This window comes from Paractinoplanes durhamensis, assembly GCF_016862175.1.
Taxonomy (GTDB): Bacteria; Actinomycetota; Actinomycetes; order Mycobacteriales; family Micromonosporaceae; genus Actinoplanes; species Actinoplanes durhamensis.
Genome location: NZ_BOML01000092.1, coordinates 1 through 57,271, shown reverse-complemented (window position 1 = coordinate 57,271; position 57,271 = coordinate 1). Strand labels below are relative to the sequence as shown.

Genomic DNA, 57,271 nt, shown 5'->3' with positions numbered 1-57,271 from the left:
GGATCGTTGCGGCGTGGTGATGACGGGCCGGTGCGGTGGGCGACGAGTGTGGCGGAGGCATGGGCGCGGGGTGCGGTGGTTGATTGGCGGCTGCCCAAGCCGTCAGCGCCGGTGGATTTGCCGACGTACGCGTTTCAGCGGCAGCGGTACTGGCTGTCGGCCGCTTCCGCGGATGGGCGTGCCGGGGCGGGTGCCGGGCCGGGCGTGCCGGGGCCGGAGCGGCGGTTCTGGGAGGCCGTGGAGGGCCATGACCCGTCGGCGCTGGTGAAGCTGGTCGGTCCGGAACGGGTGAGCGTTGATGCGGTCGAGGCGGTGCTGCCGGGGCTGTCGAGCTGGCGGCTGGCCGCCCGGGAAGACTCCGTCGTCGACTCCTGGCGATACCGGATCGGATGGCGGTCGATCGAGTTGCCCGATGCCGGGCGGCTCGCCGGCAACTGGCTCGTCGTGTCCCGGCCGGATGTGCCCGCTGACGTCGTCCGGGCCTGCACCGAGGCTCTGGCCGGCGTCGGCCTGACCGTGCAGACACTCGAGGTCGGCGCTGCCGCCGGGCGCCCCGAACTCGCCGCCGGCCTGGGCACCTGGGCCGACGCCGAACTGACCGGCGTCCTGTCCCTGCTCGCGCTCGCCGAAGGCAGCACCGCGCCGGACGGCACCGGACCGAACCCGGACGCCGCCGGTCTGACCGGGCTGGCCGCAACCGTCGCCATGGTGCAGGCGCTCGGCGACGCGACACTGGGCGCCCCGCTGTGGTGCGCCACCCGCGGCGCGGTCACCATCGGCCCCTCCGACCCGCTGCGCAGCCCGGATCAGGCGGCGGTGTGGGGGTTCGGCCGGGTGGCAGCGCTGGAGTACCCGCGCCGCTGGGGTGGCCTGCTCGACCTGCCATCCACCATGGACAAGCGGGCCGGCCGCCGGCTCGCGGCCGTTATCTCGGGGGAGACCACCGAGGATCAGGTCGCCGTGCGCGCCGCGGGCGTCTTCGGCCGCCGCATGCAGCACGCCCCGATCGCCGGCCGGCCGCCCGTCCGGCGCTGGCAGCCGCGCGGCACGGCGCTGGTCACCGGCGGCACCGGCGGCGTCGGCGGCCAGATCGCCCGATGGCTGGCGGCCGGCGGCGCCGAGCACGTGATCCTCACCAGCCGGCGCGGCCCGGACGCGCCCGGCGCTGTCGAGCTGCGCGACGAACTGGCCGCGAACGGCGCCCGGGTCACCGTGGCCCGCTGCGACGCCGGCGACCGTGACGCCCTCGCCGGTCTGCTGGCCGGCATCCCGGCGGGGGAGCTGACCACCGTCGTGCACGCCGCCGGGGCCGGCCAGTCCAGCGGCATCGACGAGACCGGCACAGCGGAGGCGGCGGCCATCCTCGCCGCGAAGGTCAGCGGCGCCCGGCACCTCGACGAACTGCTCGCCGATCGGCAGCTCGACGCGTTCATCCTGGTCTCCTCCAACGCCGGTGTCTGGGGCAGCGGCGGTCAGGCCGTCTACGCCGCGGCCAACGCCTACCTGGACGGCCTCGCGCAGTGGCGCCGGGCGCAGGGCCGGGTCGCCACCTCGGTGGCGTGGGCGGCCTGGAGCGAGGTCGGCATGATGAACCTCGACGGCGTCACCGAGTCGATGCGCCGCCGCGGCGTCCTGCCGATGGAGCCCCGGCTGGCCCTGCAGGCCCAGGCCCAGGCCGTTGAGCACGACGAGGCCTTCGTCGCCGTCGCCAACATGAACTGGCCCGACTTCGCGCCGTCCTTCACGTCCACGCGACCCAGCACGCTCATCGCGGACCTGCCCGAGGTGCAGCGGATCCCGGCGGCCGAACCCGACGACGCCGGCACGGCCGCGGGGACCGAGCTGGCCCGCCGATTGGCCGCCGCGACCCCGGCCGAGCGGGACGGCTTCGTGCTCGACCTGGTCCGCCGCGAGGTTGCCGGCGTGCTGGGTCATGCCGGTCGCGACGCCATCGAACCCGGCCGGGCCTTCAAGGATCTCGGCTTCGACTCGCTCACCGCGGTGGACCTGCGCAACCGGCTGACCGCCGCCACCGGACTGAAGCTGCCGGCCACCCTGGTGTTCGACTACCCGTCCTCGGCCGTCCTCGCCCGCCATCTGCGGCAGGAACTGCTCGGTGACAAGCCTGCCGACGAGCCGGCCGCGGGCGATACCCGGGCCGCAGTGGTCGCCGACGACCCGATCGCCATCGTCAGTATGGCCGGGCGCTGGCCCGGTGGCGTCGCCTCGCCCGAGGAGCTGTGGGACCTGGTCACCGCCGGCCGCGACGCCGTCGGTGACTTCCCCACCGACCGCGGCTGGGACCTCGACGCCCTGTTCCACCCCGACCCCGACCACCCCGGCACGAGCTACGTCAAGGAGGGCGGGTTCGTCACCGGTGCCGGCGAGTTCGACCCGCAGTTCTTCGGCATCAGCCCGCGCGAGGCCCTGGCCATGGACCCCCAGCAGCGGATCCTGCTGGAGTTGTCCTGGGAGGCGTTCGAGCGGGCCACCATCGACCCCACGTCGTTGCGCGGCAGCTCGACCGGCGTGTTCGTCGGCGCCGCCCACTCCGGCTACGGCGAAGGCCTGACCCGGTTGCCCGACGGGGTCGAGGGTCACCTGCTGCTCGGTGGCTCCGCCGCGGCAATCTCCGGACGCGTCGCCTACAACTTCGGGCTGGAGGGCCCGACCGTCACGATCGACTCGATGTGCTCCTCCTCGCTGGTCGCGCTGCACCTCGCGGCCCAGGCACTGCGCAACGGTGAGTGTTCGATGGCCCTGGCCGGGGGCGTCATGATCATGTACGGCCCGGGCGGTTTCCTCGCCTTCTCCCGCCAGCGTGCCCTGTCCCTGGACGGGCGGTGCAAGTCGTTCGCCGCCGCGGCCGACGGCACCGGCTTCTCCGAGGGCGCCGGCGTGCTCCTGCTGGAGCGGCTCTCCGACGCGCGGCGCCTCGGGCACCCGGTGCTGGCGGTGGTCCGCGGGTCCGCGGTGAACCAGGACGGTGCCAGCAACGGCCTCACCGCACCGAACGGACCCTCTCAGCAGCGGGTGATCCGCCGGGCGCTCGCCGCCGCGGACCTGTCGCCGACGGATGTCGATGCGGTGGAGGCGCACGGTACCGGCACCCGGCTCGGTGACCCGATCGAGGCGCAGGCGCTGATCGCCACCTACGGCCAGGACCGGCCGGCCGACCGGCCGCTGTGGCTTGGATCGGTGAAGTCCAACGTCGGGCACACCCAGGCCGCGGCCGGGATGGCCGGTCTGATGAAGTCAGTGCTCGCACTGCGGCACGGTGTGCTGCCGCGCACGCTCCACGTAGACGCGCCGACCCCCGAGGTGGACTGGTCGGCCGGCTCGGTCGCGCTGCTCACCGAGTCGACGGCCTGGCCGGAGGTCGACCGGCCCCGGCGGATCGGGGTCTCGTCGTTCGGCGGCAGCGGCACCAACGCCCACGTGATCCTCGAACAGGCCCCGTCCGACGACGCCGCGTCGACGGACCAGCCGACGACGGACCAGCATCCGACGGACCAAGCGCCGACGGACGAGGCGCCGGTCGTGCCCTGGGTGGTGTCCGCCAAGGGCGCCGCGGAGCTCCGGCAACAGGCCGGGCGGCTGCTGGCGCACCTGTCCGGCACCGCGCCGCGCCCGGCCGACGTGGCCTGGTCGCTGGCCGCGAGCCGGGCCCGGTTCGACATCCGGGCGGTGGTCGTCGGCGCCGAGCCGCAGGAACTGCTCGACGGACTGGCGGCCGTGGCCCGCGACGAAACCGCGCCCGGGGTGGTGACCGGCCGCACCGGGGAGGGTGGGCTGGCGCTGCTCTTCTCCGGCCAGGGCAGTCAACGCGCCGGCATGGGCCGCGAGCTGTACGAGGCATACCCCCGGTTCGCGGACGCGTTCGACGAGGTCTGCGCTCACCTGGACACTCGACTGCCGCGGCCGGTGCGCGACGTCGTGTTCGGCACCGAGGCCGAGACCACCGACGACGACCTCCACCGGACCGTGTTCACCCAGGCGGGGCTGTTCGCCTTCGAGATCGCGTTGTTCCGGCTCATCGAGTCATGGGGGATCCGCCCGGACTTCCTGGTCGGGCACTCGGTCGGGGAGATCGCGGCGGCCCACGTGGCCGGAATCGTGTCGTTGCCGGACGCTGCCGCGCTCGTCGCCGCCCGCGGCAGCCTCATGCAGGCGCTGCCCGCCGGCGGTGCGATGGTCTCGGTCCAGGCCGCCGAGGAGGAGGTCACCCCGCTCCTGGCCGGCCACGAGGATCTGGTCTGCCTGGCGGCGGTGAACGGCCCGCGGTCGGTCGTCGTCTCCGGTGACCGGGACGCGGTCGCCGCGATCACCGGCGAGCTCGCCGCGGCCGGTCGCAAGACCCGCGCCCTGACCGTCAGCCACGCCTTCCACTCGCCGCTGATGGAACCGATGCTCGCCGAGTTCGCCGAGGTGGCCGCGGGTCTCACGTACCACGCGCCGGAGATTCCGGTGGTCAGCAACGTGACCGGGCAGCTCGACGGCGCGCTGCTGGCCACGCCCGACTACTGGGTGCGGCACGTGCGCCAACCGGTGCGCTTCCAGGCCGGCGTCGCCGCGCTGACTGCGGCCGGGGTGCGCCGGTTCGCCGAGGTCGGACCGGACGGGGTGCTGGCCGGCATGGTGCTGGACTGCCTCGACGACCCCGCCTCGACCGTGCCTCAAGCCGTGCCCCAGGCCGTGGTCCTGCCGCTGCTGCGGCGCGGCCGGCCCGAGCGGCGATCGCTGCTGGAGGGGCTCGCCGGTCTGCACGTCTCCGGCGTCGACGTGCGGTGGCCCGCGGTCGTGCGGGCGCAGCCGGCCACGTCGCCGCCGTGCACCGTCGACCTGCCCACGTACGCGTTCCAGCGCCTGCGGTACTGGCTGGAACCGGGCGCCCGGGCCGGTGACGCCACCGCGCTCGGGCTGGTCTCCGCCGAGCACCCGCTGCTCGCGGCCGCGACTGACGTGCCTGGCACCGGGGAGGTGCTGCTCACCGGGCGGCTGTCCGCGCACAGCCATCGCTGGCTCGGCGACCACGTCATCGGCGGCGCCGTGCTGGTGCCCGGCACGGCCATGCTGGAGATGGCGCTGCGCGCCGGCGACCAGGTCGGCTGCGACCTGGTCGAGGAGCTGACGCTCGCCGCGCCGATGGCCCTGCCCGAACGGGGCGGGCTGGCCGTACATCTCAGCGTGGACGTCCCCGACGAGACCGGGCGCCGCACGTTCACCCTCCACTCACGGTCCGATGACGGCGCCGACGAGGACTGGAGCCGGCACGCGACCGGTGTCCTGGCCGTCGGTCCCGCCGCAGGGGACGAGTCCGCGGACGACGGTGTGTGGCCGCCCGCCGGCGCCGAGCCGCTGCCGCTCGACGACTTCTACGACAACCTCGAGCAGATGGGCAACGCCTACGGCCCGGCCTTCCGAGGGCTGCGCGCGGCCTGGCGCCGCGGCGACGACGTGTTCGTCGAGGTCGCGCTCGCCGAGGAGCAGCGGGGTGAGGCCCGCCAGTTCGATCTGCACCCGGCCCTGCTGGACGCGGCGTTCCAGGCGCTCGCGTTGATGAGCGCCTCCGGCGAGGACGGGGCGAGCACGGCACCGCAGGTGCGGGTGCCGTTCTCGTGGTCCGGCGTGTCATTGCACGCGACCGGGGCCGCCGCGCTGCGGGCCCGGCTCACGCCGGCCGGCGACGGCGCGGTCAGCGCGAGCCTGACCGACCCCGCCGGTGCGCCGGTCGCGACGGTCCGGTCGCTGGTGTTGCTGCCCGTCTCGACCGGGCAGGCGCCACCGGCGCGCAATCCGCTCGCCGACGCCCTGATGCGCATCCAGTGGGCCCCGCTCGGCGCCGGGGAGCCGGCGCGCCGACCGGCCGGCGCGTGGGATCTCGTCGGCCCGGGCGCCAAGAGCGTCGCGGCGGCGCTCGCCGGCACCCGGCTGGAGCTGCGGGTCCATCCCGACCTGCCGGACCTGGACCCGGACGCCCCGCATGCGAACGGCTCGGATGCGAACGGCGCGAATGCCAAGGGCCCGGCGCCGGGCGTCGTGGTGGTCTGCCCGCCGTCGGCGGGCACCGACGGCGCGACCGCCCGCCGGCTGACCCGCGACCTGCTCGACCTGCTCCAGCGCTGGCTGGCCGGTGACGCGGCCGCGTCGCACCTGGTGGTGCTGACCCAGGGCGCCGTCGCCGTCCAGCCCGGCGAGGGGATCGGCGGGCTCGCCCACGCCGCGCTGTGGGGGCTGGTGCGCTCCGCGCAGGCGGAAAGCCCGGGACGGCTGCTCCTGGTCGACGTCGACGGGGGCGACGCCTCCTGGACGGCCCTGTCCGGAGCGGTGGCGGCCGCGATCGCCGCCGAGGAGACCCAGCTTGCGATGCGCGACGGTGCACCATGGGTGCCCAGGCTGGCCAAGCTGCAGACCGCTACGTCGCTGGTGCCGCCGCTGGACACCCCGGCCTGGCGGCTGAACACCACCGGGCCCGGCACGCTGGAGAACCTCGCCTTGGTGCCGTATCCGGAGGCGACCGGTCCGCTGCTGCCCGGCCAGGTCCGGCTCGCCGTGCACGCCGCCGGGCTGAACTTCCGGGACGTGCTCACCGCCCTGGGAATGCTGCCCGGCACACCCGTCCTGGGCAGCGAGGCGGCCGGCGTGGTGACCGAGGTGGGCGCGGACGTCACCGGCCTGGGCGTCGGCGACCGGGTGATGGGCATGGTTCCCTTCTCGCTCGGGCCGGTCGCCGTGTCCGACGCGGGCACGCTCGTGCGGTTACCGGCCGGCTGGTCGTTCGAGCAGGCCGCGGCCACGCCGGCGGCCTTCATCACCGCGTACCACGGCCTGGTCGGACTGGCCGGGGTGCGGTCCGGCGACGCCGTCCTGATCCACGCCGGCACCGGCGGCGTCGGCACGGCCGCGGTCCGGCTCGCCCGCCACCTCGGCGCCGAGGTGTTCGCCACCGCCAGCCCCGGCAAGTGGGACCGGCTGCGCGAGATGGGCCTGGACGACGCGCACATCGGCTCCTCGCGCGACCCGGAGTTCGCCGAGCGGTTCCTGGCCACCACCGGCGGCCGCGGAGTGGACGTGGTGCTCAACTCGCTGACCGGGGAGCTCGTCGACGCCTCGCTGCGCCTGCTGCCGCGCGGTGGGCGCTTCCTCGAGCTGGGCAAGAGCGACCTGCGCAGGCCCGACGTGGTTGCCGCCCGCTGGCCCGGCGTGACATACCAGCCCTACGACCTGATCGAGCTGAGCCCGGCCCGGCTCGGCGCGGTGCTGACCGCGCTGGTCGAGTTGATCGAGCGGGGCGACCTGCCGCCACTGCCGGTGACCACCTACGACGTGCGGCGGGCCGCCGACGCGATGCGGACGATGAGCCAGGCGCGGCACGTCGGCAAGCTGGTGCTCACCATGCCCCGCCGGCTGGACCCGGCCGGCACGGTGCTGGTCACCGGCGGCACCGGCGCGCTGGGCGGCCTCCTCGCCCGGCATCTGGTGAGTGCTCGCGGCGTCCGGCATCTGATCCTGGCCGGTCGTCAGGGGGAGCGGGCGCCCGGTGCCACGCAGTTGCGCGACGAGCTGGCCGCGCTCGGTGCCGAGGTGACCGTCGCCGCGTGCGACATCGCCGACGTCGAAGCGCTCGCCGGGCTGCTCGCCGCGGTGCCGGCCGCGCATCCGCTCACCGGCGTCGTGCACGCGGCGGGTGTGCTCGCCGACGGCGTGGTGGGGTCGCTGACCGCCGACCAGGTCGATCGGGTCATGCGCCCGAAGGTGGACGGCGCGGTCGCCCTGCACGAGGCGACCCGCGGCCTCGACCTCGCCGAGTTCGTCCTCTTCTCGTCGGCGTCCGGCGTGTTCGGCGCCGCGGGCCAGGCCAACTACGCGGCGGCCAACGCGTACCTGGATGCCCTCGCCCAGCATCGCCGCGCTGCCGGTTTGCCGGCGGTCTCCCTCGCCTGGGGGATGTGGGAGCAGTCCGGCGGCATGGCCGGCGGACTGGACAGCACCGACCGCACGCGGATCACCCGGTCCGGGGTCCGGGCCATGCCCCCGGAGCTGGGCCTCGCGCTGTTCGACGCGGCCGGCGCGGTCGACGAGGCGCTGCTCGTGCCGATGCAACTGGACCTGGCCACGTTGCGCACCGGGGTCGGCGCCGGCCCGGTGCCGCCGCTGTACCGCGGGTTGCTGCGCACCGGCAACCGCCGCACCGCGGCCGACTCCGGCGAGGCTCAGTCCGCCTCGCTGGTCGCCCGGCTGATCGAGCTGCCGGCCGGCGAACGGGAGCGGGCCCTGCTCGACGTGGTGCGCGAGAACGTGGCAGTGGTCCTCGGCTTCGGTTCGGCCACGGCGATCGAGCCCGATCGGGCGTTCTCCGACATCGGGTTCGACTCGCTGACCGCCGTCGAGCTGCGCAATCGGCTGAGCACGGCGTGCGGGTTGCGGCTGCCACCGACGGTCACTTTCGACCACCCGACCCCGCGGGAGCTGGTCGCGTACCTGCTCGACCAGATGGTCGTGCCCGACGCCCCCGACGAGGGTGGTGAGGCCGAGGTCCGGCGGGCGTTCGCGGCGATCCCGCTGCACCGGCTGCGCGAAGCGGGCGTGCTGGAGACCCTGGTCCAGCTCGCCGACCTGGGGGCGGACGTCGGCGCCGCGCTCCTGGCGGGCGGTGCGACGCAGCCACCCGACTCGATCGACTCGATGGATGCCGAGGACCTGGTACGGATGGCACTCGGCGCAGACGACCACGAAGACGGGGAAGCATGACCACGTCGAACGACCAGCTTGTCGCCGCGCTGCGGGCCTCGCTCAAGGAGACGGAACGGCTGCGCGGCCAGCATCAGGCGCTGCTCGCCGCCCAGCACGAGCCGATCGCGATCGTCGGCATGGCCTGCCGCTTCCCCGACGACGTGCGCACCCCGGCCGATCTGTGGCGATTGCTGGCGGACGGCCACGACGCCGCCGCCGGGCTACCCACCGACCGGGGCTGGGACCTCGCCGACCTGTACGACCCGGACCTGAACCGGCCCGGCACCTCGTACGTGCGGGAGGGCTCGTTCCTCTACGACGCCGGTGACTTCGACGCCGACTTCTTCGGCATCAACCGGCGCGAGGCGCTGGCCATGGACCCGCAGCAGCGCATGCTGCTGGAGACCTGCTGGGAGGCGGTCGAACGGGCGGGCATCGTGCCGGCGGCGCTGCGCGGCAGCCGCACGGGTGTCTACATCGGCCTGGCCGCGTCCGGTTACGCGGCCGGGCTCCGGGAGGTTCCGGACGGGCTGGAGGGATATCTCAGCACCGGCGTCTCGCCCAGCGTGGCCTCCGGCCGGGTGGCCTACACCATGGGCCTGCAGGCGGCCGCCACCACGGTGGACACCGCCTGCTCCTCGTCGCTGGTCGCCCTGCACCTGGCCGGCCAGGCGCTGCGGTCGGGGGAAAGCGATCTGGCTCTGGTCGGCGGAGCCTGCGTCATGGCGCTGCCGTCGGCGTTCACCGAGTTCAGCCGGCAGGGTGTGCTGGCGGCCGACGGCCGGTGCAAGTCCTTCGACGCGGCGGCCGACGGCACCGGCTGGGGCGAGGGCGTCGGCGTGCTGCTGCTGGAACGGCTGTCGGACGCTCGTCGCAACGGCCATCCGGTGCTGGCGCTGGTGCGCGGTTCGGCGGTCAACTCCGACGGGGCCAGCAACGGCCTGACCGCGCCCAACGGCCCGTCACAGCAACGGGTGATCCTCGACGCGCTGGCCAACGCGCGGCTGTCGGCGGATCAGGTGGATGCCGTCGAGGCACACGGCACCGGCACCCAGCTCGGCGACCCGATCGAAGCCCAGGCGCTGCTGGCCACCTACGGGGCCGACCGCCCGGCCGACCAGCCGTTGTGGCTGGGCTCGATCAAGTCGAACATCGGGCACACCGCCGCGGCCGCCGGGGTGGCCGGTGTGATGAAGATGGTGCTGGCGCTGCGCAACGGCGTCCTGCCACCCACCCTGCACGTGACCGAGCCGACGCCCGCCGTGGACTGGTCGTCCGGCGCGGTGCGGCTGCTCACCGAGGCGGTGCCGTGGCCGCGAACCGACCGCCCGCGCCGGGCCGCGGTGTCCTCTTTCGGCATCAGCGGCACCAACGCGCACGCCATCCTGGAGGAGGCCCCGCCGATGGGGGAGGCCCCGGCGGTGGCGGAAGCCCCGGAGCTCGGGGCCCGATCGGCCGTGACGGATGGCAGCACGGTGTCGTGGCTGCTGTCCGCCCGCAGCCCGAAGGCGCTGCGTGCGCAGGCGCAGCGGCTGCACGACCACATGCTCGCCGCGCCGGGGGCACGACCGGCCGACATCGGCTGGTCGCTGGCCCGGTCCCGGTCGGTCTTCGAGTACCGGGCGACCGTTGTCGCCGACGATGCCACCGGCTTCGCCGACCGCCTGTCCGCGCTGGCCGCCGGCACCACGGCGGGCCGTGCGGCCGACGCCGCGGCGGGCGCCGGTGTGGTGTTCGTCTTCCCGGGGCAGGGCTCGCAGTGGCAGGGGATGGGCGCTCAGTTGCTGGAGCACTCGCCGCTTTTCGCCGAGTGGATGGGACGCTGCGCAGGTGTGATCGACCCGCTCGTCGACTGGTCGCTGCTCGACGTGGTTCGCTCGGCGCCGGGCGCGCCCGGCCTGGACCGGATCGAGGTGCTGCAACCGGTGCTGTTCGCCACGGCGGTGTCCCTGGCCGAGCTGTGGCGGGCCGCGGGTGTGACGCCCGCGGCCGTGGTCGGGCACTCCCAGGGCGAGGTCGTCGCCGCGTACACGGCCGGGATGCTCTCGCTGGCGGACGCCGCCCGCGTCGTGGTGGTGCGCAGCCGGATCTTCGCGCAGCGCCTCGCCGGCAACGGTGCCATCGCCTCCGTCGCCCTCGCCGCGCCGGAGGTCGCGGAGCTGGCCGACGAGCTGGGCCGGCCCGTCGTCCTGGCCGGTCGCAACGGTCCGCGGTCCAGCACGATCGCCGGGGAGCCCGGCCCGCTGGCCGATTTCGTCGCCGACCTGGAGCAGCGCGGCGTACGGGCCCGGATGGTGCCGGCCACCGTCGCCTCGCACTGCGCCCAGGTGGACGCCGTCCGCGAGGAACTGCTTGCCGAGCTGGGCGAGGTGCCCGGCCGCGCCGGCTCGGTGCCGATGTACTCCACTGTCACCGGCGGGCTGCTCGACGGTGCACAGCTCGACGCCTCGTACTGGTTCGACAACGCCCGCTGGCCCGTCGACTTCGACGCCTCCGTGCGCGCCCTGCTGGCCGCCGGCCACCGTACGTTCGTCGAGCTGAGCGCCCATCCCGTGCTCACCGTGCCGATCGAGGAGATCGCCGAGAGCGCGGGCGTGCCGGGGGTCGTGGCGCTGGGCACGCTGCGGCGCGATGACGGCGGCCTGGACCGGCTGCTCGGCTCGCTCGGCGAGGCGTGGACGCGCGGGGTGCCGATGGACTGGGCCGCCGTGCTCGCCGACCCCGACGTCCGCGCCGAGGAGCTGCCCACCTACGCGTTCCAGCGGGAGCGGTTCTGGCTGGCGACCGACCAGGAGAAGGCCAACGCCGACGCCGTCGCCGGTACTGCCGTCACCGTCGCCGACCCGGCCGAGACCCGGTTCTGGCACGCCGTGGCCGACGCGGACACCGACGCGGTCGCCGAGCTGGTCGGCGGTGCGGACGAGCAGGCGCAGACGATCGCCCGCGCCGTGCCCGCCCTGTCCGCCTGGTGGCGTGAGCACCGGGAACGCACCGTGATCGACTCCTGGCAGTACCGCGTGCGGTGGATGCCGGCGCAGGCGCTGTCCGGCGGGACGCCCCGGCTCGCGGGTTCCTGGCTGCTGCTCGTGCCGGCGGGTCACGACGACGCGGCGCTCGCCCAGCAGTGTGCGGCCGCCCTGACGGCGCACGGCGCGACGACGCACGTTGTCGAGGTGCCGCGGTCGGCCGACCGGGCCGGTCTGGCCGGCGTGCTCGCCGAGGCGGCCGGTGACACGCCGGTCACCGGCGTGCTGTCCCTGCTCGGGGCGATCCCTCCGGTCGACGACGTGGGCGGTGCGGCGGCCCCGGCCGGCCTGGTGGCCACGCTGCTGACCGTCCAGGCCCTGAACGACCTCGGCCGGCCGGCCCGGCTGTGGTGCGCCACCAGCGGCGCGGTCGCGGTCGGCCCGGCGGACGCTCCGCCGGACCCGGCGCAGGCGGCGCTGTGGGGTCTGGGCCGGGTGGCCTCGGAGGAGTATCCCGACCGCTGGGGCGGCCTGATCGACCTACCGGCGACGATCGACGACCGCGCCGGCCGCCGGTTGTGCGCGCTGCTCAGCGGTGTCGGAGCCGAGCCCGAGGATGAGGTCGCGCTGCGCCCGTCCGGCGTCTTCGCCCGCCGGCTCGTCCGTGCGCCGCTCGACGCCCGGCCGGTGGTGCGCGAGTGGCGGCCCACCGGCGCGGTGCTGATCACCGGCGGCACCGGTGCGCTCGGCGGGCACGTCGCCCGCTGGCTCGCCGGCAACGGCGCCGAGCACCTGGTCCTCGCCAGCCGCCGCGGCCCGGCCGCGCCCGGCGCCGCGGAACTCTCCGCGGAGCTCACCGCCCTGGGGGCCCGGGTCAGCATCGTGGCCTGCGACGTCGCCGACCGCGAGGCGGTCGCCCGGTTGATCGCCAAGGTGTCGCCGCTGACCGCGGTGGTGCACACGGCGGCGGTGCTTGACGACGCGATTCTCGACCAGCTCGATGCGGCCCAGCTCGCGCACGCCCATCAGGTCAAGGCCATGGGTGCGCGGCACCTCGACGAGCTGACCCGGGACCTTAACCTGTCGGCGTTCGTCCTGTTCAGCTCGCTGGCGGGCACGATCGGTGTCCCCGGCCAGGGCAACTACGCGCCGTGGAACGCCTACTTGGACGCGCTCGCGCACCGTCGCCGCGCGGCCGGCCTGACCGCGACGTCGGTCGCCTGGGGGCACTGGTCCGGCGACGGGCTGGCCACCGGGGCGGCCGCCCGGACGCTGCTCCGCCGCGGTGGCACCGAGATGGCGCCGGAACTGGCGGTCCGCGTCCTCGGCCAGATCCTCGACCGGGACGAGACCAATGCCGTCGTGGCGGCCCTGGACTGGGACGGCACGACCGGCCCCGGATTCCTGGAGACCCGCGCCCACCCGCTGCTGCGGGAGCTCGACGAGTACCGGCGGATGCGGTCCGCGAACGCGCCGGCCCCTGGTGAACCCGTGCACGCCGACGGCTCGCTCGCGGCGAGGCTGGCCGCGCTGGCGCCGGCCGAACGCGAGCGCGCCATGCTCGACGAGGTCCGTACGCAGGTCGACGGCGTCCTCGGCGGCAACGATCCAGCGGCGGTGCACCCGCGCCGGTCGTTCCGGGAGCTCGGCTTCGACTCGCTCACGGCGGTCGAGCTGCGTAACCGGCTGGCCGCCCTGACCGGCCTGACGCTCCCGGCCAGCCTGGTGTTCGACCACCCCACCCCCGACACGCTGGCCGGACACCTGCTGAGCAGCCTGGGCGGCTCAGCGGACCCGGCGCGGAGCGAGGCCGCCGCCGTGGCTCCGGTCACCGGTGCCACCGCGATCGACGAGGACCCCATCGTCGTCGTCGGCATGGCGTGCCGGTTGCCCGGCGGCATCTCGTCGCCGGACGACCTCTGGCGGGTGGTCCTCGACGGCACCGACGTGGTCGGGGACCTGCCGACCGACCGGGGCTGGGTGCGCACCAACGTCCTGCGGGAGGAGCACCAGAAGCTGGGTCTCACGTACCGCACGACGGGCGGCTTCCTCCAGAACGCGACCGGGTTCGACAACGAGTTCTTCGGCATCTCGGCAGACGAGGCCCTGGCCATGGACGCGCAGCAGCGGCTGTTGCTGGAGATGTCCTGGGAGGCCGTCGAGCGGGCCGGTGTCGACCCCGCGGGCCTGCGCGGGCAACCGGTGGGGGTGTACGTCGGCGCGTTCGGCACCAACTACTGGAGCGGCGTGCAGGACGTCCCGGAGGGCAGCGAGCAGTACCTCGGCATCGGCAGCTCGCCGGCGATCGCCTCGGGCCGCATCGCGTTCGCCCTCGGCCTGGAGGGGCCGACCTTCACCGTCGACACCGGGTGTTCCTCGTCGTCGGTGGCGATCCACCTGGCCCGGCAGGCGTTGCGCGAGGGGGAGTGCTCGCTGGCGCTGGCCGGCGGCGCAACCGTCCTCACGTACCCCGTGGTGAAGCCCGAGATCGGGGTCGGCGCCTCCGCCGATGGACGTTGTCGCTCGTTCGGGGCCGGGGCCGACGGCACGGGCTGGGGCGAGGGCGGCGGCATGGTCGTGCTGGAGCGGCTGTCCGACGCCCGCCGGCTGGGCCACCGAGTGCTGGCCGAGCTGTCCGGCTCAGGGATGAACCACAACGGCGAGACCAACGGCCTCGGCGCGCCGAGCGGCCCATCCCAGGTGCGGGTGATCCAGCAGGCGTTGGCGAGCGCCGGGCTGTCGCCCCACGAGGTCGACGTGGTGGAGGGCCACGGCACCGGCACGCCGCTCGGCGACCCGATCGAGGCGCAGGCGCTGCTGACCGCGTACGGGCAGGATCGACCGGCCGACCGTCCACTGCGGCTCGGCACGGTGAAGTCCAACATCGGCCACCCGCAGGCCGCGTCCGGCGTGGTCGGCCTGATCAAGATGGTGCTCGCCCTCCGGCACGGCGTGCTGCCGCGCAGCCTGTACGCCGACGAGCCGTCACCACAGGTGGACTGGTCGACCGGTGCGGTGTCCCTGCTCGCCGAGCAGGCGCCGTGGCCGCGAACCGGGCGCCCGCGCCGGGCGGGAGTGTCGAGTTTCGGCGCCAGTGGCACCAAGGTGCACCTCATCGTGGGTGAGGCGCCCGACGCCGACGCCGAGGTCGCACCGGTGCTGCCCGGCGCCGGTGCGGTGACCGCGGGCCGACTCGTGCCGTGCGTGCTCTCCGCCCGCTCGCCCGAGGCCCTGCGCGCACAGGCCGCCCGCCTCGCCAGGACGCTGGCCGAACAACCGGAATACGAGCCCGTCGACGTCGGGTGGGCGCTGGTCGCCACCCGTACGCCGTTCGAGCACCGTGCGACCGTGCTGGCCGCGCGGCGAGAGGACCTGCTTGCCGGGCTGGCCGCGCTGGCCCGCGGCGAGACGGCACCGGACGTGCTCACCGGTTCCGCCACCGAGCGCCGGGTGGTCGTCTCCTTCGCCGACGACGTGGTGGACAAGGCGATCGCCGCGGTGCCGGCGTTGTACGCCGCCCACCCGGCGTTCGCCGACGCCTTCGACGCGGTCAGCGCTCATCTCGAGGCCCAGGTGAACAGGTCCCCGCGCGACGTGCTGCTGCCGCCCGCGGGCGAGGTGGTGCGGCCGAGCGACCCGGTGCTGCTCGACACCTGCCGGCTCGCGCTGCAGGTTGCCCTGTTCCGGCTCGTGACCGGCTGGGGCTTGACGGTCGATGCGGTGACCGGGGACGGTGTCGGCGCCCTGGCGGCCGCGCACGTGGCCGGCGCGCTGGACCTGGCCGACATGGCCCGGCTGGTCGGCCGGCCGGCACCGGACCGGGCGACGGAGATCGCCCCGCGGCGGGCCGCGCTCACCATTCTGCCGGCGGACGACCCGGCGATGGCCGGCGACCAGTTCGTGGTGATCGTCGCCGGACCCGAGCTGGCCGGCGCCGAGGTTGTGGTGCGCATGCTGGCGCGGGCCTTCGCGGCCGGCGCCAGGGTGGACTGGCGGGCGGCGTTCGCCGGCGTCCAGGTCCGCCCGGCGGACCTGCCGACGTACGCGTTCCAGCGCAAGCGGTACTGGCTGCGGTCCGGCACCGGGCCCAACGAGGAAAGGTTGCGAGAGCTCATGGCCGAGGAGAAATCCCGTAAGGATGTCGTGTCGACCTACTTCGACCGGATCAACGCCGGGGACGTGGAGGGGGTGCTCGAGCTGTTCACCGAGGAGGCCACCGTCGAGGACCCGGTCGGGCAGGCGGTCCGGCGCGGGCCGCGGGAGCTCCGCGAGTACTACACCTTGACCATCAAGGAGGCGCAGGTCCACGACGAGGTCGGCACGGTGGTCGCCGCCCAGGACGGCCGGCATGTCGTGGCGACCATCGTGGCCTCGCTGATCGACCTGAACCTGCCGAGCCGCGAGCGGATGACAGTCAACGTGGTGGTCACCTTCCGGGTGACCTCGCAGGGGCTCATTGACGAACTCCGGGCGTTCTGGGGACTTTCCGACATCGTCAACCTCGCCTTGGGTGCCGATGCCCAGGGGCTTAAGGTCGATTGATGACCGTTGAGGGAACCTGGACTTTGTCGATCGACACGCCGATCGGCAAGCAGGCGGCCGAGCTCGTCCTGAGCCGGGACGGCAACCGGTTGACCGGGACCTTGGCCGACCGAACGGCCACGTTGGAGATCATCGATGGGGTGGTCTCCGGCGATGTCGCCGTCTGGAAGGTCGTGAAGACCACAAAAGTGCTCGTCAAGAAGATCAAGGTGCCGGTGACGTTCACCGTCACCGTTGAGGGTGACCGCATGCGCGGCAGGGTGTCGACCGGAAGGTTCGGCGCCTTCGCCGTGAACGGTCTGCGCGTCCGGTAACCCGGCGGTCAGGCCTGCGTACGGTCGTCTCCGTACTGATAGAAGCCGCGCCCGGACTTCTTCCCGAGCCATCCGGCCTCGACCATTCGCAGCAACATCGCCGGCGGGGCCACCTTCGGGTTCCGTGACTCCTCGTAGAGGGAGGTGGCGATCGACACGACGGTGTCCAGCCCGATCATGTCGGCCAGCCGAAGCGGCCCGATCGGGTGAGCGCAGCCCAGCGTCATCGCGGTGTCGATGTCGTCGGCGGTCACCAGGCCGTTGTCGGCCATCCGGATCGCCGAGACGACGTACGGGATCAGCAGCGCGTTGACCACGAAGCCGGCCCGGTCGGGTGCGGAGACGACCTGCTTGCCCAGCACGGTGGTCACGAACTCCTCGGCCCGGTCCCGGGTCTGCGGCGCGGTGCGGTGCGAGCAGACCAGCTCGACCAGCGGCAGCGTGGTGACGGGGTTGAAGAAGTGCACCCCGAGCACCCGTTCGGTCCGCTCGACGGCTCGGGCCAGCCGCATGATCGGGATCGCCGAGGTGTTCGACGCGAGGATCGCCGTGGGATCGCTGACCACCTTGTCGAGGATGGTGAAGATCTCGATCTTGGTCGGCTCGTGTTCGCTGACCGCCTCGATGACGAACTGCCGGTCGGCGAGGTCCCCGAGGTCGGCGGTGAACCGGATGCGGGCCAGCGCCGCGTCCCGCTCCTGTTCGGTCAGCGCACCTTTACGTACGCTGCGGTCGAGCGAGGCGGCAACCCGCCGCCGGCCCGGCTCGACCGACGCGAGGCTCGCCACGGCCACCAGCACGTCGAGATCGCGCCGGGCGCACACGTCGGCGATGCCGGAGCCCATGATGCCGCAGCCGACCACACCGACCCGCTGAACGTCGTTCATCGCGTCCTCTCCCCTTTGGAGTTTCCCCACCAGCGAAGCAGGCAGGCCCCGACGGCCATGCCCCCGCCGAACCCGGCGAGCAGGACGAGTTCGCCGTCGGCGAGCGCGCCGGCCCGGTTGACCTCGTCCAGCGTCACCGGCACGGACGCGCTTCCGACGTTGCCGTACCGCTCCAGCGTGTGCAGGGTGCGCGCGCCGCCGAGCCCGGACTGCTCGACGATCTCGTCGAGCAGGACCCCGTTGGCCTGGTGCGCCACGAAGTGGTCGACGTCGTCGAGGTTGTAGCCGGTCCGCTTGACCAGCGCCGTCAGGGCCGGCGGCACGTGCTCCATGACGAAGCCACGCACCCCGCGGCCGTCCATGCGGAAATAGTGCTCGCCGGCGTCGACCGTCTCGCGCGTCGGCGGGCGCCGGCTGCCACCCGCCTCGATCCGGATCAGGTGGTCGGTGTCGCGGTGGTTGAGCAGATCGAGGTCGATGATGCCGTACCCCTCGGGCACCGGGCCGAGCACCGCCGCGCCGGCGCCGTCGCCGAACAGCACCGCCGTGCGGCGATCGCCGAAATCCAGGATGCGCGAGTAGATGTCGGCCCCGATGACCAGCGCGTGCGCACCCGGCGCGAGCGACAGCAGGCCCCGAGCCAGCGCGACGGCGTACACGAAGCCGCTGCACACCGCGTTGACGTCGAAGCAGGCGGCCCGCATCCCGGGCAGCGCGCTCTGCACCAGGCTCGAGGTCGGTGGCATGGGATGGTCGCCGGTCGACGTGCTCACCACGAGATAGTTGATCTGTTCAGGCGCGATACCGGCGTGCGCCAGCGCGTCCGCGGCGGCGCGGGCCGCCAGGTCGGACGTCGCCTCCTCGGGCGCCGCCCAGCGGCGGGCCCGGATCCGGGTCTTGTGCTCGATCCAGCCCGGCTCCACCCCGACCAGGTGGGCCACCTCGGCGCTCGGCACCTCATGTGCGGGCAGGTACGACCCGGTGGCGAGAATGCCGACCGGTGGGAAAGCGCTCACGCCCTAGACCGTCGTCTGCTCGCCGGACGGCGCGTTGCCGACCCGGAAGCGGTTGATGCTGTCGAGGTGGCGCGCGCGCAGGGCCTCGTCCCGCACGCCCAGGCCGTCCTCCGGCGCCAGGCAGAGCACGCCGATCTTGCCCTGGTGGCGGTTCTGGTGCATGTCGTGCGCGGCCTGGCCGGCTTCGGTGAGCGGGTAGGTGCGGGAGAGTGTGGGGTGGATGGCGCCGCGGGTGATGAGCCGGTTGGCGGCGGCGGCCTCGGCGTAGTTCGCGAAGTGCGAGCCGATGATCTTTTTGACGTGCATCCACAGGTACCGGTTGTCGAAGTGGTGCTGGTAACCGGTGGTCGACGCGCAGGTGACGACGGTGCCGCCGCGGCGGGCGACGTAGACGCTGGCGCCGAAGGTGTCGTGGCCCGGGTGCTCGAACACGATGTCGGGGTCGGCGCCGCCGGTGAGTTCCCGGATGGCCTGCCCGAATCGGCGCCAGTCGGCCGGGTTCGGCGCATCGTCGCGCCAGAACTGGAAGTCAGCGGCGGCGCGGTCGATGACGAGCTCGGCACCCATGCGGCGGCACAGTTCGGCCTTGGCGGGGGAGGAGACCACGCAGATCGGGATGGCGCCGCCGTTGAGGGCGAGCTGGGTGGCGTACGAGCCGAGACCACCGCTCGCGCCCCAGATCAGGACGTGATCGCCCTGCTTCATCCGGGCACCGTTCCGCGAGACCAGCTGCCGATACGCGGTGGAGTTCACCAGACCGGGGGAGGCAGCTTCCTCCCAGGACAGGTGCGCGGGTTTGGGCATCAACTGGTTGGTCTTGACCAGGGCGATCTCGGCCAGGCCGCCGAAGTTGGTCTCGTACCCCCAGATGCGCTGTGCCGGGTCGAGCAGGGTGTCGTCGTGCCCGGCCGGGTCTTCCAGCTCGACCGAGAGGCAGTGCGCAACGACCTCCTGTCCGGGCTTCCACAGCCGCACCCCCGGGCCGGTACGCAGGATCACGCCGGCCAGGTCGGAGCCGACGACGTGGTACGGGAGGTCGTGCCGGGCGGCCAGCGGCGAGGATTTGCCGTACCGCTTCAGCAGCGGAAAGGTGGAGAGGGGTTCGAAGATGGACGTCCATACGGTGTTGTAGTTGATGGCCGAGGCCATGACGGCGACCAGCGCCTCGCCCGGCCCGACCTCGGGGGTGCGGGCTTCGACCATCCGCAGGGACTTGCGAGGGTCGCGGTCGCGGGTGGCCATGCCCACGAACATGTCCTGCTCGGCCGCGTGTACCGCCATACCTCGGTACGTCTCGGGCACCGGCATGTGCGCCAGGTCCGCGCTGCGGTCGGCGAGGATCGCTGCGAGCACCTCTTGCATGTCGTCATCCTCTCTGCGCTGCGGTCCGCCCTGCTCGGCGCCGGTACGGCTCATTCCGCAACGCGGGTGCGGCCGGTCCAACGGAAGACGACGGGTGTGCCTCCCGTGTCGGTCACCGATGCGCATTCGAAATGCTCGTAGCCGTCGAGGTAGGGCACCTTGATCTTTTCGTCGGTGTGCAGGACATGGTGGGTGCGCAGTTCGTTCGGCAGATTCGCCGGCCCGCCCTCAAGAACCGCCTCGACGAGTCGCACCGCGCTCGTGTCCGGATCGGACTCGAAATCCATCGAATGACCTCCCTTTTCGAGGCCCGGCCAAGGCTCGAGATCGCCTGTGTCGCGGACCGATGGATCGCTCCGGGCGCGGACCGATCGGGTCAGTCGTGAGCGCCCTTAGCAGCAGTCGTGACGTTATGCACAGCCCGGTTGGGGGCCAACCCTTAGCGGCCCCCTAACGCCATCGATAGGGGCGTCAGGGGTGGATCTTCGCCAACTACGCGGGCAATGATGTTCTCCATCCCGCCGACGGTTCGGCGAGCCCACCAGATCCAGCCCCGCCGTACCCGCCCCCGGTACGGCGGGGCTCCTCCTCGGGGGCGAATCCTGATCGAGGACACTCAGCCGCCGTCCTGAAGCGGCTGCCGCCGTACCGGATCGGCCTTCTGGGGTTGACTTGTTTTGTCCGGCCTTGCCGCCGACGTCTGGGGTTGTTCATCTTTGGTGGTGATGAATACCGTGATCCGGACATGCGGAGCTGGCTCCCAGGATCGGGTGCCCCGGTTCCAGTCGATGCCAATCGCGGGGGCGTCTATGCGTTATGAACTACTCGGTCCGATCCGGATGGTGGACGACGGCACGGTTTACACGGTGAGCGCACGCAAGGTCGAGGTCTTGCTGGCAGTTCTGCTGGTGCGTGCCGGTCAGGTGGTCGGGCTCGAGCAGTTGATGGCGGAGATATGGGGTGAGGACCTGCCTCGCCGTGCCACCGCCGGATTGCACGTCTACGTCTCGCAACTGCGCAAATTTCTGGCGAGGCCGGAGCAGGCGGACAGCCCTATCGTGACCACCCATGCCGGATACATGTTCCAGCTCGGCTCGGACGTGCTGGATGTGCACGAGTTCCAGAGAATTGTTGCCGATGGCCGGCGGAGCCGGCGCGAAGGCTTGCTGGAGCAGGCGTTCATGCAGTTCGAGAAGGCGATCGGAATGTGGCGCGGTCCAGCCCTCGGCGACCAGCGCAACGGCCCCGCACTGACCGCGTTCGCCGGCTGGGCGGAACTGGCCAAGATGGAATGCGCCGAGCAGCTGGTGGACTGTGCCCTCGAGCTCGGAAGGCACCGCGAATACGTCGGCTATCTCTACACCATGACCAGCGAGCACCCCTTCCGCGAGGTCTTTTATCAGCAGCTCATGCTCGCGCTCTATCGGTCCGGCTGCCGGGCCGAGGCGCTGCAGGTCTACCAGTCAGCCCGCACCGTGCTCGATAGCGAGTTCGGCCTGGAGCCGTGCCGCAACCTCCGCGATCTGCAGCGTGCCATCCTGCTGGGCGACCCGCAGTTGGAGGCCGCGGTCGCTTGAGTGCAGAGCCCGACCGAGCCCGCCCGACCGGGCGGGCCTCATGCTGTTTGCCGTGCGGTGAGCAGGCCGGTGCCGATCTGCCGGATCAAGTGACCGCCGGGTAGGAGCGCGGGATGGAAGCGCCGCATCCACCGCGTGAAATCTACTGTCACATCAACCTCGATCGGGATTCGAGCAGCGGTTGGTCACGTCACGGCCGAGCGTGCCAGGGCGCGCTAACGTCATTCCTGCCGTGCGCTAAAGCGCCTGGCCCGGCTGCGAAACCGTAGGTATCGCGATGGGTCGAGGCGAGCTAGGCCGCGGGCCGACGGAGCGGGTCGAGGCGAGGCTGCCGGTGCCGCGCGGGCGGGCTGACCTCGTACGCCTCGGCGGAAAGGTAGACCGTGACGCCCGGCCGGGGCGGGCCGAGCCGCAGCGACGCGTGCGCGATCAGGCCGACGCCATCGGCGAGCGGGCGCGTCGCGACGGCGGCGATGGCGCGGTCGAGCAGCGCTGGGTCGAAGCCGTGCCGGCTCAGCGCGGCCGCCACCAGGTCCCGGGCCTCCTGGTCGTTCGCGACGTAACTGCGGATGGGAACGTACACGCTGTAGCCGACCGGCCGGTCCGCGTTCTCGGTGAGCGTGTAGCTGCCGACCAGCGGCCGGGCGTCGAACGGCCCCGGCCCGCCGGTCGAGGTGCAGAACTGGACGATCTCCGCCGGGTCGATCCCGGCCACGACGCCGGCAGCGCGGGCGACGTCGGCCGCCTCGGCGTCGTAGTGGCTGAGGTAGAGCTTCACCCGGGCCTTGGGCCCGTCGTGCAGGTCGAGGGCGAAGAAGGCCAACCGGTCGGCCCGGCCGAACTCCCCGGGGCGTACGGCGTGGGCGAGCATAGCCCGGTACGAGGCGCCCAGGCCGAGCCGATGCAGGGCCTCGCCGACCAGATCGGGGGCGCGGTCGGGGCCGGCGATCTGTGGGTTCAGGTACACCTTGAACTCGGGCGCGTGGCCGGCGCGGAACACCAGCGAGCACCACAGTCCGAAGTCGCCATGCGGGCGTTCGACGGCGAACAGGTCGCGGACCGCGTCGAGGCGCCGGGTGGACAGCCCGAACCGGGCGCTCCGGTCGGCCAGGAACGCGTACGCGGCGGACATGTTCTCGATGACGCCCGGCTGAGTGCCGGACACCTCCGCGAGAATGCGCAGGGACGGCCGCTCGGTGTCGTTGTAGGCCACCGAGAACTCGACGGGGGAGTGGTCGTCGGCGATATCGGAAGGCCAGACGGGCGGCTCGGACAGCGGGCGGTCGCGGTACCGGCCAAGAATGCCGGCGAGAAGTTCCGCGGGCGTTTCCGGATCGATGCCGAGGACCTGGCACAGACGGCCTAGCTGTCCGCCCAGATGATCGAAGATCGAGACGTGTTGCATGGGTTTCCTGTTCTTCCGTGGCCGTCGCCGGTTGCGGCCGTTGTGCCGCCGCGCGACGACCGGTTGTTGTCCTGACCGGACTCGAAAACCAGCGGATGACCTCGTTTTCGGGTCAGGCCGGTGGATCGGGATCGCCGGTGGCGCGGACCGATCCGTCAATCGCGAGCGCCCTTGGCGGCAGTCGTGAGGTTATGGACGGCCCGGTTGGGGGCCAACCCTTAGCGGCCCCCTAATGCCATCGATAGGAGCCGTCCGGAGTGGGTCCACGGTGTACTAATGGTTCAGACTGTGGCGCGCTGATGGCAGGTGATCTGCGGCGACCCCACCGTTGTCCGCATTGATAGGGCATGAGTAGGGGTTGAACCCGACATCGGCCCTCTCTACCGTCCGATGGGAACCGGAAACTCACCTTCGCGGCGGCTCGGCCGTCGATCCGTCTCCACCCTCGAATGGTGGCGCGTCCGCGCGGTGCGGAATGCCGGCGGCGAATTGCGAAATCCTGCAATGCCTATTAAGGAGCAGAAGTGACGAATCCATTCGAGGATCCGGAAGGCACCTATCTCGTCCTCATCAACGACGAGGAGCAGTACTCGTTGTGGCCGGCCTTCATCGACGTGCCGGATGGCTGGCGGGTCGTGCGGGAGCAGAGCTCCCGGCAGGACTGCCTGGACCACATCGAGCAGCACTGGACCGACATGCGCCCGAAGAGCCTGCGGATCGCCATGGAAGAGAAGGTGTGATCCGGTGCTGCCCGTCGAGACCCCGCTGATCCGGCGCGCCCATCGCCGCTCCTCCCGGGTCCGTCTGTTCTGCCTGCCGTACGCCGGTGCGGGAAGTTCCATCTTCGGAAGCTGGCCGGACCGTTTCCCGCCGTCGGTGGAGATCGCCACCGTCCAGCTGCCCGGCCGTGAGGACCGTCAGTCCGAGGCGCCGTTCACCGAACTCGGGCCGATGGTGCGGACGATCACCGCGGCGTTGCGTCCTTACCTGATCACCCCGATGGCGCTTTTCGGTCACTGCGCGGGGGCCCTGCTCGCCTACGAGGTTGCGGCGGAATGCCGGCGCCGGTTCGGGGTACAGCCGCGGCACCTGTTCCTGGCCGCGCAGGGCGCTCCGGATCTGCCGCCGCGGAACCCGCCGGTGCGCCATCTGCCCGACGACGCGTTCAAGGAGCAGCTGCGTGACTTCGACGGCTTCGCGCCCGAGGCGCTCGCCGACGACGACCTGATGTCGATGCTGTTGCCCTGCATCCGCGCCGACTTCACGCTGTGGGAGCAGTACGAGTACCGGGAGCGGACCCCCATGTCCTGCCCGATCACGACGTTCACCGGCAGCCGCGATCCGCGTACCGACCCGGCCGATGTCGCCGCCTGGGAGAAGCACACCACCGGCCCGTTCACCATGCGCGTGGTCGAAGGCGGGCACTTCTTCGTCAATGACAACCCGGACGAGATCATCGAGGCGATGGCCGAAGCGCTGTCCTGACCATCGATGGTGCACACCCCGCGGACAGGAGGCCCAGCACATGACCGGATTCACTGACGAGACGGCAGAGCTGGATCGGCTCGTCGCGCTGGCCGGCACGGTACCGGGGATCGCCGACGCGGCCGCGGTCGTCCGCTACGCCCCGGCGCGCGTCCTGCCCGAGGCGCCACCCGAGCCGGCCGCGACCCGCGCTGCGCCGGCCGTGCCGGAGGCCGAGAGCTTCGACGGGCCACCGGCGGTCGCCGACGGTGGCCCGTTGTCGTTGCCGGCCGACTGGCCGGCCACGCTGCCCGCCGCGCTGGCACGTGCCGCCGAGCGGCATCCCGGCCACGGCACCACGTACATCGGGGCCGACGGCTCCACCCGGCGGCAGACGTACCCGGCGCTGCTCGACGGCGCCGAGCGGGTGCTGCGGGGTCTGCGCCGCCTCGGACTGCGGCCGGGCGAGTCGGTGCTGCTGCAGTGCGACGACAACCAGAACTTCGTCACGGCCTACTGGGGCTGCCTGCTCGGGGGTTTCCTGCCCACCCCGGTCGGCGTGGCGCCCACCTACACCGTGGACAACGCCGTGGTCCGCAAGCTCCGCAGCGCCTGGCATCTGCTGGACCGTCCGCCGATCGTCACCGACGCCGCCCTGCTCGACGTGGTGGGCGCGGTCCGTGAGCTGTGGGACGGCGACGTCGTGGTGGCCGCGGTGGAGGAACTCGCCGACGGCCCGCGCGACCCCGACTGGTACCCCGCTGAGCCGGACGACATCGCCCTCAACCTGCTCACCTCGGGTAGCACCGGCGTGCCCAAGTGCGTGCAGCACCCGCACCGGACGATCGCGGCCCGCACCTGGGCCACCGCGGTGGCCAACGGGTTCGACGAACACGAGGTCTCGCTCAACTGGATGCCGCTGGACCATGTCGGCGGCATCGTCATGTACCAGGTCCGGGACGTCTTCCTCGGCTGTGATCAGGTCAACGCGCGCGCCGACGCGTTCGTCGCCGACCCGTTGCGCTGGCTGGACTGGGCCGACCGGCACCGGGCCACCAACACCTGGGCGCCGAACTTCGCGTTCGCGCTCGTCAACGCCCAGGAGGCCAGGCTCGGCCGCGGATCCTGGCAGCTGTCCGCGCTGCGCAACATCTGTAACGCCGGCGAGGCGGTGGTGGCCCGCACTGCCCAGCGGTTTGTGCGTCTGCTGGCGCCGCACGGCCTGCCGGCCGACGCGATGGTGGCGACCTGGGGTATGTCGGAGACGTCCTCCGGGGTCACCGGCGGCCGTCTCTTCGGCGCCGACGAGGCTGCCGGCACGGTGACCGTCCAGCAGAGCTCGCTCGCCGGCGCCCTGGTGTACGACGTGCCGGGTGCGCCGGACACCGTGACCCTCACCGAGGTCGGCGCCCCGATCCCCGGTGTGACCCTGCGCGTGGTCGACGGAACCGGCCGGGTGCTGCCGGAGTCGCGCGTCGGCCGGTTGCAGATCCGCGGGGCGACGATGCTGCGCCACTATTACGGCAACGCCGAAGCCAACCGCGAGTCGTTCGTCGCCGACGGCTGGTTCAACACCGGCGACCTGGCGTTCATCCGGGCCGGCCGGGCGACGCTCACCGGCCGGGAGAAGGACCTCATCGTCGTCCGCGGCGCCAACTACCTCTGCCACGAGATCGAGTCGACCGTGTCGCAGGTGCCCGGCGTCGCGGTCACCTACGTGGCGGCCTGCGGCGTCCCGGACGAGGACGAGGGCACGGACCGGCTCGCGGTGTTCTTCGTCCCCGCGGTGCCCGGCGACGACGACGGCACGGTCTGCGCCGCCATCCGGGCCACCCTGGCGGCGGACCTCGGCCTGCCGCCGGACATCGTCGTGCCGGTCAGCGAGGCGGAGTTCCCGAAGACCGAGAGCGGCAAGATTCAGCGTACGGAGTTGGTGGCCCGGCTGCGGTCCGGCGACTTCGACGAGCGGTTGCAGAGCCTCGCCGTGCCGGCCGATCCCGACCCGTGGTGCTTCGTTCCGGTGTGGCAGGCGGAGCCGGCGACCGTCGCGGCGGCCGGCCCCGGTGGTGTGCTGTGGTTCGCGCCCGCGGATGCGGACCCGGCCGGGTTGGCGGCGGCATCGGTGCACACCGTGCGGCCCGGCGCCGGCTTCGCTCGGGTCGGCAGCCGTCATCACGAGATCGACCCGGCGGCCCCGGACGACTATCGCCGTCTGGTCGAGGAACTGCGCGCCGACGGCGTTGCGTTGTCCGCCGTGGTCTTCGCCTGGCCGCTCACCGAACAACCGGACCCGGCCACTCCGGCGGAGTTCCGGGCGGCCGTGAACGGCACCCTGGCGGCACTGCTCTGGCTGACCCAGGCGCTCGCCGGCGAGCCGGTCGACCTGCTCGTGGTCACCCGCGGGGGCCATCAGGTGAGCGGCGGTGATCGCTTCGACGCCCGCGCGGCCGGTGTCGCCGGTTTCGTGCGGAGCGCGGCCGAGGAATCGGTGCTGCGTTCGGTCCGCCAGCTGGACGTGGCCGGGAATGCCGAATCGGTCGTCGCCGCGATCCGCCGCGAACTGCGGGCCGCCGGCGACGAGCCGATCGTGGCCGATCGCGGTGGGCGGCGTCTGGTGCCGCGGTTGCGGCCGGCTCCCGATCTCGATGATTCACCGGCCGGGCCCGGTGCGCTGCGGCCCGGCGGGCACTATCTGCTCACCGGCGGCCTCGGCGGGATCGGCTTCGAGCTGGCCCAGTACCTCCTCGCCACCTACCGGTGCCGGCTGCTCGTCCTCGGCCGGACCGTGAACGTCGCACCGGGCCAGGGCGTCGCCGGGCTTCGCCTGGCCGAGCTGCGTGAACTCGGTGACGTGCGGTACGCGAACGCGGACGTGACCGACCCGGACGCGATCGACGCGGCGGTGATCGCGGCCGAACGCGACTGGGGCCCGGTGGACGGTGTGCTGCACCTCGCCGGTGCGAGCGTGTTGCCGCAGTGGTCGGAGCCGGAGTCACACACGCTGCTGCGTGAGGCGGCCGGCTGGTTCGAGCAGATGACTGACGCCAAGGTGTGCGGCGCCTGGTCCCTCGACCGCTGGCTGGCTGCCCGGCCGGACACTCCGCTGGTGCTGTTCTCCTCGGTCAACGGCTACTTCGGCGGCAGCACCTTCGCCGCGTACTCCGCGGCCAACAGCGCGCTGTTCTCCCTGGCCGGCCATCGTGCCGCCGGTGGTCTCCCGACCCGCTGCCTCGCCTGGAGCATGTGGCGCGACACCGGCATGAACACGGGCAGCCCGTTCGCGGACGCGGCCACGCATCGCGGTTTCCGGATGATCGAGCCGGGCTACGGCATCGCGGCGTTCGTGAGCGCGCTGTCGGCCGAGCACTCCACCATTCTGATCGGTCTCAACGGCAGCAACGAGCACATCCAGGCGGCACTGGCCACCGACCACCTCGATATCGTCGGCACGCTGCTGGCGGTGACCGCCGTCGACTCCACCGTGTCCGGTACCGATCTGGCCGAAGCGGTGCGCGCACGGCTCGCCCGGGCCGATCCGGACGCCGCGGCCCGGTGCACCGTCGCCGTGCTGTCCGAGATCCCCCGGGACGCCGCCGGCCGGCCGGCGGCCCCGCAGCTCCGGTCCGCGGCCCGGCTCGTCGCCGGCGGCGGCTACCAGGAACCGCAGGGCGACTTGGAACATCGGCTCGCCGGCATCTGGGGCCAGGTGCTGGCCGCGCCGCGGGTCGGCCGCGACGACAGCTTCTTCCATCTGGGCGGCAGCTCCCTTCGAGCGATGCGGTTGCTGGCCCGGATCAACGAAACCCTCGGCACCGACTACCCGGTCCGGATGCTTTATGAGAACCCGACGTTGCGCCAGTTCGCCGGCGCCGTCGCGGTTCAGGTATGACGAGGATGGCCCAGATGCCGGATCAACAGCCGACCGTGTTTCCGCTCTCCGCCGCTCAACAGGCGATCTGGTACGCGGAACAGCTGGACCCGGCCAGCCCGCTCTACCTGGGCGCGGAGTACGTGGAGATCCTCGGCCCGGTCGACGAGGTGCGGTTCGAGGCCGCATTGCGGCACACCGTCGAGGAATGCGAGTCGCTGCACCTGCGGGTCATGGACACGGCGGACGGCCCGGCCCAGGTCTTCGTGCGGCCGGGCGACTGGCCGATGCCGATGGTGGACGTCTCGGCCGCCGCCGACCCGCAGCCGGCGGCGATGCAGTGGATGCGGGCTGCGATGACCGAGCCGATCGACCTCACCACTCAGCCGCCGTTCCGGCTGGCGCTGCTACGCCTGGCGGCGGACCGCTACTTCGTGTTCCTGTGCATCCACCGTACGGCGATCGACGGACATGGTTTCGCCATGGTCGTGGAACGGATGGCCGAGGTGTACTCGGCGCTGATGTCAGGCGAGACGGTCGCTGTCCGCCCCCGTCCGATCGAACCGCTGCTGCGTGCCGAGGAGGCCTACGCGGCCTCGCCGGAGTGTGCCGTCGACCGCGAGTATTGGCAGGACCGGCTCGGTGACCTCGCCGGTACGCCTCGGCTCACCCGCCGGTACGTCGAACGCCCCCGGCTGCAGCTGCGGAGCACCGACTATCTGCCCCCGGAGAAGGTCGAACGGCTGCGGCAGCTCGGCGAGGCGACCGGTCTGCGCTGGACCCGCCTGGTAATCGCGGCGACCGCGATCTACGCCTACCGCACCAGCGGCGTACCCGACGTGCTGCTGGGCCTGCCGGTGAGCGCCCGGGTGACCGAGATCGCCCGCACCACTCCCGGCATGGTCACCAACGTGCTGCCGCTGCGGCTTACCGTGACCCCGGATCTGCGGCTGGCCGCACTGGTCGCCGAGGTCGGCGCGAAGACCCGGGACCTGGTGCGGCATCAGCGTTACCGCGGCGAATGGCTGCGCCGCGACCTGCGGCTGCCCGATGACGTGCCGCTCTTCACCGGGCCGATGATCAATATCCAGGCCGGCGGGTTCGAGGGATTCGGCGCCCGGTTCGCCGGCCATCCGGCGGTCGTCCACAACCTGTCCAACCGCTACATCGACGACATCAGCATCACGGTGTACGACTGGCCCAACCCCCGCGGTATGCGGATCGACTTCGAGGCGAACCCGCTGCGCCACGACGACGCGGGTCTCGCCGACCGGCAACAGCGCTTCCTCCAGGTCCTGAACGCACTGATCGGGGACGGCGACGGCCCGGACCTGGCGGGCAGCGTCGCCCGGCTCGACGCCTTGCTTCCCGGTGAGCACCGCTGGCTGCTGGGCCGGCCCGGCGCCGCGACACCGCGACGGGCCTCGATCGCGGAGCTGATCCGGGACCGGGTGGCCGAGGAGCCCGGGATCGCCGCGGTGGAGTGGCCGGGCGGGGCGTTGTCGTACGCCGACCTGGACGAGACCGCGAACCGGCTCGCGCACCTGCTGACCGCTCGCGGGGTGGGCCCGGGAGCCCTGGTGTCGCTGCGGTTTCCCGCGGCCGGCGGCCACCTGCTCGCCGTCAGCCTGCTCGCGATAGCCAAGATCGGTGCGGCGTACGCGATCGCCGGGACGCCGGGCGCGGTCCTGGAGCTGACCCTGTCAGAGGCTGATCTTCCGGAGAACGACGCGGTGCCGCGCCTGTTACTGGACGACGCGGGGATCACCGAGCAACTCGACCGGCAGCCCGCCCACTTCTCGCCGCGCCCGGCGCACCCCGAAGAGCTCGCCGCCATCGCCGGCGGTGCGGTGCTGCTGACGCAGGCCGGGCTCAGTCAGGCGCTCGTCGCCGAATACGCGGGCGTGGGCGGACGGCGTACCGTGCTGATCGGATCGACTGATCCGTCCTGGTCGGCGTACGCCACGCTGGCGATCCTGACCGCCGGCCGGACCCTTGTCGCGACGCCGGATTTCTCCGACGACAACCCGGAAGAACTGGTTCCCTGGCTGGAGAGGTCCGATGCGGATACGGTCAGCTGCACCGGTGCGATGCTCGCCCAGCTGGTCGAGGCCGCCGACGCGGTGGGCAGTGACCTGCCCGGTGTCCAGCAGGTGGTTCAGTCCGGTGACCGGTTTGTCCCGGTCGCCAATCTGCGCCGCTGGTGGGACCGGGTGCCGGGACGCCGGCTGCACCATCGGTACGGCCTCGCCGAGGCGCCGGTTGCGGCGGCGACGACCTGGCCCGAGTTCGCCGGCCGGTGGCCGACGGTTCTGGCCGGTGGACGGCCGGTCGCCGGGCACGCCGGGTTCGTCCTGGACGCCGGACTGGCCCCGGTGCCGCCCGGCGTCCCCGGCGAGCTGTACCTGTTCGCGGCCCACCTTCCCACCTGCTACGCCAACCGCCCCGGCGCGAGTGCAGCCGCGTTCGTGGCCTGCCCGTACGGTCCACCCGGCGCGCGGATGGTGCGCACCGGCGACCTGGCGCGATGGAACGCCGACGGCGAACTCGAGGTGCTGGGCCCCGCCGCCGACCGCCGTACCGTCCGTGGCTACGGCATCGAGGCCGGCCGGGTGGAAGCGGCGATCGCGGCCCACGAATCGGTCGCCGGGGTCGCCGTCGTGGCCCGTGACGCGGCGCTCGTCGGCTACGTCACGGGCGTCGCCGGCATCCCGGTCGACGAGGAGGAGCTGCGCCGGTTCGCCGCCGACCGGTTGCCGGAGTTCATGCTGCCCGCGGCGTTCGTCGGAGTGGGCCCGCTGCCGTTGACGCCACGCGGGACTGTCGACCGGGCCGCACTGCCGGCCCCGGGTACGCCGGCGGACCGCGCCGGCAAGGGTGCACGCACCGAGGCCGAGGAACTGCTGTGCAGGTTGTTCGCGGATACCCTCGGCGTCGCGTCGGTCGAGGCCGACGACAACTTCTTCCTGCTCGGCGGGTCCTCGCTCCAGTGCAGCCTGTTGCGTAACAAGGTTCAGGCCGCCTTCGGCGTCGACGTGCCGCTGCGCGACGTGTTCGCGCATCCGACGGTGGCCGGGCTCGCCGGGCGCCTCGGCCAGGCCGGAACGCCCCGCCCACCGCTGCGCGCGGAGACCCGACCGGAACGGGTCCCGCTGTCCCCGGCGCAGGACCGGCTCTGGTTCCTGTACCGGATGCAGGGACTGAGCGCGACGTACAACATGCCGCTCGTCCTGCGACTGTCCGGCCGATGCGACCGGGAGGCCCTCACCGCTGCGCTGTGGGACGTGACCGAGCGGCACGAGACGCTCCGGACGGTGTTCCCCGAGGACGGCGGCATCGCCCATCAGCGGGTGCTGCCGATCGAGGCGGCGGCGCCGGTGCCGCACGTGCACGTCACCGACGAGGAAGAGCTGCCGGCGCGGCTGGCCGAGGTCGTCCGGTACGGCTTCGACCTCGCGGTCGAGGCGCCGATCCGGGTGGAGCTGTTCGAGGTCGGGCCGTCTCTGCACGTGCTGGTCGTGCTGTTGCACCACATCGCGGCGGACGGGTGGTCGCTGGTGCCGCTGGCCCGGGATCTGGCCGAATCGTACGCGGCACACCTGAATGGCGACTCGCCTCGGTGGGAACCGCTGCCGGTGCAGTACGCCGACTACACGCTCTGGCAGCGCCGGCTGATCGAGGAGACCGCCGACCCGGACAGCGTGTTCAGCCTGCAGAGCAAGCACTGGCTACGGGTTCTCGCGGGGCTTCCGGAGGAGCTGGTCCTGCCGGCCGATCGCGCACGTCCGGCCGCCGGGTCGTACCGCGGCGGCACGGTCCCGGTCGTCATCGACGCCGACCTGCATGCGGCGTTGATCGCCATCGCCCGGGAGTGCGGCGCCACCGTCTTCATGGTGCTGCACGCGGGCCTCGCCGCGCTGCTCACCCGACTCGGCGCCGGCCGCGACATCCCGATCGGCGTACCTGTCGCCGGACGCTTCGACAGCGCCCTCGACAACCTGGTCGGGTTCTTCGTCAACATGCTGGTGCTGCGCGCCGACACCAGCGGTGACCCGGCCTTCACCGAGCTGGTCCGGCGGGTGCGAGATGCCGACCTGACCGCGTTCGCCCATCCGGACGTGCCCTTCGAGTACCTGGTGGAGGCGCTCAACCCGCAGCGCTCGACCGCACGGCATCCGCTGTTCCAGGTCATGCTCGCGGTTCAGGACGCCCCCGGTGCCGCCTTCCAGATGCCCGGCCTGCAGGTGGAACTGCAGCGGGTCGCCACCGGCACGGCCCGGGTCGACCTGCACTTCAACCTCTTCGAGTACCGCGACGAGCGGGGAGCGCCGGCCGGCCTGGCCGGCACCTGCGAATTCAGCGCCGACCTGTTCGACGAGCCGACCGCGGTCGCGCTGGCGGAACGCTGGGTGCAGCTGCTACGCGGTGTGGCCGCCCGGCCCGAGGCGCGGATCGGAGCGGTCGACCTGCTCTCGGCCGGGGAACGCCGGGCGCTGGCGCCCGGGCGGCCGGCGCAACCGGTCACGGCGACACTGCCCGAGCTGTTCGCCCAGCAGGTGTCCCGCACGCCGGAAGCGGTGGCGGTGAGCGACGGCGAGCGGGAGCTGACGTACGCGGAGCTGAACGCCGCCGCCGACCGGCTGGCCGCCGCGCTCCGGGCTCGCGGCGCCGCCCCGGAACGGCTCGTCGGCCTCGCCCTGCCGCGCTCGGCCGACCTGGTCGTGGCCGTCCTCGCGGTGCTGAAGGCGGGTGCCGGCTACGTGCCGCTGGATCCTTCGTACCCGGCGGCCCGCCTCGCGTTCATGCTGGCCGACGCCGACCCGATCGTCGTGGTCAGCACGCTCGCGACGGCCGGTTCGCTGCCTCCGGGCACGCCATTGCTGATCATGGACGACGCGGACCTCGCGTCGCCGGAGGCCCCCGCGGCACACGCTCCGGCGCCGGACAACGTCGCGTACGTCATCTACACGTCCGGGTCCACCGGGCGGCCGAAGGGCTGTGCGGTCACCCACGCGAACGTGGTGCGGCTGATGTCCTCGCTACGCCAGTGGTTCGACTACTCCGCCGACGACACGTGGACGCTCTTCCACTCGTACGCCTTCGACTTCTCGATCTGGGAGATGTGGGGTGCGCTGCTGGCCGGTGGCCGGCTGGTGGTGGTGCCGTGGGAGGTGACCCGGGCCCCGGACCGGTTCCTGCGGCTGCTCGTCGATCAGGGCGTGACCGTGCTGAGCCAGACCCCGTCGGCGTTCTACCAGCTCATGGCCGCTGATGCGGAGCGTCCGGAGATCGGTTCCGGGCTGCGGCTGCGGCGCGTGGTGTTCGGCGGCGAGGCGCTCGACGAGTCGCGGCTCGGTGACTGGTACGCCCGGCATCCGGACGACGCCCCCGGCCTCGTCAACATGTACGGCACGACCGAGACGACCGTGCACGCCACCTTCCAAGCCGTCGACGCGCGGACCGCGGCCGGGGGCGGCGGCCGGATCGGCGTGCCGATCCCCGACCTGGACCTCTTCGTTCTCGAACCGGGCCTCCAACTGGCCGCCCCCGGTGTGACGGGCGAGCTGTACGTGGCGGGCCCGGGCTTGAGTCGTGGGTACCTGGGTCATGCGGGCTTGTCGGCCGAGCGCTTCGTGGCGTGTCCGTTCGGGCCTCCGGGTGCGCGCATGTACCGGACCGGCGATCTGGCGCGATGGGCTGCCGATGCGACGTTGCGGTACGTCGGCCGGGCCGACGACCAGGTGAAGGTGCGCGGGTTCCGGATCGAGCTGGGCGAGATCGAAGCCGCGCTGGCGGCCTGCGCCGGGGTGGGCCAGGCCGCGGTGGTGGCGCGGCCGGACGGTATGGGGGGCGTACGGCTGGTGGGTTTCGCGGTGCCGGCCTCGGGAGCCGGTGAGGTGGACGGCCGGGCAGTGCGGCGGGAGCTGGCCGAGACGCTGCCCGAGTACATGGTCCCGTCGGCCTTGATGGTGCTGCCCCGGCTGCCGTTGACCGGTAACGGGAAGCTGGACCGGGCGGCTCTGCCGGAGCCCGATCGCGGTTCCGGCGACGAGTTCGGACGGCCGCCACGTGGGGTGCTGGAAGAGCTGATGTGCGGCCTGTACGCCGAAGTGCTGGGCTGGCCGTCGGTGGGCGTGGACGACTCGTTCTTCCAGATCGGCGGGCACTCGTTGCTGGCGACCCGGTTGGTGTCGCGGATCCGGTTGGTGCTGGGTGCGGAGGTGGCGATCCGGGACGTGTTCGACTCGCCGACGCCGGCCGGCCTGGCCGCGGTCGTGGCGGCGGCCACCGCGGTGGTACGGCTGCCGTTGCGGGTGTGTGCGCCGGTGAACGGGCCGGTGCCGTTGTCGTACGCCCAGCGGCGGTTGTGGTTCCTGCACCGCCTGGAAGGGCCGGGTGCGACGTACAACGTGCCGCTGGTGCTGGAGTTGTCCGGGCACCTGGATGCGGCGGCGTTGCGGCTGGCGCTGACGGACGTGGTCGGACGGCATGAGGCCTTGCGTACGGTGTTCCCGGACGAGGACGGGGTGGCCTGGCAGCGGATCCTGCCGGCCGCGGATGCGGTCGTGCCGTTCGAGGTCGTCGAGGCGGCCGAGGACTCCGATGACCTGCTGGCCGAGGCGGTACGGTATCCGTTCCGGCTGGCGGAACAGATTCCGGTTCGCGTCACGCTGTTCCGCCTCGGCCCCGACGAGCACGTGCTGCTGGTCCTGATGCATCACATCGCCTGCGACGGGTGGTCGCTGGCCCCGCTGACCGATGATCTGGTCGCGGCCTACACGGCCCGTTCGAACGGCCACGAGCCGTCCTGGACGCCACTGCCGGTGCAGTATGCCGACTACACGGTCTGGCAGCGGGATCTGCTCGGCTCCGGCGAGGACCCGGACGCGATGCTGAGCGCGCAGGTCGGCTACTGGCGTGCGGCGCTGGCCGGGCTGCCCGACGAGTTGCCCATGCCGGCCGATCGGCCGCGTCCGGTGGTGACGTCGTTCCGGGGTGGCTTCGTCGATTTCGATTTCCCGCCGGAGCTGCACGCGGCCATGGCCGCGCTGGCCGCCCGTACCGGCACGACGTTGTTCATGGTTCTGCAGGCTGGGCTTTCCGCTCTGCTGACCCGGTTGGGCGCCGGCACCGACATTCCGATCGGCACCCCGATCGCCGGGCGCACCGACACCGCGCTGGACGATCTCATCGGATTCTTCGTCAACACTTTGGTGTGTCGCATCGACACCGGCGGGCGGCCCACCTTCACCGAGTTGCTGACGCGGGTACGCGAGCAGGCGCTCGCCGCCTACGCCCACCAGGATGTCCCGTTCGAGTATCTCGTCGAGGCGCTGAACCCGCCGCGCTCGGCGGCCCGGCATCCGCTGTTCCAGATCGGTCTGGTGCTGCAGAACTCCGCCGCCGGCACGCTCGAGATGCCCGGGTTGCGGCTGCGGCAGCGCCGCGTGCCCACCGGAACCGCCCGCTTCGATCTCATGATCAGCGTGCGGGAACAGGATGGTTCGCTCACCGCCACGGTGGAGTACAGCACCGACCTTTACGAGCCCGGCACCGTCCGTGCTCTCACCGAACGCTGGCAGCGGCTGCTCACCGCGGCGGTGGACCGGCCGGACACCCCGATCACCGACATCACCGTCCTCGCTCCGCACGAGGTGGCGGCTCTGGTGCCGCCGGTACCCACCGACGTGGACGCCGGCTCGATGCCCGCGCCGTGCGAGCTGTTTCAGCGTCAGGTGGCCCGGACCCCGGACGCGACGGCCGTCGTCGACGGTGCGGTGCACCTGTCCTACGCGGAGCTGGACGCGGCGGCGAACCGCCTCGCCCGGCTGCTGGTCAGCCACGGCGCCGGGCCCGAGCGGGTGGTGGCGGTCGGGCTTGCCCGGTCGGCTGAACTCGTCGTGGCGATCGTCGCTGTCCTCAAGACCGGCGCGGCGTACCTGCCGGTCAACCCGGACCACCCGGTCGCCCGGATCAGCCGCGTGCTGAGCGACGTCCGGCCGACGGCGATCGTCAGCACCGGGGCGGTGGCGGCCGGCTGGGCCGGCGCCGTCCACCCGGACCTGCCGGAGCCGTTGTTGCTCGACGACCCGGGCATGATGGCGGCGCTGGCCGGTCTGCGGGACACCACGATGACCGATGCCGAACGGCTCCACCCGCTGCATCCGGCACACCCGGCGTACGTCATCTACACCTCCGGCTCGACCGGTACGCCCAAGGGTGTGGTGATGCCCGCTGCCGCGCTGTCCAACCTGGTGCGCTGGCAGATCGGTGTGCTCCCGGGCGGCCCGGGCCGGCGGACCGCGCAGTTCGCGGCCCTCGGATTCGACGTGTCCGTTCAGGAGCTGCTGGGCGCTCTCGCCTGCGGCCGCACCCTGGTCACCATCGCCGCCGAGACCCGGGCCGACATGGCGGCGCTGGTTCGCTGGCTGGACGACTCCGGGATCGATCAGCTCTTCGCGGTCAACTCGGTGATCGGCGCGCTGGCCGGGGCGGCGATGGACGCCGGTCTGCCGCTTGCCGGGCTCCGTGACGTCATCCAGGGTGGCGAGGCGCTGCACCTGGGGGAGCGGGCCTGGCAGTGGTTCGACAGCGTTCCGGGCCGGCGGCTGCACAACCACTACGGCCCGACCGAGACGCACGCGGCCACCGCGTACACCGTGCCGGACCGGGCCGGGTTGCGGCCGGAGCCGCTGCCGATCGGCGCGCCCATCGACGGCTTGCGTTGCTACCTGCTGGATGCGGACCTGCGGCCGGTCCCGCCGGGTGTGCTGGGGGAGTTGTACCTGGCCGGCACCGGGCTGGCCCGGGGGTACCAGGGTCGTGCCGGGATGTCGGCCGAACGGTTCGTGGCGTGCCCATTCGGGATCGGGGCGCGGATGTACCGCACCGGGGACCTGTGCCGGCAGGACGCCGCCGGGGTCTTGCGATTCGCTGGGCGCACCGATGACCAGGTGAAAGTCCGGGGCTTCCGGGTCGAGCCGGGCGAGATCGAAGCGGCGCTGGCAGCGTGCGCCGATGTCGGCCAGGCAGCGGTGGTGGCCTGGCCGGGCGGCGCCGCGGGCGTACGCCTGGTGGGCTACGCGACGTCGGTTCCGGGAGCGGCTGATCTGGACGGCCGGGTGTTGCGGGAGCAGATGGCCGTGCGGCTGCCGGACTACATGGTGCCCGCGGCGGTCATGGTGCTGGAACGGCTGCCGTTGACCAGCAACGGAAAGCTGGACCGGGCGGCATTGCCGGAACCCGACTTCGGCGCCAGCGGTGGACGGTCGCCGCGCGGGGTGCTGGAAGAGCTGATGTGCGGCCTGTACGCCGAAGTGCTGGGCCTGGACGCGGTCGGCGTGGACGACTCGTTCTTCGACGTGGGCGGGCATTCCTTGCTGGCGACCCGGTTGGTGTCGCGGATCAGGTCGGTGCTGGGCGCGGAGGTGGCGATCCGGGACGTGTTCGACTCGCCGACCCCGGCCGGGCTGGCCGCGGTCGTGGCGGCGGCCACCGCGGTGGTACGCCCGCCGCTCCGGACGCGCCCGGCGAGCATGTCGAGGGTGCCGTTGTCGTTCGCGCAGCGGCGGTTGTGGTTCCTGCACCGCCTGGAAGGGCCGGGCGCCTCCTACAACATGCCGCTGGTGCTGGAGCTGTCCGGGCACCTGGACGAGGCGGCGATGCGGCAGGCGCTGACGGACGTGGTCGCCCGGCACGAGACGCTGCGCACGATGTTCCCCGACGAGGACGGGGTGGCCTGGCAGGAGATCGTTCCGGTCGACCGCCTGAGCGTGCCGTTCGACGTGGTCGAGGTGGGCGGCGGCGCGGTCGCGGAGCTCCTCGCGGAGGAGGTGCGGTACCCGTTCGAGCTGGCCGAGCAGATCCCGGTCCGGGCCACGCTGTTCCGGCTCGGCGCCGACCGGTACGTGCTGCTGGTGTTGTTCCACCACATCGCCGGTGACGGCTGGTCGCTGGCCCCGCTGCGGGCCGATCTCGTCGCCGCGTACCTGGCCCGCCGGGACGGGCAGGCGCCGTCCTGGGAACCGCTGCCGGTGCAGTATGCCGACTACACCGTGTGGCAGCGGGAGCTGCTGGGCGCCGAGGATGATCCGGACGCGGTGTTCACCGCGCAGGTCGGCTACTGGCGTGCGGCGCTGGCCGGGTTGCCCGACGAGCTGTCGCTGCCCACCGACCTGCCCCGGCCGGCGGCGTCGTCGTTCCGGGGCGACACCTTCACTTTCGACTTCCGGCCGGAGTTGTATGCGGCGATGACCGCGCTGGTCACCCGTACCGGCACCACGCTGTTCATGGTGTTGCAGGCCGGGTTGGCGGCGCTGCTGACCCGGTTGGGCGCGGGCACCGACATCCCGCTCGGCAGCCCGATCGCGGGGCGTACCGACACCGCGCTGGACGACCTCATCGGGTTCTTCGTCAACATGCTGGTCCTGCGTACCGACACCAGCGGCCGGCCCACGTTCACCGAGTTGCTCACCCGGGTGCGCGAGCGAGCCCTCGCCGGGTACGCCAACCAGGACGTCCCGTTCGAGTATCTCGTCGAGGCGCTCAATCCGCCCCGGGCCGCCGCCCGCCATCCGCTGTTCCAGACCGGCTTGGTGCTGCAGAACGCGGCCACCACCGATATCGAGATGCCCGGTCTGCACGTGCGTCCGTACCGGGTGCCCACCGGAACCGCCCGCTTCGATCTCATGATCAGCGTGCGGGAACAGCACGGCACCCTGACCGCCACGCTGGAGTACAGCACCGACCTCTACGAGCCGGACTCCGTCCGTATCCTCGCCGAACGCTGGCAGCGGCTGCTGGTTGCCGCGACCGATCGGCCGGACACCCCGATCACCGACATCGCCGTTCTGAGCGCGGACGAACTGGCGTGGCTCTGCGCCCCGCCGGCGCCGGCCGCCACCATCGGAGTCCTTCCCGGTCCGGCCGGGACGCCCACCGGCCCGGCCGCACCGGCGAGGATCGCGGCGCTGGTCGGGCAGCCCGAGAACGCGGCGGCGATCCACCAAGCGATATTCGCGGCCGGCGCGGTGTGCGTGCCGGTGGATCCGGACTGGCCTGGGACGCGGATTCGGGCGGTGCTGGCTGCCGCCGGGGCCGAGCTGCTGATCACCGACCTGGCGCAGCTGCCCGATGGCGTCGGCCCGGACATCGCCGTCCGGGGTCCGCTGGACCTGCCGGCGTCCGGTGCCACGCCCTGGCCCGACGAGGCGGCCTACCTGCTGTACGACCGGGAGACCGACGGGCTCGTGACACAGACCCATCGAGGGCTGGCGGCCGTCGCCGCCGATCCACGGTGGAGCGGTACGGCCGGTCCGTTGTTCGTCGAGCGGCTCCTGCTGACGACAGCACCGGCGGCGACTGTCTGGGCACCGCTGTTGTCCGGCCGGACGATCGTCTCCGACCCGGGTCAGGCAACGGAGATCATGCTGACCGCGGCGGCCTTCCACCGGATGGCCGGAGCCGACCCGGCTGCCTTACCGAATGCCGGACACATCGTGGTGCTGGACGGGCTGCCCCGTTCAACGGCCGTCGACGCGGTGACAGCGGCGTGCCCCGGGACGACGGTGCTCGGCGTGCCGGGGACACCGTCGACCGGTGGCGCACCCCTGGCCGGCGAGACGGTCGGTGGAACGGCCCGATACGTGCTCGACGACGACCTGCGGCCGGTGCCGCCGGGCGTGGTGGGACAGCTGTACGTTGCCGGACCGGCCATCGGGCGGGAGTGCCATGGCGCAGCGTCGCGTACCGCCGAGCGGTGGATCCCGTGCCCGTTCGGGCCGCCCGGCGGCCGGATGCTCCGCACCGGCCGGCTGGGGCGCTGGACAACGGGCGGCGAGCTGCGCCTCGTGGTCCCGGCCGCGCTGGTGGAGGACGTCACGTCGTCCCATCCCCATGTTGCCGATGTCGCCCTGGTCGGCGGCGACCGGCGGGTGGCGTACGTCGTCGCCTCCGGTTCCGTCGCACCGGAACCGGACGAGCTGATGAACTGGCTGGCCGAGCGGCTGCCCGAGTCGTCGGTCCCGGACGCCGTCGTCGTCGTGGACGCGTTGCCGTTGACGCCGGACGGCGGCGTCGACTGGTCCGCGCTCACCGAGGCACCGGCTGTCGCGGAGTCGCGCCCGCCGCGCAACGCCAGGGAGGAACGCCTCTGCCGGCTGTTCGCCGACGTGCTCGGCCGCTCCGACGTCGGCGTCGAGGAAGGCTTCTTCGCCCTCGGCGGGGACAGCATCGTGTCGATCCAGCTGGTCGCCCGGGCCCGCGCCGCCGGACTGCTGTTCACCGCGCAGGACGTCTACCGCTACAAGACTCCGGCGGCCATCGCGGTCGTCGCGGCCGAGCCGGACGCCGGCGCGGACGACTCGACCGGGCCGGTGCCCGCGCCGCCGCACGTCGCGTGGTCCCGAGGCCGGCCGGACTCGCCGGACCGGCATCACACCATGGTGCTGCGGGCTCCGGACGGTGCGACACCCGAGCTGCTGCGTGAGGCGCTCGAGGCGGTGTGGCGACGCCACGGAGCGCTACGGGTACGCCTCGACGAGGCCGTGATTCCGGTCGCCGCGGAGGACGCGCGGCCCGGACTTCTCGACGTGGTCGACGCGTCCGACTTCGACGAGCGGACATGGACCGAGCAGGCCGGTTCGGCGGCGACGGCCGCGGCCGCCCGGCTCGACCCGGGCGCGGGCACCATGCTCCAGGCCGTCCACCTCGACCCGGGACCGCCCGGCGGCGGCTGGTTGGTGGTCGTGGTGCACGACTTCGCGGCCGACGCCGAGTCCCTGCGGGTACTGGCCGACGGCCTGGCGGACGCCTACGCGGCAGTGGCCGGGGGTCGTCCACCCGCGCTGAACGGGCCGGCGCTCAGCTACCGGAGCTGGGCGTCCCCGTTGCCCGAGCTGGCCGCGGAGCTGGCCGGCGAACTTCCGCACTGGTGCCAGGTGCTGGCCACGGCGCAACCGCCATGGCCCCCGGACGGCGCCGACGCGGGCACCGCACCGCCGCTGCGTACCGTGTTGCCGGCCCAGACCGGAACGGCGCTGCTCACCACGACCGCCGCCGCGTTCCTGGCCACCACCGAGGAACTGTTGCTCGCCGCGCTGGCCATCGCGGTGGCCGGTGCGGGGAACAGCCCGGACACCGGGGTTCTGATCGAGGTGGACCCGCAGGACAGGCCGGCCGGCCTGGCTCCCGGCGAGATCGGCCGGTTCACCGCACCGGTGCCGGTGTGCCTGCGACCGGGCCGGATCGAGCAATCGGACGGGGCTGCGCTGAGCGACGCGGTCAAACAGATCAAGGAGCAGATCCGTGCGGCGTACGCCGGCGGGTTGAGCTTCGGATTGTTGCGATATCTGAATCCGGAGACCGCCGCGGTGCTCGGCGGGCTGGACTTGCCGCCGATCGGCTTCTGCCACCGGGGGCCCGCCTCCGGTGGATCGGCGAACCCTGCATCGGATGCCTGGCCGGAGGTGCCGGGCGTCGTGGACGGCGGTGACCGCGCGCCCGGCGGCTATCTGCTCAGCCTGGGGACGGGCACGACCCGCGAGGGCCGGCTGGCGGCGACCTGGCAATGGGATCGTGGGGTGCTCTCCGCCGTACAGGTGCGGCGGCTGTCCGACGACTGGGTGGAGGTGCTCAGCACGCTGGTGGAGGCTGCGGAAGGCAAGGGCGTTCGCGGTCTGACGCCGTCCGACGTCGGGCTGGTGAGCCTGAGCCAGGCCGACCTCGACGAACTCGACCTCAACTGGATGACGTGACGTGGCCGCACACATCGAGCTATCACAGAGATTTCTCCAGGGCTGATATGACGCGGTGCAGGTCGGTCCGGCGCTGAACACCGAGCTTGCGATAGACATGGGTGAGGTGCTGCTCGACGGTGCTCAACGTGACGAACAGCGACGACGCGATCTGCCGGTTCGTGTGTCCGCTTGCGGCCAGGGTGGCTACCTTCAGCTCGGCCCGGCTGAGGTTGGTGTTGATGTCCAGGTCGGCGATGCCCCGGGGGTGAGGCGCCGTGAGCTGGGCCGGTTCGGCCGCCGTGCCCGGCCGGGATCCGTTCTGGACGGTGTTCCGGTCAACGGCCGGGTTCAGCTCGGCCAGAACACGGTCGAGGTCCGCCCCGATGTCCGGGGTGCGGTTCGGTGAACCCTCGGCGATCGGGTTGAGCTGGCTCAGATGTTCGCCGACAAGTTCCCGGGCCCGGGCCGGCTGCCCGAGATGGAGCATCGCCGCCGCCATGTCGACCCGCCAGGGGAACAGATTCGGGAGTTTGAGGTCCCATTCGGCCAGGACCTCCCGGCAGGTGTCGAAGTCTTTCATGGCTGCGTGGGTGTTGCCCCGGTTGAGGTTGAAGCGACCGCGGGCGCGGAGGTAATAGAGGCCGAACCGGCTTTCCTGCAGGGATTTCGGCATGTGCAGGCTGAACTGCGGCACGGCGGTGGACTCGCCGGACCGTCCGGCGGTGTGCAACAGCACCGACAGGGGCATGCCGAGCATTACCCCCCAACTGTCGGCCGGCAGCAGCAGTAGTGCGAAGCGTGCTGACTCCTGCGCCGCCTCCAGGCCGCCCTGCTGCAGTTGGATGAGCGACCTGATCGCCCAGTACATCGCCTGCCAGACCGTCACGCGCCGGCGTTCCGCCTGCTCGAGCAGGGTGCCGCACCAGAGAGCGGCGGTCTCCAGCTGCCCGGCGATGATGAGGCGATCCAAATAGGCGACGCTCAGGATGGAGGTCGTCTCGTCGAGTCGGTTGGTTTGCAGGATGTGCTGAGCCTCGGCGGAGGTTTCCGGGGTCAGGTCGTCGGCGAGCAGCGCCTGGATGACCATGGCCACCTGTAGTTGCAGGGTGCGCCGGCCGGGCGCCACGTCGGTGTCGGGCGCGCACCGCTGCGGGCGTATCCGCGTGGCCAGGCTCGGGTACAGATAGCAGGCTTGCATCTGGTGCAGGTACAGCCCGGCCGCGGTGTCCTCGTCGTGTGCGGCCGAGCCGAGACGCTCCATCACCTCGAGCGCACCTTCGGGTTGCCCGCGCCACAACAGGGAGCTGATGAGCGGCAATGCGTGGTGGGCGGCGAGCCGGCCGGTCCGGGCCACGGATGACAACTCGACGAGTGTGCGTTCCGCGGCGGAGGGAACCACTCGGAGCTGGATCCGGGCCCGCAGCGCCTTGAGCGCGGTCCCGTCCTCCTCGCCGGCCCGGATTCGTTCGGCCATCCGGCAGCAGGCCAGGGCCAGCGCGGTGTCGTCGGACTGCAACGCGTTCTCCGCCGCCTCCACCAGCGTCGCCCCGAACCGGGTCACGTCCGGCACGTTGGCCGCGATCACATGGCGTGCCACCACCACCGGCGACGCGCCTTCGGCGTGCAGCACCGTCGCCGCCCGCTCGTGCAGTGCGGCGCGCTCTTCGACCGTCATCGCGTCGAGCACGGCGGCGCGCGCCTGTTCGTGGCACAGCCGCCCTCCTCTGAGCAGACCTATCTCGGTCGCCGCCGAGATGGCGAGAGCGATGGAGCCCGGATCGAGCCCGAGTATCTCGCCGATCAGGGCCAGGGGGGCCGGCGCGCCCAGGACGGCAAGCACTTGAGCCAACCGCAGCAGGTGGCCGGTGCTGCGGTACAGGCAACTGAGCACGGCCTGACCGAAGAACTCCCCGGCGACCGGGGAGGTGACCGCCTTGGCGGTCTGGGTGCTGATGGCCAGCCGCTTGTGGTCCTGGATCAGCGCGTTGAGCAGCAGGGGACTGCCGCCACTGATCCGGTGGTAGGCCGAGGCGAGCCGCTCACTGTGCGGCAGCCGCACGTTGAGGATGTCCGCGATGCCCTGGCGGGACAGCGGCTTGAGCCGCACCTGGCGATAGTTGAACTGACTGGCGAGTTCGGCCTGGAACACCGAGTACCGCGGCGAGGGTCGTGGCGCCTCGGCGAGGACCACCAGCATGCGCGCTCGATCGATGCGCCGGGCCAGGTAGAGCAGGAACTGCAGCGAGGCTGCGTCGGCGAGGTGGGTGTCGTCGACGATCAGCAGCATGGGCGAGCGGACCGTCAGGTCGATCAAGATGTTGGCCAGACCGCTGAACATGCCGTTCAGCGGGGCTGAGGCTTCCGCGCCGGCCCCGTCGAGCAGGGTCGCGGTCAGCATGCCGTCCTCGATGAGCCGGGACGCCCGATCGGCCTGCTCCGCTGACAGTCTTGCGCTCGCGAACAGCTGACTGACCACACCGAGCATCAGTGTGCTCTCCGCCCGCGAAGCGGTTGCGGCGAGGACGGCGGCGCCGGACTGGAGAGCCTGCTGTGCGAACTGACGTACCAGCTCGGTCTTCCCGCGGCCCACCGGCCCGCTGATCATGGCGATGAGGCCGGCGCCTGCCCCGCAGTCCGCGAGTGCGCTGTTCAACGAATCGAGCGCATCACTTCTTTCAACCAGAACCATGAACAGTTCCCCCCGTTGAGAACTTACTCGGCATGCTTGAACTTTGTTGTTGATCTAATGAACCACCTCCATCGATGGATTATTCAACGCACACACCCAAAGGCAAGTTGATCCATTGTAGCGAAACCGACAAAACTGTGAGGATCTTGATAAAACAAAAGGCGCTGATTCGTGCGAAACGGGCGCACTCGGCAAGTGCGGCACCTTCGATTACTGGGGTAGAGGTCGGATGCGCCTTGTGATATCCGTTCGTGGGGGCGGGTGCCGAACGGCTTTTCGAGTGCGTCCATAAGGTGCCTGCCGCGGCTCGTTGGCCGTGGGCAGGTGTGTCTGATCTTGGCCAAGTCGGCCGAACCCAGCGGGCCGCGTCACTCTACCGCGATGAGACTTCGTTCGTGGGTACGCCCTTTCCCGAATGGGCAGGCGGCGCGGTGCGCGTGCGTATTTCGCCTGGTGGTGGCGGGTGTGAGTGGCCTGTACGGGGCTGCGGGGCCCGCTGGAGATGACGCCAGTTTTAGGGGTGTCCGGGGCGGTTCCGGTCTTGTACCGTGGGCCCTTGTCGGGTTTGCCGCGCCTGAATCGACTGCCTTAGTCCGTATGGAATCGTGAGTCCGTGTGGAATCGTGCCTTAATTCCGGCCGGGAAATGCCAGCTGAGCCTCCACGGCTATCCGGCTCGCGGCAGGATGCCACGATCGACGTGCCGGAAACGTCGGCGCATGATGTCTCGGCGATTATTTCGGAACGGGACGGCAACCGCCGGCGGCCGTTTCGCATTATCGAGGTTGCGTTTCCCTTACGGCAACAAATCCGCCGTTGCCGCGCGCATTCGCTTGCTACCGGAAGCAGCGGGGATCACGCAGCGAACAGACCTTATCCGCGGACCGGCAACGTAAGTATTCAGCTTGCCGTGGGGTGGAGGCTCGTAACCCCTATCAGTGGTCCTCCGGGTTGGCAGGAAACCCCCGGGAGCGGCACGGTGTGAGGCGGACCCCGAGACGGAGAGGCAGACGCGCCCGAGGACTTCGACGCCGAACCGCCCGGCTACCGGGGTGCATCGGTGGCGGCGACAGCCGGGGTGCCCCCACCCGACCCCGAGTCTGAAGGAAAGCGTGATGACGGACATCGACAGCATCTCCGCGGAAAGGCTCACCGCCTTGGAGGCTGCGGTCGCGGCCCAGGCGGGCGTGACCGACGTCGCCGCAGTCGTTCGGTGGCAGGCCCGGCCCGCGCAGAGAGGCTCCGGAGTCACGGTGGAGACGCCGGTGAGCGCGGCCGGGGCCGACCCGGTTCCGGCCGGGCCACCCGCTGATGTCTCCGGCGCCGAGCTGCCCGACGATCCGTCGGCGCCGGCCACCTTCGGGGCCGCGCTGGAGCGTGCCGCGGCCGAGGCCGCCGAGCGTGGCATGACGTATCTCGCGTCGGACGGGACGGAACAGTTCCAGAGCTTCGCCGAGCTGCGGTCCGAGGCGGCCCGGGTGCTCGGCGCCCTGCGCACCGCGGGGGCGGTTCCCGGCGATCCGATCATTTTCCAATGCCTGGCCAAACGCAACGTCGTCGTCGCGTTCTGGGCCTGCGCGCTCGGCGGTTACGTGGCGACCCCGGTCTCCGTCCCGCTCGAGTACGGCCGGGACGACGCCGGCACCCGCAAGCTTCGCGCGATCTGGGACCTGCTCGACCGGCCACTCGTCCTCACCGAGGAGCGCCTCGCGGCCGACATCGGGGACCTCGGCTCCCGGTGGACCGGTGCGTCCGTGCACCTGCTCACCATGGAACGGGCCCTGCTCGCCGAAACAGCCGAGCCACGCGCGGCCGACCCGGAGGAGGCCGTCCTGCACCTGCTCACCTCGGGCAGCACCGGGGTACCGAAATGCGTGCGGCACACCCACCGGAGCCTGCTCGCCCGCATCCGCTCGGCCGCGCTGCACAACGACTTCACCGCCGCCGACACCTCGCTGAGCTGGATGCCGATCGACCATGTCGGAGGCTGGCTCTACAACGCCAGCGCCGCGGTCCACCGCAACGATCACGTGAACGCCGAGATGGACGCGTTCCTGGCCGACCCGCTGCGCTGGATGGATTGGGTGCACCGCTTCCGGGTCGCCAACGTGTGGACCCCGAACTTCGCCCTCTCGCTGGTCAATGAGCATGCACACGAGATGGCCGGCCGGGACTGGGACCTGTCCTGTCTCCGGCACATCTGCAGTGGGGGCGAGGCGGTGGTCAGCCAGGTGGTGCACCGGTTCAGCCAGCTGCTGCGGCCCTTCGGCCTGCCCGACCGCGCGGTACATCCGAGTTTCGGCATGTCCGAGGTGGCCGCCGGGGTCACCTACTCCGCGCTGGACGGCCGGGACGAGAACGTCGGCGTCCTGCGGGTCGACAAGGACTCGCTCTCGGGACGGCTGCGGTTCGACGGCCCCGCCTGGCGGCAGACCGCGTTCACCGAGCTCGGCGGGCCCATTCCCGGGGTACGCCTGCGGATCGTCGGCGAGGACAGCCGGGTCCTGCCCGAGGACCACGTCGGCCGGCTCCAGATCAGCGGCGTGACCATGATGGCGGGCTACCACCGCAACGGCGAGGCCAACGCGGCCTCGTTCACGGCCGACGGCTGGTTCGACAGCAAGGACCTCGGCTTCCTGCATCGCGGCAGCCTCACCCTGACCGGCCGCGACGGCGACATGATCATCGTGCAGGGGGCGAACTTCTTCAGCCACGACATCGAGGCGGTCGTCGAGCAGGTGCCCGGCACCGAGGTCAGCTTCGTCGCGGCGCTGGCCGATCGGGGCGCCGGCACCGGAGCCGACCAGCTGATCGTCTTCTTCGCCCCGGTCGGCGAGGGCGTCGAACAGCTGCGGACCACGATCTCGGGAATCCGTGCCCGGATGGTCCAGGAACTCGGCATCTCGCCCGACCGGGTGGTCCCGGTGCCCCGGGCCCGGTTCCCGAAGACCGAGATCGGCAAGATCCAGCGACGTCTGCTGATCGACCAGCTGCACGACGGCGCGTTCGACGAGACGCTGCGCGCGGTTGCCGACGCCGGCGCCGAGCCCGGATCCGCGCTCTTCGCACCGATCTGGATGACGGTGCCGGCGCCGTCGGGCCCCGCCCCGGTCGGTGTCTGGATCGTGCACGAAGGCCGGCACACCTCACTCGCCGAGCAGCTGCGCCCGTTGCTGCCGGCCGGTGTCCGGCTCGTCGTCACCCGGCCCGGCGACGGTTTCGCCGGCACCGGCGCTGACGAGTTCACGGTCCCGCCGACCGACCGCGGCGCCCACGACCGCCTGCTGGACACCGTCACCGGCTTCGGGCCGGTGGTCGCCGTCCTGCACGCCGGGAACCTCGAGCCCGCGCCGGCCCCGTCCGACATCGACGACCTCGCCGGCTTCTTCGCGGCCCGCGCCGTCCTGCAGGCGCTGGCCGCCCGCTCCGGTCCCAAGCCGGCGCTCCTGGTGCTCACCACCGGCGGCGTCGTGGCCGAGACCGGCGACCGGGCCGAACTGGCCAAGGTGGCGCTTCCGGGGCTGATCCGCACGGCTGCCGCGGAGGGGGCGCTGCCGGTCGTGCGTCTCGTCGACCTGCCCCCCGCGGAGCCCGCGACCTGGGCGGCCGCCGTCGCGGCCGAGCTCGGCACGGCCGGCGAGGAGGTCGTGGCCCACCGCGATGGCCGGCGGTTGGCGCGCCGGTTGCGTTCGGCGCACCCGACTGATGGCGGCCGGCCGCACCTCGTCACCGGCGGGTTCTATCTGGTCACCGGGGGCCTCGGCGGTATCGCGTACGAGATCGCCCAATACCTGCTGGCGGCGTACGGCGTGCGGCTGTTGCTGGTAAACCGGTTCGCGACGGCGCCGAACCGGCGGCTCGACGACCTGCGCGCTCTGGGCGAGGTGCTGCACCGCACCGTGGACGTGGCCGACGCGGATGCCCTCGAGACGGTTGTCCGCGATGCCGAGCAGCAGTGGAACCAGCCGCTGGCCGGAGTGTTTCATCTGGCCGGCGCGACCGAGCGGCGTGGCGACGACCTCGAGCTGAGCACCGTGTCCCACGAGCCGGACAGCGCCTTCGTCACCGCCATGCACGCCAAGGTCTTCGGCACCCTGGCCGTCGCGCGGATTCTGGACCGGCGTCCGGCCGCCGACCTGATCCTCTTCTCGTCGGTCAACGGCGACTTCGGCGGCGGTTCGTTCGGTGCGTACTCGTCCGCCAACAGCTTCCTCGGCGGGTTCGCCGAGCATTGGTCGCGGGAGCGCGGCCGTCGTGTCTGGTGTCTGTCGTGGAGCATGTGGGCGGGCGTCGGCATGAGCGACAGCACGCTGGCCCCCGCCGCGGAATCCCGTGGCTTCCGCACCCTTCCCGTCGAGGACGCGCTCGACTCGCTGCTGGGCGCGCTGACCATTCCCGGCGGCCACCTGATCATCGGTCTGGACGCCGGCAACCGGCACATCCTGCGGGAGATAACCGCGGACGAGCTGTACGTGGCTGAGGTGATCGTCGCGTACCGCCGGGGCACCGACGAGCCGCTACCCGCGGACACGCTGCAGGCGCCGGCGCTGAATTTCCCCTTTCCGGTACGGGTTGAAGCCGTCCCCGACCTGCCCCGCGACGCCGACGGCCGGGTCGATCGCGCCCAGCTGCTCGCGAACCTGCAACCCTCGGCCGCCCGGCGGCGGTATGTCGCCCCGCAACCCGGCTTCGAGCAGCGGCTCGCCGACATCTGGGCGCACGTGCTGGGCCGGGCACGAATCGGACGCGACGATATTTTCTTCGACCTCGGCGGCAGCTCCCTGCGGGCGACTCAGCTGGTCAACCGGATCAACGACGAGATGCGGGTGGATCTGCGGCTGCACCAGCTCTACGCGGCGCCCACCGTCGGGAAGCTGGCCGAGCTCCTGACTCCGGCGGCGCTGGATGACGGCTCGGTAGCACTCAATCCGGGATGACCGCGGTCACGACGAGGTTGCGGTTCACGATGAAGCGGCCGTGCAGCTCGCTCAGGGGCGGACCGCCGTCGATCCTGGCCCCGTCGACCAGCAACCTCGCGGCGAACGTGCCGGCGTCCGGGTCGATGGTCAGACGCGCTTCGTCGAACCCGAGCCAGCGGCGGGTCACCGGGAACCAGGCCTTGTAGACCGATTCCTTCGCGCTGAACAGCAACCGGCCCCACTCGGTGCCGGGATGCGTAGCGGCGAGCCGTTTCAGCATTTCCGGTTCGCAGGGAACGGTGACCGACTCGGCGACGCCCTCGGGCAGCGGGCCGTTCGGTTCGGCGTCGATGCCGAGCAGGGCGACGTCGGTGGTGCGGGCCAGTGCCGCCGCCCGGTAACCGGCGCAGTGGGTGATGCTGCCGGACATCCCCGCCGGCCACAGCGGCTCACGTTGGGGCCCGGGGCGGATCGGCGCGTCCGGGTGGCCGAACGCGCGCAACGCCGTCCGGGCACAACGGCGCGCGGTGATGAACTCGCGCCGACGGCCCTCGACGGCCTTGGCGATGAGGTCTTCCTCGCCGGGGAATGGCGCCTCGCCCGGCGTGTCCTCGAACGCCTCGACAGCCACAACCGTCGACGGCAGCAGCGCCTCGATCACGCGTTTCCTCCCCGAGCCCACGGCATCGGTTGATCGTGCCATCTCCGCACGGCCGGCGCGGCCCCTGATCTCACGACCGGGCCCGATGTGTGCCACCAGTAGGGGTGCCGAGGCCCGGCGCCCCGGGGCGGCTCCGGCCGATAGGCGCTTTCAAATCTTCGATATGGCATGCCGCAATTCCGCCGGAGGCCCCTACTATCTCGGCAGCAGTGATTCTCCGCACCGCCAGCATCGGTACGCCCCGGCGCCTTCCACCCGAAATATTGTTTACCGCAGCCAGGTCCGCGATTTCCCGCGGAATATCTGAGTCGGCTGTCGATGACTCCGGTCCCGGCCGAAGCGTGCGCCGATGGTGGTCGAGACGAGGGCTCGTCAATCGGGAGTAAGCATGCAGTTGACTCAGGCTCAGCTACTCGAATATCGCGAACGCGGGTTCATTTTTCTGGACTCCGTCTTCACCCCGGACGAGATCGCCGATCTCAATCAGGCCTTCGCGGAGGATTGCCGGACCTCCGGGCCGCACGTGATCCGGCAGGGCGACGACACCACCGTACGTGCGCTGTACGCCTCCCACCTCCGTCACCCGAGTTTCGCCTGGCTGGTCCGAGCCCGCCGACTGGCCGGCGTGGCTTCTCAGCTACTGGCCTCCGACGTCTACGTGCACCAGTTCAAGACGAACGCGAAGCAGCCTTTCGGCGGTGAACAGTGGGCCTGGCACCAGGACTACGTGGTCTGGCGCGACCTCGACGACATGCCGGCGCCACATGCGGTCAACGTGGGGGTCCTGCTGGACGACGCCACCGAGCACAACGGACCGGTCATGTTCCTGCCCGGCACCCACCTGCTCGGTGATCTCGTGTCCGGCCGGCAGTCGTCGGCGCCGAAGTCGACGCTGCACGCGGACCCGGACGACTACCAGCTCGGCAGTGCCGAAATGGACCGGCTGATGGCCGAATACGGATCGGTCAGTGCGAAGGGCGCCAGCGGTGGTGCGGTGCTCTTCGACCCGATGATCGTGCACGGCTCATCGGCCAATATCTCGCCGCACCCCCGCCGATTGCTGATCATCACCTACAACGACGTGCGCAACGCGCCACGCTCGCAGGGCGCGGATCGACGCCCGGAGTACCTGGTGGGCCGCGACTTCACGCCGATCGTGGCGACGGACGAACCCCTGCCGTCGGGAACGCTGGGAGGTTCCCACTCATGACCGCGGCGACAGGGGCTGTCCTTCCCGGGCCGCGCGAGCCGGTCGAACTGCGTACCTTTGCGGTGCCGGAGCCGGCGACCGGCGACCTGGTGGTCCGGGTGTCCTACGGCGGCATCTGTGGCACGGACCTGCACCTGCAAGACGGCCATCTGGCCATTCCGACGCCTCTCGTGCTGGGTCATGAGGGTCTGGGGATCGTGCATCAGCTCGGCGCCGGGGTCACCCACGACGCGGCGGGCCGTCCGCTCCGCCCCGGTGACCGGGTCATGTGGGCGTCGTCGATCTCCTGTGGGGAGTGCCGCGCATGCCGCGTCCACCGGGAGCCGACGCTCTGTGTCAATCGCCAGACCTGTGGGGTGAACCGCCCGGTGAGCGTCGAACCGGCGATCTCCGGCTCCTGGGCGGAGTACATCTATCTGCGTGCCGGCACCACGGTGGTGGTCCTGCCGGAGGCGACCGATTCGCTCGCGGCGATGGCGTTCGCCTGCGCCGGGCCGACCGTGATGCACGCCCTGGAACGCCGGCCGGTCAGTGCCGGCGAGACCGTCGTGGTTCAGGGCAGCGGGCCGGTCGGTCTGGCCGCCGCCGCGGTCGCTCAGCTCAGTGGCGCGGCGTCGGTGACGATTCTCGGCGGTCCGGCGAATCGCCTCGAACTGGCGCGTCGATGCGGTATCGGCGATCACCATCTCGATGTGATCGAACCGGGCGACCGGACCCGAGTCTTCGAGTCGGCCATGGAGCTGACCGCCGGTGGGGCGGGCGCGGATCTCGTCATCGAGTGTGCCGGCGTGCCAGAAGCGGTGACCGAGGGAATACGCCTGGTCCGCCGGGGCGGCGACTATCTCGTGATCGGCCAGTACACCGACAGCGGTGACACCGTCTTCAACCCGCACCAGATCGTCTACCGCCAGCTGAGGATCCTGGGATCGTGGGCGTTCACCGGCGCCCATCTGATGAGCTACATCGATCTGCTTCCGGCTCTTTCCGAACGCTTCGACCTGGCGCGCCTGGTGACCGCGTTCCCGCTGGCGGAGGTGAAGCAGGCGATGCGTTGCGTCAAGAACGGCTCACATCTCAAGGTGGTGCTCGATGCCCGGTAGGTGAACCGAGCCACGCGCCCATAGGCCGGAATTCCGTTATCAAGGGAGTTGATGTGGCCGGACTGCTTAATGTCATAATGACCGATCAGAAGCCTCGGGTGCGACCCTACATCCGTGATCTGCTCGAACGGGCCAAGCGTGAACATGGCAGCGGATCGGATGCCTATCTGGGAATATACAACCAATATTTCAGGATGCCGCGCAAGGAGCCGGGAATCGCCCGTGGCACGCGCCACTACAATGCGCTGGGTGACCTCCCGGAAGGGCTCGAGCGACTCTACCGTCGCGTCGTTGTCATCGATATGCTCAGCGCATGTTCGAGTGAGTGCGTCTTCTGCATCCGGGGTTTGTACGACCCGCATACGCTCAAGGACGGCCAGATATCGCAGATCCTTAAGTACCTGGCTCGTGACGAACATCTGGAAGAGGTGCTCATCACCGGTGGTGATCCGCTGATCGCCACCAGGAAGTTGGACGAGTTGGTGTCCGGTATCGCGGCGGCGGCGCCGAACATCAAGGTCGCCCGGATCGGCACGCGACTTCCGGTTCAGGACCCACTCGCCTTCAGTGACGCGACATATGAATTATTCCGCCGCCATTCGAAGCGTTTCCTCTTCGAAATATCGCTCCAGGTGAACCATCCCTTCGAGCTGCAAACCGAGGCGGTGGAGGTTATCCAACGGCTGAGCGATTGCGGCGTTCGCGTGCACAGCCAAAATGTGATCCTCAAGGGTGTCAACGACAACCTGAACACCCTCTTGGACCTGTACGACAGGCTCCGGGCGCTCAGGGTCATTCCGCACTATCTCTTCCACGCTGTCCCGATGGTGGGAACCGACGAATTTCGTACGTCCGTGGCGCGCGCCCTGGAACTGTCGGCACAGCTCAATGATGGTGGGTTCCTGAGCGGTCTGGGTAAACCGAAATTCGCTATCATGACCGCGGTCGGCAAGGTTGTTCCCGCCCCGGGAAGCATTCTTGCGGATCGCGACGGAACCTTGACGATCCGAACGTCCTATCGACTGGAGGATCGGCTGCGCTGGAACCCTGGCTATGTGTTGCCGGAGTCCGCAACGGTCAACGAACTAGGTACGCTCGACGTCCAGTATGTCGACGGCGAGGACTGAAGCGAGTGGGTGCCGCCGTCCTGTGCAGGGCGGCGGCCGGCACCGGCTCCTGCCGTCCGGTGACCTCCTTGATGCCGTCCAGCAGGGTGAGCACGGCACGGGCTGACGGCAGCGCCATCGCTCCCGCACGGGTGAGCTGGACCCCGCCCGGATGGCGGGCGAACAGTCGCGTGCCCAGCTCGTTCTCCAGGCATTTGATCTGATAGCTGACCGCCGGTTGAGAGTAGCCGATCGAGATGGCGGCAAGGTCCATCCGGCCGACCTCGGCTATCGCCACAAATGCCCTCAGCTCGCGCTCGTGCATCAGAACTCCCCGTATCGTCGCAGTGCCACGCGCGAAGGAACAGCCCGGACGCTGCGCACGGCATTCCGTCCCCGTTCCGGCCGCCGGTCAGATTGGGCTGTCGCGCTTAAGGATCGCTATCGTTTCGCTTTCGCGCGCGGCGCCGGCCGGGGTTGTCGGGCGCTGGCCCCTATGTTTCGCGTGCCAATAGGGGTTGAGCCGGGCATCGTGACTCTCTACCGTCCGAATTGAACAACGTCCACTCTCCCGTCGAGCGGCGTCTCGTTGCAGCTTGTTCAGCGCCTAATCGAAGGAGCGGACGTGACGAATCCATTCCAGGATCCCGACGGTGAGCCGGTGTTGCCCGTGGACACGCCACAGGTCCGCCGCATCTGCCGCCGCTCGTCCCGGGTGCGCCTGTTCCGCCTGCCTGAGCGGGCGCGGCGAGTTCGATCCGTGCACCACGCGCGAGATCGGCGGCGGGCACCTCTTCGTCGACGAGAACCCGGACGAGCCTGACGCGTCCGCCGCCGGCCCGAAGCCCCGGACGGCCCCGCCTTGACCGACACCGGCAAACGGCTTAAGAAGCAGATCCGCGCCGCGTACGCCGATGGACTGCCCTGCGACCTGCGGCGTCACGTGACTCCGGACCGCCGGGCAGTCCGGCGACGTGGAGCGCCCACGGATCGGGTTCCGCCACCGGAAGGCGATGCCTCCGGCTCGAGGGCGTGGCCGGAGATGCCGCTCGCCGCGGTTCGGTGGCCCGGCGGCCGGCCGGTGGACGGCTTGCGGAAACCGGTGTCGTGCGACTCACCGCCTTCCGGCGTCGTTCCGGTGAACCTGAGCCGGGACGACATCGATGAACTTGACCTTAACTGGAGGTAGCGGCATGGAAACGCCCCGTTTGACCGACGTCTGGCCGCTGTCACCGTTGCAAAAAGGCCTGCTCTTCCACGACGAGTTCGACCGGGACGGCCCGGACCCGTACCTGTTGCAGTACGTCTTCGATCTGGAGGGCGAGCTCGACCTGGCGGCGTTGCGGGTCGCGCTGGGTGCGCTGCTGCGCCGGCATGCCGTGCTCCGAGCCGGCTTCCGGACCGTGCGTTCGGGAGATCCGGTGCAGGTCATCGTCGGTTCGGTCGAGCCGCCCCTGGAGTACCTGGACCTCAGTGAGCTGGACGAGGCGGGCATTGCGGCGGAACTGGACCGGCTGCGGATCGAGGACCGGCGCCGCCGCTTCGACCTGGCCCGGCCGCCGCTGCTGCGCTGCACCGCGGTGCGCTGTCCGGCAGGCCGGCATCGCGTGCTGTTGTCGATACACCACATCGTCATGGACGGCTGGTCCGCGCCGCTGGTCCTGGACGAGCTGTTCCGGCTCTACAACCACGGCGGCGACGATCCGTCGCTGCCGCCGGTCGTTCCCTACCGGGACTACCTGGCCTGGCTCGGCGCAAGGGACCGGGACGCGTCGATGGCGGCGTGGCGCGAGGCCCTTTCCGGAGTCGACGGGCCGACCCTGATCGCGCCCGAGGCACAGCGTTCCCTGCCGGCCGAGCAGGAACAGCTCCAGGCCGAATTGTCGCCGCACCTGTCGGCCGAGCTGACCGGCTTCGCCCGCCGGCACGACCTGACCACCAACACCGTCGTGCAGGGCGCCTGGGGCATGCTGCTCGGCAATCTCATCGGCAGCTGCGACGTGCTCTTCGGCGGTGCGGTCAACGGGCGGTCGCCGGAGATTCCGGGCATCGACCGGATGGTCGGCATGTTGCTCAACACCGTGGTGGTACGCGTCCGGTGGCAGCCGGGCGACACGGTGCTCGACCTGCTGACCCGGCTGCAGGACGAGCAGTCCCGACTGTTGGACCACCAGTACCTCAGCCTGCCCGAACTGCCCGGCCCGCCCGGCAGCGGCCCCCTGTTCGACACGCTCACGGTCTTCCAGAACATCCCGCTCGACGAGCCGGAGATGCGCAGCCAGATCGAAGGCCGGGGAACGCGGCGGCTGATCGGCCTCACCGGCCACGGCGGGACGCACTATCCGCTGGCGTTGATCGCCGTGCCCGGCCGGTTGCTGCTCAACTACCGCCCGGACGTGTTCGACCGCGACGCCGCCGTTCGGCTGCTCGACCGGTTCCAGGCGGTCCTTGCCGCCTCGCTCGCGCAGGACGGCGGGCAAGCGGTGGACCGGGTGGACGCGTTGCTGCCCGGCGAGGCGGATTGGCTGTTGACGGCGGGCTCCGGTGCGCCGCCCGCGCACCCCTCGCCGCCGGTGGTGGAACGGTTCGCCGCCCAGGCGGCTCGGGTTCCGCAGGCGCCGGCGGTGTCGCGCAGCGGCGTTGCGGTGTCGTACCAGGCGTTGGCGCAACGGGTGGCGGGGTTGGCCGGCCGGTTGGCGCTGGCCGGCGTCGGTCCGGGTGACCGGGTCGGTGTCGCCGTGCACCCCGGCGAGTACCTCGTCGTGGCCGTGCTGGCGGTGTTGTGGCGTGGTGCGGCATTCGTGCCGGTGGACGTGTCGGCGCCGCACCAGCGGCGGGAGTGGATGGTGCGGGACGCGGGTTGCCGGGTGCTGATCACGGACGAGGCGTCGCCGGTCGGCGCGGACGTGCTGGTGCTGGCTCCGGACGAGCGGGGGCCCGCTGCCGACCCGGTGCCCGTCACCGCGGCGCAGGCCGCGTACGTGATCTACACGTCCGGGTCGACCGGGACGCCGAAAGGTGTCGTGGTGTCCCACGGTGCGCTGGCGAACTACCTGCATTGGGTGACCGGCACGTATCCGGGGCTGTCGGAACAGGTGCTGTCGCACTCGTCACCGGCGTTCGACCTGACGGTGACGACGTTGCTGGGCCCGTTGACGTGTGGCGGGTGTGTGCGATTGGCGGCGGCGGACGAGGCCGATCCGACCGGTGTGGGTGATGCGCTGGTGAAGGCGACACCGTCGCATCTGCCGATGCTGCGCGGCCCGGTTCCGGGCGGGCTCCTCGTTCTCGGTGGTGAGCAACTCTCCGGTGAGATGCTCCGGCGACACCGGCCGCCGGGCGTGACGGTGGTCAATGAGTACGGGCCGACGGAGGCGACGGTCGGCACCACGGCGTTCTCGATCGAGGCGGACGCGCCCGTGCCGGACGGCGCGGTGCCGGTGGGCTGGCCGGGCCCGGGCACCCGGGTGTACGTGCTGAACCGCGGGTTGCGGCCGGCGCCGGTGGCGGCGGCCGGCGAGGTCTATCTCGCTGGAGCGCAGTTGGCGCAGGGCTACCTGGGACGGCCGGGATTGACCGCGCAGAGGTTCGTCGCCGATCCGTTCGGCGCTCCGGGCGCTCGCATGTATCGCACCGGTGACCTCGGCCGCTGGCACCGCGACACGGGTCTGCAACTGAGCGGCCGGGTTGATGGTCAGGTGAAGGTTCGTGGGTTTC

20 protein-coding genes and 1 pseudogene are annotated in these 57,271 nt (G+C 71.7%); 13 read left to right on the top strand and 8 right to left on the bottom strand.

Annotated features, from left to right (window positions below):
- The first annotated feature begins 111 nt into the window (after positions 1-111).
- The 3 genes and pseudogenes from Adu01nite_RS45905 (at position 112) to Adu01nite_RS45895 (ending at position 16,555) form a co-directional block, all read left to right on the top strand.
- Positions 112-8,751, top strand: a complete 8,640-nt coding sequence (locus Adu01nite_RS45905; RefSeq protein WP_203735720.1) for a type I polyketide synthase — start codon at positions 112-114, stop codon at positions 8,749-8,751.
- A 26-nt stretch (positions 8,752-8,777) separates the two neighbouring features.
- Positions 8,778-16,241, top strand: a pseudogene (locus tag Adu01nite_RS45900) (type I polyketide synthase); the annotation flags it as partial.
- Positions 16,241-16,555: a hypothetical protein gene (locus Adu01nite_RS45895; protein WP_203735718.1), complete on the top strand. Its 315-nt coding sequence runs from the start codon at positions 16,241-16,243 to the stop codon at positions 16,553-16,555. The pseudogene Adu01nite_RS45900 and the gene Adu01nite_RS45895, both read left to right, overlap by 1 nt.
- An 8-nt stretch (positions 16,556-16,563) precedes the next feature.
- Here Adu01nite_RS45895 and Adu01nite_RS45890 read toward each other — a convergent pair whose 3' ends face one another.
- From Adu01nite_RS45890 to Adu01nite_RS45875, 4 genes are read right to left on the bottom strand one after another with little or no spacing between them, the layout of a single operon-like run.
- On the bottom strand, positions 16,564-17,442 hold the full coding sequence (locus tag Adu01nite_RS45890) for a 3-hydroxybutyryl-CoA dehydrogenase (RefSeq protein WP_203735717.1): 879 nt from the start codon (positions 17,440-17,442) through the stop codon (positions 16,564-16,566).
- Positions 17,439-18,458, bottom strand: coding sequence for a 3-oxoacyl-ACP synthase III family protein (locus tag Adu01nite_RS45885; protein WP_203735716.1), 1,020 nt, complete (start codon positions 18,456-18,458; stop codon positions 17,439-17,441). Before Adu01nite_RS45885 ends, Adu01nite_RS45890 begins: the two co-directional genes overlap by 4 nt.
- A 3-nt stretch (positions 18,459-18,461) precedes the next feature.
- A complete protein-coding gene (gene ccrA / locus Adu01nite_RS45880; protein WP_203735715.1) occupies positions 18,462-19,820 on the bottom strand; it encodes a crotonyl-CoA carboxylase/reductase in 1,359 nt (452 codons plus the stop codon).
- 50 nt (positions 19,821-19,870) lie between these two features.
- A complete protein-coding gene (locus Adu01nite_RS45875) occupies positions 19,871-20,107 on the bottom strand; it encodes a DUF5988 family protein (RefSeq protein WP_203735714.1) in 237 nt (78 codons plus the stop codon).
- A gap of 522 nt (positions 20,108-20,629) precedes the next feature.
- Between Adu01nite_RS45875 and Adu01nite_RS45870 the strand changes: the two genes are divergently transcribed.
- Positions 20,630-21,397 carry an AfsR/SARP family transcriptional regulator gene (locus Adu01nite_RS45870; RefSeq protein WP_203735713.1) on the top strand — a complete coding sequence of 256 codons (768 nt, stop codon included), beginning with the start codon at positions 20,630-20,632 and terminating at the stop codon, positions 21,395-21,397.
- 292 nt (positions 21,398-21,689) lie between these two features.
- Here Adu01nite_RS45870 and Adu01nite_RS45865 read toward each other — a convergent pair whose 3' ends face one another.
- The gene (locus Adu01nite_RS45865) at positions 21,690-22,802 is read right to left on the bottom strand and encodes a tryptophan dimethylallyltransferase family protein (RefSeq protein WP_203735712.1); all 1,113 of its coding nucleotides are present in this window, start codon (positions 22,800-22,802) and stop codon (positions 21,690-21,692) included.
- 524 nt (positions 22,803-23,326) lie between these two features.
- On the opposite strand from Adu01nite_RS45865, the gene Adu01nite_RS45860 reads away from it, so the two are divergent.
- The 4 genes from Adu01nite_RS45860 to Adu01nite_RS45845 are packed head-to-tail and all read left to right on the top strand — an operon-like array spanning position 23,327 to position 41,888.
- On the top strand, positions 23,327-23,542 hold the full coding sequence (locus Adu01nite_RS45860) for an MbtH family protein (RefSeq protein WP_203735711.1): 216 nt from the start codon (positions 23,327-23,329) through the stop codon (positions 23,540-23,542).
- A gap of 4 nt (positions 23,543-23,546) precedes the next feature.
- A complete protein-coding gene (locus Adu01nite_RS45855) occupies positions 23,547-24,287 on the top strand; it encodes a thioesterase II family protein (RefSeq protein WP_203735710.1) in 741 nt (246 codons plus the stop codon).
- A 40-nt stretch (positions 24,288-24,327) separates the two neighbouring features.
- Positions 24,328-28,155: an SDR family NAD(P)-dependent oxidoreductase gene (locus Adu01nite_RS45850; RefSeq protein ID WP_203735709.1), complete on the top strand. Its 3,828-nt coding sequence runs from the start codon at positions 24,328-24,330 to the stop codon at positions 28,153-28,155.
- Between the two features lie 14 nt (positions 28,156-28,169).
- Positions 28,170-41,888 (top strand): non-ribosomal peptide synthetase, encoded by a 13,719-nt coding sequence (locus tag Adu01nite_RS45845; protein ID WP_203735708.1) that lies wholly within the window; start codon positions 28,170-28,172, stop codon positions 41,886-41,888.
- Positions 41,889-41,910: 22 nt separating this feature from the next.
- On the opposite strand, the gene Adu01nite_RS45840 is transcribed toward Adu01nite_RS45845, so the two are convergent.
- Positions 41,911-44,559, bottom strand: a complete 2,649-nt coding sequence (locus Adu01nite_RS45840) for an AAA family ATPase (RefSeq protein WP_275414790.1) — start codon at positions 44,557-44,559, stop codon at positions 41,911-41,913.
- 1,114 nt (positions 44,560-45,673) lie between these two features.
- Between Adu01nite_RS45840 and Adu01nite_RS45835 the strand changes: the two genes are divergently transcribed.
- Positions 45,674-49,495, top strand: a complete 3,822-nt coding sequence (locus Adu01nite_RS45835; RefSeq protein WP_203735706.1) for an SDR family NAD(P)-dependent oxidoreductase — start codon at positions 45,674-45,676, stop codon at positions 49,493-49,495.
- On the opposite strand, the gene Adu01nite_RS45830 is transcribed toward Adu01nite_RS45835, so the two are convergent.
- A complete protein-coding gene (locus tag Adu01nite_RS45830; RefSeq protein WP_239133208.1) occupies positions 49,482-50,138 on the bottom strand; it encodes a 4'-phosphopantetheinyl transferase family protein in 657 nt (218 codons plus the stop codon). The two genes, Adu01nite_RS45835 and Adu01nite_RS45830, sit on opposite strands and share 14 nt — an antisense overlap.
- A 388-nt stretch (positions 50,139-50,526) precedes the next feature.
- On the opposite strand from Adu01nite_RS45830, the gene Adu01nite_RS45825 reads away from it, so the two are divergent.
- Genes Adu01nite_RS45825 through Adu01nite_RS45815 form a run of 3 tightly spaced genes read left to right on the top strand, consistent with a single transcriptional unit; the run spans position 50,527 to position 53,575 of the window.
- Positions 50,527-51,348, top strand: a complete 822-nt coding sequence (locus tag Adu01nite_RS45825; protein WP_203735704.1) for a phytanoyl-CoA dioxygenase family protein — start codon at positions 50,527-50,529, stop codon at positions 51,346-51,348.
- Complete coding sequence (locus Adu01nite_RS45820; protein ID WP_275414789.1) at positions 51,345-52,448, top strand: zinc-binding dehydrogenase; 1,104 nt, start codon at positions 51,345-51,347, stop codon at positions 52,446-52,448. The genes Adu01nite_RS45825 and Adu01nite_RS45820 overlap by 4 nt, the downstream gene beginning before the upstream one ends.
- A 53-nt stretch (positions 52,449-52,501) precedes the next feature.
- The gene (locus Adu01nite_RS45815) at positions 52,502-53,575 is read left to right on the top strand and encodes a radical SAM protein (RefSeq protein WP_203735702.1); all 1,074 of its coding nucleotides are present in this window, start codon (positions 52,502-52,504) and stop codon (positions 53,573-53,575) included.
- On the opposite strand, the gene Adu01nite_RS45810 is transcribed toward Adu01nite_RS45815, so the two are convergent.
- Positions 53,526-53,879 carry a LysR family transcriptional regulator gene (locus tag Adu01nite_RS45810; RefSeq protein WP_203735701.1) on the bottom strand — a complete coding sequence of 118 codons (354 nt, stop codon included), beginning with the start codon at positions 53,877-53,879 and terminating at the stop codon, positions 53,526-53,528. The two genes, Adu01nite_RS45815 and Adu01nite_RS45810, sit on opposite strands and share 50 nt — an antisense overlap.
- Positions 53,880-54,747: 868 nt before the next feature.
- Here Adu01nite_RS45810 and Adu01nite_RS45805 point away from each other — a divergent pair.
- On the top strand, positions 54,748-57,271 hold a 2,524-nt coding region (locus Adu01nite_RS45805; RefSeq protein WP_203735700.1), incomplete at its 3' end, for a non-ribosomal peptide synthetase.

Excerpts from the sequence above, each read along its gene's own strand:
- Adu01nite_RS45890 (WP_203735717.1), bottom strand. The coding sequence starts at position 17,442 with ATGAACGACGTTCAGCGGGTCGGTGTGGTCGGCTGCGGCATCATGGGC.
- Adu01nite_RS45845 (WP_203735708.1), top strand. The coding sequence starts at position 28,170 with ATGCCGGATCAACAGCCGACCGTGTTTCCGCTCTCCGCCGCTCAACAG.
- Adu01nite_RS45875 (WP_203735714.1), bottom strand. The coding sequence starts at position 20,107 with ATGGATTTCGAGTCCGATCCGGACACGAGCGCGGTGCGACTCGTCGAG.
- Adu01nite_RS45835 (WP_203735706.1), top strand. The coding sequence starts at position 45,674 with ATGACGGACATCGACAGCATCTCCGCGGAAAGGCTCACCGCCTTGGAG.
- Adu01nite_RS45840 (WP_275414790.1), bottom strand. The coding sequence starts at position 44,559 with ATGGTTCTGGTTGAAAGAAGTGATGCGCTCGATTCGTTGAACAGCGCA.
- Adu01nite_RS45850 (WP_203735709.1), top strand. The coding sequence starts at position 24,328 with ATGACCGGATTCACTGACGAGACGGCAGAGCTGGATCGGCTCGTCGCG.
- Adu01nite_RS45865 (WP_203735712.1), bottom strand. The coding sequence starts at position 22,802 with ATGCAACACGTCTCGATCTTCGATCATCTGGGCGGACAGCTAGGCCGT.
- Adu01nite_RS45810 (WP_203735701.1), bottom strand. The coding sequence starts at position 53,879 with ATGCACGAGCGCGAGCTGAGGGCATTTGTGGCGATAGCCGAGGTCGGC.
- Adu01nite_RS45895 (WP_203735718.1), top strand. The coding sequence starts at position 16,241 with ATGACCGTTGAGGGAACCTGGACTTTGTCGATCGACACGCCGATCGGC.
- Adu01nite_RS45870 (WP_203735713.1), top strand. The coding sequence starts at position 20,630 with ATGCGTTATGAACTACTCGGTCCGATCCGGATGGTGGACGACGGCACG.
- Adu01nite_RS45825 (WP_203735704.1), top strand. The coding sequence starts at position 50,527 with ATGCAGTTGACTCAGGCTCAGCTACTCGAATATCGCGAACGCGGGTTC.
- Adu01nite_RS45820 (WP_275414789.1), top strand. The coding sequence starts at position 51,345 with ATGACCGCGGCGACAGGGGCTGTCCTTCCCGGGCCGCGCGAGCCGGTC.
- ccrA (WP_203735715.1), bottom strand. The coding sequence starts at position 19,820 with ATGCAAGAGGTGCTCGCAGCGATCCTCGCCGACCGCAGCGCGGACCTG.